The organism is Ruegeria sp. K5, assembly GCF_056531805.1.
Genome location: NZ_JBQFML010000006.1, coordinates 161,164 through 205,688 on the forward strand (window position 1 = coordinate 161,164; position 44,525 = coordinate 205,688).

Annotated in this window: 56 protein-coding genes and 1 pseudogene (1 of these 57 running past the window's edge); 33 read left to right on the plus strand and 24 right to left on the minus strand. The window is 59.7% G+C overall.

The window, feature by feature from the left end:
* Positions 1-109, plus strand: the 3' end of a protein-coding gene (locus tag ACR0MO_RS16395) for a hypothetical protein (RefSeq protein WP_170454691.1). Its footprint begins 245 nt before the window's first position; the window shows 109 of its 354 coding nt (coding positions 246-354); its start codon lies beyond the left edge, outside the window; it ends in the stop codon at positions 107-109.
* 68 nt (positions 110-177) lie between these two features.
* Here ACR0MO_RS16395 and ACR0MO_RS16400 read toward each other — a convergent pair whose 3' ends face one another.
* Complete coding sequence (locus ACR0MO_RS16400) at positions 178-1,350, minus strand: MalY/PatB family protein (protein WP_170454689.1); 1,173 nt, start codon at positions 1,348-1,350, stop codon at positions 178-180.
* Positions 1,351-1,444: 94 nt separating this feature from the next.
* On the opposite strand from ACR0MO_RS16400, the gene def (ACR0MO_RS16405) reads away from it, so the two are divergent.
* Genes def (ACR0MO_RS16405) through speB form a run of 6 tightly spaced genes read left to right on the plus strand, consistent with a single transcriptional unit; the run spans position 1,445 to position 4,772 of the window.
* Entirely contained in the window at positions 1,445-1,963 is a 519-nt protein-coding gene (def, locus tag ACR0MO_RS16405; protein ID WP_170454687.1) for a peptide deformylase, read from the plus strand.
* Positions 1,960-2,454, plus strand: a complete 495-nt coding sequence (gene def / locus ACR0MO_RS16410) for a peptide deformylase (protein WP_170454685.1) — start codon at positions 1,960-1,962, stop codon at positions 2,452-2,454. Before def (ACR0MO_RS16405) ends, def (ACR0MO_RS16410) begins: the two co-directional genes overlap by 4 nt.
* Positions 2,455-2,495: 41 nt before the next feature.
* A complete protein-coding gene (fmt, locus tag ACR0MO_RS16415; protein ID WP_170454683.1) occupies positions 2,496-3,410 on the plus strand; it encodes a methionyl-tRNA formyltransferase in 915 nt (304 codons plus the stop codon).
* A 6-nt stretch (positions 3,411-3,416) separates the two neighbouring features.
* Positions 3,417-3,653: a hypothetical protein gene (locus tag ACR0MO_RS16420; protein WP_170454681.1), complete on the plus strand. Its 237-nt coding sequence runs from the start codon at positions 3,417-3,419 to the stop codon at positions 3,651-3,653.
* Position 3,654: 1 nt separating this feature from the next.
* Complete coding sequence (locus ACR0MO_RS16425; protein ID WP_480892318.1) at positions 3,655-3,891, plus strand: GlsB/YeaQ/YmgE family stress response membrane protein; 237 nt, start codon at positions 3,655-3,657, stop codon at positions 3,889-3,891.
* Between the two features lie 59 nt (positions 3,892-3,950).
* Positions 3,951-4,772 (plus strand): agmatinase, encoded by an 822-nt coding sequence (gene speB, locus ACR0MO_RS16430; RefSeq protein ID WP_170454677.1) that lies wholly within the window; start codon positions 3,951-3,953, stop codon positions 4,770-4,772.
* Between the two features lie 2 nt (positions 4,773-4,774).
* Here speB and ACR0MO_RS16435 read toward each other — a convergent pair whose 3' ends face one another.
* From ACR0MO_RS16435 to ACR0MO_RS16465, 7 genes are all read right to left on the minus strand, one after another.
* Positions 4,775-5,371, minus strand: a complete 597-nt coding sequence (locus tag ACR0MO_RS16435; RefSeq protein ID WP_170454675.1) for a Clp protease/crotonase-like domain-containing protein — start codon at positions 5,369-5,371, stop codon at positions 4,775-4,777.
* 66 nt (positions 5,372-5,437) lie between these two features.
* The gene (locus tag ACR0MO_RS16440) at positions 5,438-6,061 is read right to left on the minus strand and encodes a trimeric intracellular cation channel family protein (RefSeq protein WP_480892322.1); all 624 of its coding nucleotides are present in this window, start codon (positions 6,059-6,061) and stop codon (positions 5,438-5,440) included.
* Positions 6,058-6,525, minus strand: coding sequence for a ribonuclease HI (rnhA, locus tag ACR0MO_RS16445; RefSeq protein ID WP_170454671.1), 468 nt, complete (start codon positions 6,523-6,525; stop codon positions 6,058-6,060). The genes ACR0MO_RS16440 and rnhA overlap by 4 nt, the downstream gene beginning before the upstream one ends.
* Positions 6,518-7,111, minus strand: a complete 594-nt coding sequence (locus tag ACR0MO_RS16450) for a class I SAM-dependent DNA methyltransferase (protein WP_480892325.1) — start codon at positions 7,109-7,111, stop codon at positions 6,518-6,520. The genes rnhA and ACR0MO_RS16450 overlap by 8 nt, the downstream gene beginning before the upstream one ends.
* Entirely contained in the window at positions 7,108-7,560 is a 453-nt protein-coding gene (locus ACR0MO_RS16455) for a DUF3429 domain-containing protein (RefSeq protein ID WP_170520274.1), read from the minus strand. Before ACR0MO_RS16455 ends, ACR0MO_RS16450 begins: the two co-directional genes overlap by 4 nt.
* Positions 7,557-8,507 carry a 4-hydroxy-3-methylbut-2-enyl diphosphate reductase gene (ispH, locus tag ACR0MO_RS16460; protein WP_480892328.1) on the minus strand — a complete coding sequence of 317 codons (951 nt, stop codon included), beginning with the start codon at positions 8,505-8,507 and terminating at the stop codon, positions 7,557-7,559. The genes ACR0MO_RS16455 and ispH overlap by 4 nt, the downstream gene beginning before the upstream one ends.
* Positions 8,508-8,694: 187 nt before the next feature.
* On the minus strand, positions 8,695-9,270 hold the full coding sequence (locus ACR0MO_RS16465) for a LabA-like NYN domain-containing protein (RefSeq protein WP_170520280.1): 576 nt from the start codon (positions 9,268-9,270) through the stop codon (positions 8,695-8,697).
* Between the two features lie 137 nt (positions 9,271-9,407).
* Between ACR0MO_RS16465 and folK the strand changes: the two genes are divergently transcribed.
* The 10 genes from folK (at position 9,408) to rnc (ending at position 17,140) form a co-directional block, all read left to right on the plus strand.
* On the plus strand, positions 9,408-9,977 hold the full coding sequence (folK, locus tag ACR0MO_RS16470) for a 2-amino-4-hydroxy-6-hydroxymethyldihydropteridine diphosphokinase (RefSeq protein ID WP_480892331.1): 570 nt from the start codon (positions 9,408-9,410) through the stop codon (positions 9,975-9,977).
* A 94-nt stretch (positions 9,978-10,071) separates the two neighbouring features.
* Positions 10,072-10,425, plus strand: a complete 354-nt coding sequence (gene rpoZ, locus ACR0MO_RS16475; RefSeq protein ID WP_010437681.1) for a DNA-directed RNA polymerase subunit omega — start codon at positions 10,072-10,074, stop codon at positions 10,423-10,425.
* 29 nt (positions 10,426-10,454) lie between these two features.
* Positions 10,455-12,587, plus strand: a complete 2,133-nt coding sequence (locus ACR0MO_RS16480; protein WP_170454659.1) for a RelA/SpoT family protein — start codon at positions 10,455-10,457, stop codon at positions 12,585-12,587.
* 16 nt (positions 12,588-12,603) lie between these two features.
* On the plus strand, positions 12,604-13,302 hold the full coding sequence (locus ACR0MO_RS16485) for a DUF2062 domain-containing protein (protein ID WP_170454657.1): 699 nt from the start codon (positions 12,604-12,606) through the stop codon (positions 13,300-13,302).
* On the plus strand, positions 13,295-14,041 hold the full coding sequence (locus tag ACR0MO_RS16490) for a pyridoxine 5'-phosphate synthase (RefSeq protein ID WP_170454654.1): 747 nt from the start codon (positions 13,295-13,297) through the stop codon (positions 14,039-14,041). The genes ACR0MO_RS16485 and ACR0MO_RS16490 overlap by 8 nt, the downstream gene beginning before the upstream one ends.
* Positions 14,038-14,661 (plus strand): LysE family translocator, encoded by a 624-nt coding sequence (locus tag ACR0MO_RS16495; protein ID WP_480892334.1) that lies wholly within the window; start codon positions 14,038-14,040, stop codon positions 14,659-14,661. The genes ACR0MO_RS16490 and ACR0MO_RS16495 overlap by 4 nt, the downstream gene beginning before the upstream one ends.
* The gene (locus ACR0MO_RS16500) at positions 14,661-15,149 is read left to right on the plus strand and encodes a hypothetical protein (RefSeq protein ID WP_480892336.1); all 489 of its coding nucleotides are present in this window, start codon (positions 14,661-14,663) and stop codon (positions 15,147-15,149) included. Before ACR0MO_RS16495 ends, ACR0MO_RS16500 begins: the two co-directional genes overlap by 1 nt.
* Positions 15,149-15,592, plus strand: a complete 444-nt coding sequence (acpS, locus tag ACR0MO_RS16505) for a holo-ACP synthase (RefSeq protein ID WP_480892338.1) — start codon at positions 15,149-15,151, stop codon at positions 15,590-15,592. The genes ACR0MO_RS16500 and acpS overlap by 1 nt, the downstream gene beginning before the upstream one ends.
* Positions 15,593-15,623: 31 nt before the next feature.
* Positions 15,624-16,463, plus strand: a complete 840-nt coding sequence (lepB, locus tag ACR0MO_RS16510; RefSeq protein WP_170624236.1) for a signal peptidase I — start codon at positions 15,624-15,626, stop codon at positions 16,461-16,463.
* Complete coding sequence (gene rnc, locus ACR0MO_RS16515) at positions 16,460-17,140, plus strand: ribonuclease III (RefSeq protein WP_170455037.1); 681 nt, start codon at positions 16,460-16,462, stop codon at positions 17,138-17,140. The genes lepB and rnc overlap by 4 nt, the downstream gene beginning before the upstream one ends.
* Positions 17,141-17,258: 118 nt before the next feature.
* On the opposite strand, the gene ACR0MO_RS16520 is transcribed toward rnc, so the two are convergent.
* A complete protein-coding gene (locus tag ACR0MO_RS16520) occupies positions 17,259-18,635 on the minus strand; it encodes a multicopper oxidase family protein (protein ID WP_170624234.1) in 1,377 nt (458 codons plus the stop codon).
* A gap of 158 nt (positions 18,636-18,793) precedes the next feature.
* Between ACR0MO_RS16520 and era the strand changes: the two genes are divergently transcribed.
* Positions 18,794-19,702: a GTPase Era gene (era, locus tag ACR0MO_RS16525; RefSeq protein ID WP_170737666.1), complete on the plus strand. Its 909-nt coding sequence runs from the start codon at positions 18,794-18,796 to the stop codon at positions 19,700-19,702.
* Positions 19,699-20,028 (plus strand): DUF1491 family protein, encoded by a 330-nt coding sequence (locus ACR0MO_RS16530; protein ID WP_170624229.1) that lies wholly within the window; start codon positions 19,699-19,701, stop codon positions 20,026-20,028. The genes era and ACR0MO_RS16530 overlap by 4 nt, the downstream gene beginning before the upstream one ends.
* A gap of 11 nt (positions 20,029-20,039) precedes the next feature.
* Here ACR0MO_RS16530 and ACR0MO_RS16535 read toward each other — a convergent pair whose 3' ends face one another.
* Entirely contained in the window at positions 20,040-20,648 is a 609-nt protein-coding gene (locus ACR0MO_RS16535; RefSeq protein ID WP_480892340.1) for a hypothetical protein, read from the minus strand.
* A gap of 200 nt (positions 20,649-20,848) precedes the next feature.
* Between ACR0MO_RS16535 and ACR0MO_RS16540 the strand changes: the two are divergent.
* Positions 20,849-20,980 (plus strand): annotated as a pseudogene (locus ACR0MO_RS16540) (DUF1491 family protein); the annotation flags it as partial.
* Positions 20,981-21,090: 110 nt separating this feature from the next.
* Positions 21,091-21,414 (plus strand): SemiSWEET transporter, encoded by a 324-nt coding sequence (locus ACR0MO_RS16545; protein ID WP_170454640.1) that lies wholly within the window; start codon positions 21,091-21,093, stop codon positions 21,412-21,414.
* A 9-nt stretch (positions 21,415-21,423) separates the two neighbouring features.
* On the opposite strand, the gene ACR0MO_RS16550 is transcribed toward ACR0MO_RS16545, so the two are convergent.
* The gene (locus tag ACR0MO_RS16550) at positions 21,424-21,813 is read right to left on the minus strand and encodes a VOC family protein (RefSeq protein ID WP_480892343.1); all 390 of its coding nucleotides are present in this window, start codon (positions 21,811-21,813) and stop codon (positions 21,424-21,426) included.
* 179 nt (positions 21,814-21,992) lie between these two features.
* Between ACR0MO_RS16550 and recO the strand changes: the two genes are divergently transcribed.
* On the plus strand, positions 21,993-22,718 hold the full coding sequence (recO, locus tag ACR0MO_RS16555) for a DNA repair protein RecO (RefSeq protein WP_480892346.1): 726 nt from the start codon (positions 21,993-21,995) through the stop codon (positions 22,716-22,718).
* Here recO and ACR0MO_RS16560 read toward each other — a convergent pair.
* From ACR0MO_RS16560 to ACR0MO_RS16585, 6 genes are all read right to left on the minus strand, one after another.
* Positions 22,702-23,094, minus strand: coding sequence for an META domain-containing protein (locus tag ACR0MO_RS16560; RefSeq protein WP_480892349.1), 393 nt, complete (start codon positions 23,092-23,094; stop codon positions 22,702-22,704). The two genes, recO and ACR0MO_RS16560, sit on opposite strands and share 17 nt — an antisense overlap.
* 105 nt (positions 23,095-23,199) lie before the next feature.
* Positions 23,200-23,754 (minus strand): hypothetical protein, encoded by a 555-nt coding sequence (locus tag ACR0MO_RS16565; protein ID WP_480892351.1) that lies wholly within the window; start codon positions 23,752-23,754, stop codon positions 23,200-23,202.
* Between the two features lie 205 nt (positions 23,755-23,959).
* Positions 23,960-25,651: an acyl-CoA dehydrogenase family protein gene (locus ACR0MO_RS16570; protein WP_170454631.1), complete on the minus strand. Its 1,692-nt coding sequence runs from the start codon at positions 25,649-25,651 to the stop codon at positions 23,960-23,962.
* Between the two features lie 235 nt (positions 25,652-25,886).
* Positions 25,887-26,429, minus strand: coding sequence for a hypothetical protein (locus ACR0MO_RS16575; protein ID WP_480781558.1), 543 nt, complete (start codon positions 26,427-26,429; stop codon positions 25,887-25,889).
* A 33-nt stretch (positions 26,430-26,462) separates the two neighbouring features.
* The gene (locus tag ACR0MO_RS16580) at positions 26,463-26,753 is read right to left on the minus strand and encodes a hypothetical protein (RefSeq protein WP_170454629.1); all 291 of its coding nucleotides are present in this window, start codon (positions 26,751-26,753) and stop codon (positions 26,463-26,465) included.
* Between the two features lie 365 nt (positions 26,754-27,118).
* On the minus strand, positions 27,119-28,717 hold the full coding sequence (locus ACR0MO_RS16585) for a phosphoenolpyruvate carboxykinase (RefSeq protein WP_480892354.1): 1,599 nt from the start codon (positions 28,715-28,717) through the stop codon (positions 27,119-27,121).
* A gap of 344 nt (positions 28,718-29,061) precedes the next feature.
* Here ACR0MO_RS16585 and ACR0MO_RS16590 point away from each other — a divergent pair, with 344 nt between their 5' ends.
* The 7 genes from ACR0MO_RS16590 to ACR0MO_RS16620 are packed head-to-tail and all read left to right on the plus strand — an operon-like array spanning position 29,062 to position 34,484.
* On the plus strand, positions 29,062-29,766 hold the full coding sequence (locus tag ACR0MO_RS16590; protein ID WP_170454625.1) for a response regulator transcription factor: 705 nt from the start codon (positions 29,062-29,064) through the stop codon (positions 29,764-29,766).
* 32 nt (positions 29,767-29,798) lie between these two features.
* The gene (locus tag ACR0MO_RS16595) at positions 29,799-31,517 is read left to right on the plus strand and encodes an ATP-binding protein (RefSeq protein ID WP_170454623.1); all 1,719 of its coding nucleotides are present in this window, start codon (positions 29,799-29,801) and stop codon (positions 31,515-31,517) included.
* 4 nt (positions 31,518-31,521) lie between these two features.
* Positions 31,522-31,992: an HPr kinase/phosphorylase gene (locus ACR0MO_RS16600; RefSeq protein WP_480892356.1), complete on the plus strand. Its 471-nt coding sequence runs from the start codon at positions 31,522-31,524 to the stop codon at positions 31,990-31,992.
* The gene (rapZ, locus tag ACR0MO_RS16605; protein WP_480874855.1) at positions 31,977-32,870 is read left to right on the plus strand and encodes an RNase adapter RapZ; all 894 of its coding nucleotides are present in this window, start codon (positions 31,977-31,979) and stop codon (positions 32,868-32,870) included. The genes ACR0MO_RS16600 and rapZ overlap by 16 nt, the downstream gene beginning before the upstream one ends.
* The gene (locus ACR0MO_RS16610) at positions 32,867-33,259 is read left to right on the plus strand and encodes a PTS sugar transporter subunit IIA domain-containing protein (RefSeq protein WP_170454617.1); all 393 of its coding nucleotides are present in this window, start codon (positions 32,867-32,869) and stop codon (positions 33,257-33,259) included. The genes rapZ and ACR0MO_RS16610 overlap by 4 nt, the downstream gene beginning before the upstream one ends.
* 16 nt (positions 33,260-33,275) lie before the next feature.
* Positions 33,276-33,545, plus strand: a complete 270-nt coding sequence (locus tag ACR0MO_RS16615; RefSeq protein WP_170380425.1) for an HPr family phosphocarrier protein — start codon at positions 33,276-33,278, stop codon at positions 33,543-33,545.
* Positions 33,546-33,584: 39 nt separating this feature from the next.
* Complete coding sequence (locus ACR0MO_RS16620) at positions 33,585-34,484, plus strand: lysophospholipid acyltransferase family protein (RefSeq protein ID WP_480892358.1); 900 nt, start codon at positions 33,585-33,587, stop codon at positions 34,482-34,484.
* A 74-nt stretch (positions 34,485-34,558) separates the two neighbouring features.
* Here ACR0MO_RS16620 and ACR0MO_RS16625 read toward each other — a convergent pair whose 3' ends face one another.
* The gene (locus ACR0MO_RS16625; RefSeq protein ID WP_170454613.1) at positions 34,559-35,434 is read right to left on the minus strand and encodes a 3-hydroxybutyryl-CoA dehydrogenase; all 876 of its coding nucleotides are present in this window, start codon (positions 35,432-35,434) and stop codon (positions 34,559-34,561) included.
* 162 nt (positions 35,435-35,596) lie between these two features.
* On the opposite strand from ACR0MO_RS16625, the gene ACR0MO_RS16630 reads away from it, so the two are divergent.
* The gene (locus tag ACR0MO_RS16630; RefSeq protein WP_480892361.1) at positions 35,597-36,409 is read left to right on the plus strand and encodes a DUF6473 family protein; all 813 of its coding nucleotides are present in this window, start codon (positions 35,597-35,599) and stop codon (positions 36,407-36,409) included.
* 56 nt (positions 36,410-36,465) lie between these two features.
* On the opposite strand, the gene ACR0MO_RS16635 is transcribed toward ACR0MO_RS16630, so the two are convergent.
* From ACR0MO_RS16635 to ACR0MO_RS16660, 6 genes are all read right to left on the minus strand, one after another.
* A complete protein-coding gene (locus ACR0MO_RS16635) occupies positions 36,466-37,395 on the minus strand; it encodes an FAD-binding protein (RefSeq protein ID WP_170454611.1) in 930 nt (309 codons plus the stop codon).
* Entirely contained in the window at positions 37,395-38,153 is a 759-nt protein-coding gene (locus tag ACR0MO_RS16640; protein ID WP_170454609.1) for an electron transfer flavoprotein subunit beta/FixA family protein, read from the minus strand. The genes ACR0MO_RS16635 and ACR0MO_RS16640 overlap by 1 nt, the downstream gene beginning before the upstream one ends.
* A 489-nt stretch (positions 38,154-38,642) precedes the next feature.
* Complete coding sequence (locus ACR0MO_RS16645; RefSeq protein ID WP_170454606.1) at positions 38,643-39,215, minus strand: cob(I)yrinic acid a,c-diamide adenosyltransferase; 573 nt, start codon at positions 39,213-39,215, stop codon at positions 38,643-38,645.
* Positions 39,216-39,419 carry a twin transmembrane helix small protein gene (locus tag ACR0MO_RS16650; protein ID WP_170454604.1) on the minus strand — a complete coding sequence of 68 codons (204 nt, stop codon included), beginning with the start codon at positions 39,417-39,419 and terminating at the stop codon, positions 39,216-39,218. It lies immediately after the preceding gene.
* An 80-nt stretch (positions 39,420-39,499) separates the two neighbouring features.
* Complete coding sequence (locus ACR0MO_RS16655; protein ID WP_480892365.1) at positions 39,500-40,327, minus strand: SDR family NAD(P)-dependent oxidoreductase; 828 nt, start codon at positions 40,325-40,327, stop codon at positions 39,500-39,502.
* A gap of 68 nt (positions 40,328-40,395) precedes the next feature.
* Entirely contained in the window at positions 40,396-41,049 is a 654-nt protein-coding gene (locus ACR0MO_RS16660; protein WP_480892368.1) for an SH3 domain-containing protein, read from the minus strand.
* Positions 41,050-41,263: 214 nt separating this feature from the next.
* Here ACR0MO_RS16660 and ACR0MO_RS16665 point away from each other — a divergent pair, with 214 nt between their 5' ends.
* The 3 genes from ACR0MO_RS16665 to ACR0MO_RS16675 form a co-directional block, all read left to right on the plus strand.
* Entirely contained in the window at positions 41,264-43,612 is a 2,349-nt protein-coding gene (locus ACR0MO_RS16665) for a DNA topoisomerase IV subunit A (RefSeq protein ID WP_480892371.1), read from the plus strand.
* Between the two features lie 96 nt (positions 43,613-43,708).
* A complete protein-coding gene (locus ACR0MO_RS16670) occupies positions 43,709-44,299 on the plus strand; it encodes a hypothetical protein (protein WP_170454599.1) in 591 nt (196 codons plus the stop codon).
* A 115-nt stretch (positions 44,300-44,414) separates the two neighbouring features.
* Positions 44,415-44,525: GTP-binding protein (locus tag ACR0MO_RS16675; protein WP_170744588.1), on the plus strand; the 111-nt coding region annotated here is incomplete at its 3' end.

Sequence of the window (44,525 nt, forward strand, 5' to 3'; positions counted from 1 at the left end):
CGAAATGCGATACGAGTTCAAGCGCAGCACCGCCGCCCATGACAAAGCGCCGCTGGATTTCTACCGCGCCCCGGATGCCCCAATCGCGTTGCTGGGGCACGAGGAGTAGGCGAAACCTCTCGGGCCGGGTTTTGTCGGTCGGTGCCGCTACAGCAATCCGGCCCGGCGAGAGCAGGCTTATTGCAGGTCTCCAAACGCCTGTTTCAACCGGGCGCAGGCCTCTTCCACCCGTGCGCGTTGGGTGGCCAGATTGAACCGTTCAAAGGTTTCTCCACCCTTTCCAAATCCGGGGCCGGAAGACGAGGCAATCCGGGCGTCCTCGCGCAGGCGTCGGACAAATTCGGCATGATCCATACCGGTGCCCGAGAAATCGACCCACGCCAGATAGGTCGCCTGCAGGGGCATCGACCATAGGCCGGGGATATCCGCGATGGCGGCATCAAACAGGCGGCGGTTGCCGTCCAGATGCGCGACCTGGGCATCGACCCATTCGGCCCCTTCCGGCGAATAGGCGGCGGTGATCATGGCGACGCCCAGTGCGCCGGGGTCATAGTCCAGCGTAACCAACCGGTGATTCATCGCCGCGCGCAGCTTTGGGTCGGGGATGATCATATTGCCGGTGCGCTGTCCGGCGATGTTGAAGGTCTTCGATGCTGCCGTCAGCGTCACGGTCCAAGGGCGCGCCTCGGGCGCTGCAACATCCATCGGGACGAACTTGGCTCCGGGGTAAACCAGATCGTGATGGATTTCGTCTGATACCAATATCAGCCCGTTACGTTCCGCGAATGCAGCGACCGCCTTCAGTTCATCAGATGTCCAAACGCGCCCCGAGGGGTTCTGGGGCGAGCACCACAGCAACAGTTTTTCCGACCCGTCCAGCCGCGACTGCGCGTCTTCCAGATCGATCCCATAGCTGTCACCATCTCGGACCAGCGGGCATTCCACCACGCGGCGGCCGGACTTGTTCACCTTGTGCGCGAACTCATGGTAGACGGGGGTGAAGATCACCACGCCGTCGCCCGGATCGCTCCAGACGTCCAGGCACAGGGCGATTGCATTGCCCAGCCCTTGCGTGGTCAGAATCCAATCGGTGTCGATCTGCCAGTCATGCCGGTTCTGCATCCACCACTGGACCGCACCCAGATACTCGGGGTGCTTCCACGAATAGCCAAACACCCCATGATCCGCAGCGCGCCGGACCGCATCGATCACGCAGGGGGCTGTCTGGTAATCGGAATCGGCGGTCCACATGGCCAACCCGTCCTCGGGCGAAACGCCATAGAGTTGCTCCATCTTGTCCCATTTTGAACTCTGGGTGCCGCGGCGGTCGATCAGGGTGTTGAAGGTCATGTCAGCTCCGTTTCTCTGGCCGAAAGCTAACGGCAAATCGGGCATGTGCAAGGGGGGCGTTGCGGCGGCGGGCGCGATGGCCTAAATCAGCCCCATGAAACGCAATATCCTGATCCATCCCGACCCCCGCCTGAAAAAGGTCTGCGCGCCCGTGGCTGATCTGACGGACGAGCTGCGCAAGCTGGCCGACGACATGCTGGAGACGATGTATGACGCGCCCGGTATCGGTCTGGCCGCACCGCAGATCGGCGTGCTGGATCGGCTGATCGTGCTGGATTGCGTCAAGGAAGAGGGCGAGGCCCCGCGCCCGCTGGTCATGTTCAACCCCGAGATCATTGCGTCTTCGGACGAAACCAATGTGTATGAGGAAGGTTGCCTGTCGATCCCCGAACAATATGCCGAGGTGACGCGCCCCAAGGTCGTGGATGTGGCCTGGATGGATCAGAACGGTAACGCCCAGCACGAGACGTTCGACGGTCTTTGGGCCACCTGCGTACAGCATGAGATCGACCATCTGAACGGCAAGTTGTTCATCGATTACCTCAAACCGCTGAAACGGCAGATGATCACGCGCAAGATGCAGAAGCTGAAACGCGAAAAGGCGCGCACATGACGGTTCGCACCTGCCTGCCGTGGCCTGACAAACGCCTGCGCGCCAAGGCTGCGGACGTGGCTGAAATCACCGATGACATCCGCGCAATCTGGGATGACATGATCGATACCATGGAGGCGATGCCGGGCGTTGGCCTTGCTGCTACCCAGATCGGGGTGATGCTGCGGTTGGCCGTGGTGGATGGCTCGACCGAGCGGGGCCGGGCCGTGCGGCTTGCGAATCCGGAAATCCTGCACAGTTCGATCGAATTGCGCGAACATGAGGAGGCCAGCCCGAACCTGCCCGGCGTGTCGGCCAAAGTGAAGCGCCCGCGCGCTGTGACGGTCAAATTTCTGAACGAAAACGGGATGATCGATCGCCGCGATTTTGTGGGCATCGAAGCCACCAGCGTTCAGCATCAGATCGACCATCTGAACGGGCGGATGTATTTCGACCGGCTGAGCAAGGTCAAACGCGACATGCTGCTGCGCAAGGCGCGAAAATCAACGTAGGCCGGGCTTCAGCCCGGCACCCGCATAACCTGGAGCCGATCATGCGCGTCATTTTCATGGGTACGCCCGATTTCTCGGTCCCGGTTCTGGATGCGCTGGTCGATGCCGGGCATGAGATCGCCGCTGTCTACTGCCAACCGCCGCGCCCGGCGGGTCGCGGTAAGAAGGATCGACCAACCCCGGTTCATGCCCGGGCCGAGGCGCTGGGCCTGATGGTCCGCCATCCGGTATCGCTGAAATCACCCGAGGAACAGGCCGCCTTTGCCGCATTGAACGCCGATGTGGCGGTTGTCGTCGCTTATGGGCTGATCCTGCCACAAGCCATTCTGGATGCGCCCGCGCAGGGCTGTTTGAACATCCATGCCAGCCTGTTGCCGCGTTGGCGCGGCGCGGCCCCGATCCATCGCGCGATCATGGCGGGGGATGCGGAAACCGGTGTCTGTATCATGCAGATGGAGGCCGGTCTGGACACCGGCCCGGTCCTGCTGCGGCAAGCGACCCCGATTCAGTCTGAGGAAACGACGGCCCAGCTGCACGACCGCCTGTCAGTTATGGGTGCGGATCTGATCGTTGACGCGCTGAGCCGCCTGTCCGATCTGACGCCCGAGCCGCAGCCAGAGGATGGTGTGACCTATGCCTCGAAGATCGACAAGGCCGAGGCGCGGATCGATTGGTCGCGCTCGGCGGAACAGATCGACCGCCAGATTCGTGGCCTGTCGCCATTTCCGGGGGCCTGGACCGAAATGGACGGTGAGCGCATCAAATTGCTGGCCTCGCGCCGCGCAGACGGGCAGGGCCAGCCGGGGCAGGTGCTGAACGATGATCTGCATGTGGCTTGCGGGCAGGGCGCGGTCGAGCTGCTGCGCTTGCAAAGGGCTGGTAAAGGTGCGCAGGATCGGGAAACCTTTCTGCGCGGCTGTCCGATCCCGATCGGCACACGGCTGACATCGGAGTAACACTGAATGTTCATGGTCTTGATGGGTACAGTCGTGATCGCCGGGATCGTCGGATACCTGTCCGAGAAAACCGGCTTTACCCATAACGGCTATCTGCAATCGATCATCATCTGCGTCGGCGGGGCCTTCCTGTTCTATTTCGTGCGCATCATGTTCGGTATCAGCTTTGGCCCACCGGGGCTGAACGCGGTTTTGTCCTCAATCGGCGCGCTGATCATCGTGCCGACCCATTGGAGGAGATGACATGCCCGTCATCGCCCTGATCGTCATCGGCGCGGCTGCGGGTTTTCTGGCCACCCGCCTGATGCGGATCGAGGCTGATATCCCCACGACAATGCTGATCGGTATCGTGGGCGCTCTGGTCGGGGGTTTCCTGCTGCGCGCTTTAGCGACGATGATGGGGTGGTTGTCAGGTTTTGTCGGCGCGGTGCTGGGGGCTTTGCTGGTGATCTTGCTGTGGCAGGTCATCCGCCGCCGTTAGGCCTTGACCTTTCTCGGCATCACCCGCCAGATCACAGAAAATCTGATGACAGGTGGCCCATGTCCTATGATCTGAACCCCGGTGACGTCGCCCTGATGGGCGTTCCGCTGGACCTGCACTCTTCCTTTCTGCAAGGTCCGGCCTTCGCACCCGGACGCATTCGCGAGGCGCTGCATTCGGGTGCCGCCAATCTGACGGCCGAGGGTGGCACCGACCTTGGCGCAACCGAACGTTTCAGGGATACCGGCGATCTGGACGTGTTCGAGATGCGCGGGCAGGAGCCCATCAACCGGATCGAAGCCGGGGCCGCGCAGCGCATTTCGACCGGGGCGCGGTTGTTGTCGCTGGGGGGTGATCACTCGGTCGCGTTCCCTCTGATCAAGGCGCATGCCGAACGGTACGAGGAGTTGAACATCCTGCATATCGACGCGCATCCCGACCTTTACGACACGCAGGATATCGGCCCGCTGGGTCACGGCTGCCCGTTTGCGCGGGTGATGGAAAGCTGTCAGATCAACCGTCTGGTACAGGTCGGCATTCGCACCATGAACGCGCATCAGCGCGCGCAGGCCGACAAGTTCGGGGTCGAGGTGGTCGACATGCGCAACTGGCGCGCGGACTTGCAACTGTCTTTCGATGGGCCGGTTTACCTGTCGCTGGATCTGGATGCGCTGGACCCGGCCTTTGCGCCCGGCGTGTCCCACCACGAACCCGGCGGGCTGAGCACACGCGATGTGATCGACCTGATCCATCGCTTTGAAGGCCAATTGATCGGCGCGGATATTGTCGAGCTGAACCCGCATCGCGATCCCTATGGCATGACCGCGATGGTGGCCGCCAAATTCGTCAAGGAAATCGGCGCGCGGTTGTTGACGCGCTGAACCTAACGCTCGTCGCAGACGGCGGATGAGCCCAGTTGGGGTGCTGCGCGTGTGGTCATGTCGAACCGGTCCGCCTCGGCGGCGGTCATCCAGTGCATCTGGTCCGCAGGGGCGGCTTCTAGCGTGAACCAGTAAAACTCGTCATCGACGCCAATGTCCTGAAAGTAGTCCAGATAGCGGTCATGTTCGGGGTCATCCTCGGGCAACTCGGTTGCGACAATTCCCGACCCACTCCAACTGTGAACGCCGACGCAGGCGCCGGGGTGCAAGGTGCGGTTATGGCCAGCCAGAAACAGATCGGTGCCGCCTGATGCGACCAGACCGCCCGAGGGGACAACCGTGTCGAATCCTTCGTCATGGACAACGCGGCTGAAGACGACATTGGCGTCATCGTCCACCGAACCTTCGATGTACTGCAGAACAAGGGTCGAGGCCTGCGGGTTCTGTTCGATTGCATCTTCGAACGCATCCAATGTGGTGTGATCAATTGTGCCCGTGGCGATGATCTGATCGCCTTGGGCGACGAAACTCACTGGCGTGTAGGACTCGCCGCAGGCCGCCAACAGGGACAATCCCGCCAGAACCGACAATGCTTTCATCTGAAACCGCGCTCCGAATGGTTTTGCATTTGGTAGCAGCGCAGGGGCGAGCCGTCCATCTTGGCGCTATAGGCGGGGTGGGCGGGCCTTATAGACGGGCAATTGCCAGCCAAACAGCAGCGAACCGGCCCGTAGCGCCCAGCAGACCAATGCGCACAGGCCCAGCGTCAGAAGGCCATCCAATCCCAGCTTTGTCGCCAATACGGCTGTCAAAGCCCCCGCAAAGGCGCAGGACACATAGAGTTGCCCCTGTTTCAGGACCAACGGAACCTCATTGCAGACCACATCCCGCATCAATCCGCCCAGACATCCCGTTGTGACGCCCATCAATACAACAATGGTACCGGACTGGCCCAGCGACAGGGCCGCACCGGTGCCCGCCGCAACGGCAATGGACAGGGCGAAACTGTCCAGCCAGACCAGCCAGTTATATCTGCTTTCGACCAGATGTGCGGTGAAAAACACCAATACCGCCGCTGCAACGGCGATCAGGACGTAATCGGGCTGACCCACCCAAAAGACCGGATGCCGGTCCAGCAGCAAGTCGCGCACGGTGCCGCCGCCCACGGCGGTCAGGCAGGCGATGAAGGCAAAACCCACCAGATCAAGCTGTGCGCGACTGGCCACCAACGCTCCGGTCAGGGCAAAGATCAGAACCGAGGCATAGTCGAGCAGCGCAAGACCGCTCACGCCTGTGCCTTTTTGGGTTTGAACGGGGCCATGCCTGCACGGGCAAGCTCATCGGCTTTTTCGTTTTCCGGGTGGCCCGCATGGCCTTTGACCCATTCCCAGGTCACGTCATGCCGGTCTTGGGCGGTATCCAGACGTTGCCACAGGTCCACATTCTTGACGGGCTTTTTGTTCGAGGTTTTCCACCCGTTCCGCTTCCAGCCGAAAATCCACCCGGTCACGCCGTTTTTCACATAGGCGCTGTCGGTGACGATGGTGATGGTCGAGGGCCGCTCGAGCGTTTCAAGCGCGCTGATTGCGGCCAGCAATTCCATCCGGTTGTTGGTGGTCTCGGCCTCGCCACCTTTCAATTCGCGCTCTTTCAGAACGGTTTCCCCATCCATTGCGCGCAGCAGCACGCCCCAGCCGCCCGGTCCGGGATTGCCGGAACAGGCGCCATCCGTATAGGCAAACAGATCAGGCATGAGCGGCCAATGAAATGAAGTCAGAGACCGAACCGTCCAGCCCGGTGCCGCTGCCAAGCCTTTGATCGGTGATGGTGAACCCTGCGTCTTTCAGATAAGTCTTCAATTCATCCTCGGAGTAGTAACTGTAATAGCGCCCCAACCGGTCGGGGCCTTCGCCTTCCCCCAGTTTCATGGCGATGAAGAACGCACCACCGGGTTTCAGGGCGCGGTGAATGGCGTTGAGATGCGTGGGGAAAGCGGTACGCGTGGCGTGTAGCAGGCTGAAATTGGCCCAGATGCCATCGTAAATCCCGTCAGCCTCCAAGGCGTCAAAACTGGCATGGCGTGCCGAGACACCGGGATGGGCCGAGGCCAGCTTGACCATTTCGGCGGACGCATCCGTCGCGTCGACCTGCAACCCGGCTTGCGCCATCAGCGCGGCGGACGTTCCGGGCCCGCAGCCCAGATCCAGAACTCTGCCGCCTTCGGGCACGGCCTGAATAAATCGCGTCAGTTGCGGGTCGCCCGTATTGTCGTTATCCGTCAGCTCGGCATAGCGCGCGGCCTGCGCGTCATAGACGGAAATGGTGTCGCGGTCGCTCATAGGTAAACTCCAACGGCAAGACACATAAGCACGATGACGGTCAGCAGAATACGCAGCCGCATCCACCAGTTCGGTGCCAGACCCCAGTACCAGAACAGCGCGTCCAGCATCAAAAGCCCGGCAAAGCCGGTCATCAGGTTGGTGCCTGCGGTTACCGGGCCTCCTCCGGTCATGAAAAACGCCCAAAGCGCCGGAAGGACGGACAGCGTATAGCCCACCGTTGCCTTGTTGCCCGAGGTCTTTGTGGCAAAGCCCCACAGCACGCCCGACATGAAGCTGAGGATCACCGAGCCATAGAACAACTGAACGTAGGGGCCAACAAAACGTGGCCCGATCTCGCGCGTGCCCCAGGCTTGCAGGTCCGCGTTCAGATAGGTCAATGCGCCCCAGACAAATGGGATCAGACCCGCCAGACCCAGATATAATGCCGACTTGGGTACGCCGTTCACGCGGGTTGCCTCAGAACACGGGGGACTTTGAACTCGACGTTTTCCTTGGCGGTTTCGGCCAGTTCAACTGTCACATCGTAGTGCTCGCGAAACGCGTCGATGACCTCGTTCACCAGCACTTCGGGGGCCGAGGCCCCGGCCGTGATCGCGACGCTTTTGATCCCCTCTAGCGCGCGCCAATCAATGTCAGGCGCGCGTTGCACCAGCTGCGCATAGGTGCATCCGGCGCGCGATGCGACCTCGACCAATCGGCGTGAGTTTGACGAGTTCGGTGCGCCGACCACCAGCAAAGCGTCTGCTTTTGGGGCGACGGCCTTGACGGCCTCTTGCCGATTGGTGGTGGCGTAACAGATGTCTTCTTTGTGGGGTCCCACAATGGCCGGGAAGCGCGCTTGCAAAGCAGCGATGATGTCCTTGGTGTCGTCAACCGACAGGGTGGTCTGGGTGACAAAGGCCAGCTTGTCGGGGGTGCGTACCTGAACCTCGGCCACGTCCTCGACCGTTTCGATCAGCAGCACCTCGCCTTCAGGCAGTTGCCCCATGGTCCCGACGGTTTCCGGATGCCCCTTGTGACCGATCATGATCATCTGCAAACCGGCCTCATAGTGGCGCTGCGCCTCGATATGCACTTTCGATACCAGCGGGCAGGTCGCGTCGACATAGATCATCTCGCGCTGGGACGCCTCGGCTGGTACCGATTTTGGCACGCCATGCGCGGAAAAGATCACCGGGCGGTCATCGGGGCATTCGTCCAGTTCGCTGACAAAAACAGCGCCTTTTTCGCGCAGCCCGTCGACAACGAATTTGTTGTGCACGATCTCATGGCGCACATAGACGGGTGCGCCCCATTTCTGCAGCGCCATCTCGACGATTTTGATGGCACGGTCTACGCCTGCGCAAAAGCCGCGCGGGGCGGCCAGATACAGTGTCAGTGGCGGCTTGGTCATGTCGCTGTCTCCTTACTGCACAGGTAAGTCTTTTCCCGGCCTTGGTCCAGACAGGACAGCGTCATTGATCTGACATGAATCGGTGCTAGCCAGACGATGTTTCAGAACCAATCCATAGTTAAGGAAGCGCGGCCAGGGTGGTGAATCCTGACCGCGCAAATTTTTCCATCGATGTCGGGCCGAAAGATCAGCCGCCCGAGGCAACCGCGACGCTGCGCGGTTCAGCGGGCATCTCGCGCGGAGGGCGGCCGATGACGTCCCGCAGATCTTCCAGTTCGATGAAGTTGTCCGCCTGGCGGCGCAGCTCGTCCGAGATCATCGGCGGCTGGCTGCGGATGGTCGAGACGACCGAAACGCGCACGCCCTGACGCTGCAGGCTGGCGATCAGCGGGCGGAAATCCCCATCGCCCGAGAACAGCACGATATGATCGACCCGTGGTGCAAGCTCCATGGCATCGACAGTCAGTTCGATATCCATGTTTCCTTTGACTTTCCGACGCCCCATGCTGTCGGTGTATTCCTTGGCCGGTTTCGTGACCATGGTGAAGCCATTGTAATGCAGCCAGTCCACCAATGGGCGGATCGGTGAATACTCGTCATTTTCAAGCAGCGCTGTGTAGTAAAAGGCCCGAAGCAACTTGCCACGGCGCATGAATTCCTGCCGCAGAAGTTTGTAGTCGATGTCGAACCCGAGTGCTTTGGCGGCGGCATAAAGATTTGAGCCGTCGATGAACAGCGCTAGCCGTTCGTCCTTATAAAACATAAATAGTCCCTTCCGGTACAATGCAGCGCGTTGAGTGATGGGTGTGTGAGTGTAAAAATGTCGCGCTGTAGTGTCCCTATAATTAGGGCTTTTGTTGGCCATCGCAAGTATGCAGTGCGCCGAATATAGGAAGATACATGAGCGATTCCGCGCGAAATGCCATAGTTGCCCTAGGGGCAAATCTCAATTTGAGAGGATTTGGACCTGAAGTGACACTTCGACGCGCCCTTGACGCGCTTTCACGTCATGGGGTGGTGATTCGCGCGGTCAGCCGATTTTTTGCGACCCCCTGTTTCCCGGCAAGGGCGGGGCCGGATTACGTGAATGCGGCGGCGGCGATCGACACTGACCTTTCGCCGCAAGGGCTTTTGGACGTGCTGCATACGGTCGAGCATGAGTTTGGGCGCGAGCGGATACAGCGATGGGGAATGCGGACGCTTGATCTGGATCTGGTGTGCTATGCGGATAGGGTTATGCCTGACAAGGCCACCTATGCGCACTGGCTGGATCTGGCCCCGGATGAACAACGGAAGGCGGCGCCGGATCAGTTGATTCTGCCCCATCCCCGCCTTCAGGACAGGGCGTTTGTGCTGGTTCCAATGGCGGATATTGCGCCGGATTGGTGCCACCCGGTGTTGCAGCAGACAGTCACACAGATGGTTGCAGCTTTGCCTGCCGGGGATGTTCAGGCCGTCACGCCCCTGTGATCCCTGCTTTTGCGGCATTTCGTGCTTGTCAAGGCGGGCAATCGGTCTTAGATAAGCCTCTTCCTGACATGGATTCAGTAACGGAGAGCGCCCCATGGCCCGCGTGACGGTTGAAGATTGCGTTGACAAGGTTCCAAACCGGTTCGAACTGGTGATGCTGGCGGCCCACCGGGCGCGCGAGATTTCTGCCGGCGGTCCGATCACTGTGGACCGTGACAACGACAAAAACCCCGTCGTTTCCCTGCGCGAGATCGCCGATGAAACCCAAAGCGCGGACGAACTGCGCGAGCGTCTGATCGAGGCCAACCAAACCCAGATCGAGGTGGACGAGCCGGAAGAAGATCAGATGGCGCTGCTGATGGGTGCGGAATCCGACAAGCCTGCGGATGACGATATGTCCGAAGAGAAGCTTCTGCGCGCTCTGATGGAGGCTCAAGGCCAGGGCTAAGCCCCAAGCTACACGAAGGTGCGGACCGGATGATCTCTGCTGACGACCTGATTGCGCTGGTCCGCAACTACAACCCCAAGACTAATGCTGATCGCATCGCCCGGGCCTATGAGTTCGGTATGCAGATGCACGAGGGGCAGTTCCGCCACTCGGGCGAGCCCTATTTCACCCATCCCGTTGCCGTTGCCGCTATTCTGACCGAACAGCGTTTGGATGATGCGACCATCATCACGGCCCTGCTGCACGACACGATCGAGGACACAAAGGCCAGCTATGGCAAAGTGGCCGATCTGTTCGGGAATGAGGTTGCCGAGCTTGTCGATGGTGTCACCAAGCTGACCAACCTGCAACTGTCCAGCCGGGAAACCAAACAGGCGGAAAACTTCCGCAAACTGTTCATGGCCATGTCCAAGGACCTGCGGGTCATTCTGGTCAAGCTGGCCGACCGTCTGCACAATATGCGCACGATCAAGGCGATGCGCCCGGAAAAGCAGGTAATCAAGGCGCGTGAGACGATGGATATCTACGCGCCGCTTGCGGGCCGGATGGGGATGCAATGGATGCGTGAGGAGTTGGAAGACCTCGCCTTTCGCGTCCTGAACCCCGAAGGCCGCCAATCGATCATCCGCCGCTTCATCACGCTGCAACGGGAAACCGGAGACGTGATCCACCGCATCACCGGCGACATGCGGCACGAGCTGGACAAGGCCGGGATCGAGGCCGAGGTGTTTGGCCGCGCCAAGAAACCCTATTCGATCTGGCGCAAGATGCAGGAAAAGGATCAGGGCTTTTCCCGCCTGTCCGACATCTACGGGTTCCGCATCATCACGCCCAGCGAAGAGGATTGCTATCGCACCCTCGGCGCAATTCACCAGCGCTGGCGCGCGGTGCCGGGGCGGTTCAAGGATTACATCAGTCAGCCGAAATCAAACGGCTACCGCTCGATCCACACCACGGTGTCGGGCCGCGATGGCAAACGGGTCGAGGTGCAGATCCGCACCCGTCAAATGCATGATGTGGCCGAAACCGGCGTTGCGGCGCATTGGTCCTATCGCGATGGGGTGCGCACGGAAAACCCGTTTGCCGTTGACCCGGCCAAGTGGATTTCCAACCTGACCGAGCAGTTCGATAATGAGGAGGATCACGAGGACTTCCTCGAGGCTGTGAAGCTTGAGATGTACTCCGATCAGGTGTTCTGCTTTACGCCCAAGGGCGACGTGGTGAAGCTGCCGCGTGGGGCGACGCCGATCGATTTTGCCTATGCAATCCACACCCGCATTGGCCATGCCTGCGTGGGGGCCAAGGTCGATGGCATCCGCGTGCCGTTGTGGACCCGTCTCAAGAACGGTCAATCGGTGGACATCATCACCGCCGATGGTCAGACGCCGCAGGTCACATGGCTTGAGATCGCGGTCACCGGCAAGGCCCGCACGGCCATTCGGCGCGCCCTGCGCGAAGTCGACCGCGAGCGATTTATCAAATTGGGCAAGGAACTGGCGCGTTCAGGCTTTGAGCATGTGGGGCGCAAGGCAACCGACAAAGCGCTGGATACCGCCGCCAAACACCTGCGCCTGAAGGATCGCCACGAATTGCTGGCCCGTCTGGGCAGCGCCGAACTGACCGCCCATGACGTGGTCGAGGCGGTTTACCCCGAACTGACCAAGGACGAAGGTGACGCCATCCCGCTGCGCCGCGCGGTGATCGGCCTGGAACCGGGTCAGAAGTTCGACCGCGCGCCTTGTTGCCAGCCTTTGCCCGGTGAACGCATCGTCGGGATCACCTATCGCGGCAAGGGCGTGGTCGTGCACGCCATCGATTGCGACCGTCTGGGCGAGTTTGAAAATGAACCCGAACGCTGGGTCGATCTACACTGGCATTCCGGCACGCACCCTGCCGTCTATGGCGCGACGCTGGATCTGACCATCGGCAATGACGCCGGTGTGTTGGGGCGCATTTGCACATTGATCGGCGAGAAAAAGGCCAATATCTCGAACCTGGAATTCGTTGACCGGAAACCGGATTTTTACCGCCTGCTGATCAATGTGGAACTGCGCGATCTGGAACAGTTGCATTCCCTGATGCTGACGCTTGAGGCTGAAAGCGACGTCGCCGCTGTCGAGCGATACCGGGACCGGGCCAAAACACCCGTTTCGGCCGGCTGAGAAGGGGTGATCAGGAGTGGTTTTCAAGCGCCGAGATCGACGCTCGCCTGTCCAGATCGCATCGGAATTTGTCTATCCGCGTGGCGGCTGGACACGCGCGTTTCACTATGTCAAACACCGCGTCCGTCGCCTGCCGGACTCGCCTGAACGTATTGCACGTGGCATCGCAGCAGGCGTTTTTGCAGCCTTCACACCGTTTTACGGCCTGCATTTCGTCGTAGCCGCTATTGGTGCCCGGCTGATCAACGGCAACATACTGGCCGCCCTAAGCGGCACGTTCTTCGGCAACCCGCTGACCTATGTACCAATTGGTGTGATCTGCCTGCAGACGGGGCATTTCCTGCTGGGCACCGAATTCGAAAAAAGCGAAACCCGTGGCCTGATGGGCAAATTTGCCGACGCGATGGGGGACCTCAAGAACAATTTCCTCGCGATGTTCACCGACCGCATTGCCGACTGGCACGGGCTGAGCGTTTTTTACCGCGAGGTTTTCTATCCCTACATGATCGGTGGTGTCCTGCCCGGCATTCTGGCTGGGCTGATCTGTGGCTATCTGAGCCTGCCCCTGATCCGCAGCTATCAGAATCGCCGACGCGCCAAAATCAAGGCGAAGTTTGAAGAAATCAAACGTCTGGCCGAAGCAAAGCCTGACGTTTCCGTGCAAAAGGCTCTAGGTTCGGGTCAAACCGTGAAAAAGGAATCGCGTGATGTCTGACAACCACTTGCGTCTTGGTGTAAATATCGACCACGTGGCCACCGTGCGCAACGCGCGTGGCGGGGCCTATCCTGACCCGCTGCGCGCCGCCAAACTGGCCGAAGAGGCCGGGGCCGATGGCATCACCGCCCATTTGCGCGAAGACCGCCGTCATATCTCGGATGCTGATATCGACGGGCTGATGGAGGTTCTGTCGGTGCCTTTGAATTTCGAAATGGCCGCGACGGACGAAATGCAGAAAATCGCCCTGCGCCACAAACCTCATGCCGTTTGCATCGTTCCCGAAAAGCGCGAGGAACGCACCACCGAAGGCGGGCTTGAAGTCGCGCGCGAGGAAAACAAGCTGGCCCATTTCATCGCCCCTCTTCGCGATGTCGGCTGCCGTGTCTCGATCTTCATCGCTGCCGATCAGCGCCAGATCGAGGCTGCTCACCGCATCGGGGCCGAGGTGATCGAACTGCACACCGGCGCCTATTGCGATGCCCATGCCGAAGGTCGCATGGAAGACGCCGCCCGCGAGCTGGAGGCCCTGCGCCAGATGTCCACCTTCGCCCATTCGCTGGGCCTTGAGGTTCACGCGGGCCATGGCCTGACCTACGACACGGTACAACCGGTCGCGGCCTTCCCCGAGGTGCGCGAGTTGAATATCGGCCATTTCCTGATCGGCGAGTCGATCTTTCTGGGCCTGTCTCCTGCTATTACCGAAATGCGCCGCCTGATGGACGAGGCGCGGGCGTGATCACGCCTGGCTTCATAGCCATCTGGTTGGCCTGGCTGATGGCCGGAGGCTCTCCGGGCCCGGCGACCATGGGCATCGCCGGAACCGCCATGAACGAAGGCCGCCGCGCCGGTCTGGTCTTTGCGCTGGGCATCTGCGCGGGCTCTGCTGCCTGGGGCATTGCCGCCGCGCTGGGCCTGTCGGCGATCATGCTGGCCAATGTCTGGGCGTTTGAAGTGATCCGTTATATCGGTGTTGCCTATCTGGGCTGGCTGGCCCTCAAGGCCCTGCGCCGGGCGATGACTTCCGACGAGGTGGCGCTGGGCAATCCGGTCACAGGGTCTCTGCCGACGATCTTTGCAAAAGGAGCGGCGATCCACCTGACGAACCCGAAGGCAATCCTCAGCTGGGGATCGATCTACGCCATCGTCGCGCCGAACGACGCCAGCCTTGCGATGCTGTTGGGTTATTTCGCTATGCTCTACGCAGGCTCACTGCTGATCTTCATCGGCTACGCCTTCCTGTTCTCGTCCGAGCGTATGGTCCGCACCTACCGCCGCGCCCGCCGCTGGTTTGATTTCGCCTTTGCCGGGTTCTTCGGGGTGGCGAGTTACAAGATTTTGACGGTACGGTTGTCGTGATGAAACTACACGAGACAGCAAGCCCATTGAAAACGCTCTTCAAATCTCACGAAGATGTTGGCTTGAACCGTCTCGGCTTTTTGTGCTTCGTCTTCGTCGATCTGATTGGACTGTATCTAATAAAGTGGTGGTTCGAATTCGAATGGCCATTCGCAACCCTTCCACTGGGACTGGCGATGCTTTTGGCTGCCATGTCCTACGGAATGGACAAAGGTATTCGCGGCAAGCCTCTTGGCGATAGCTACAAAAGTTGGATCATCGCACGTCAGATGGTTCTCACAACATTGGCGGCGGTGGCGGCGCTGATAACTTTCGCACTCGTTTTCGATGGCCCCTCAGATATCCACGTTCTGAACAACAAGGCCCTGATAGCAGGTGCCGAGTTGGCGCTTTGTATGATCGTTTCATTTGTGTTGTGCCGCTATGCTTTCGTTTTCGGAGTTAAGCGAGGATATTCGGCCTTTCTGAAAAAGGAAAAGACAACCTAATGATCCTCGGTGTCGGCACAGACCTCGCGAATATCGACCGAATTCAGGGCACGCTCGACCGCTTCGGTGACCGGTTCCGCAACCGCGTCTTCACCGAGATCGAACAGCGCAAGGCCGAACGCCGCAATGACACCGCCGGAACCTACGCCAAACGCTGGGCCGCGAAAGAGGCATGCTCCAAGGCTTTGGGCACCGGATTGCGCATGGGGATCGCGTGGAAGGATATGGCCGTCACCAATCTTAAAACCGGCCAGCCCGTGATGCACGTGACCGGCTGGGCGGCCGAGCGCCTCAAGGAAATGACCCCCGAAGGGCACGAGGCCATCATCCATGTCACCCTGACGGATGATCACCCTTGGGCCCAAGCCTTTGTGGTGATCGAGGCACGTGCCGTCACAGACCCGGACGCAGCCTTGACTCACCTCCAACCGACCCGCATGTAGCACCCAACAATCCAAAAGACCGGAGAGCAGTATGGCCGAGGAAGCCAAATCAGGTAACGCCGTGTGGGAAACGATCAAAACCATCGTCTACGCCCTGCTGATCGCGGGCGTCTTCCGCACCCTGTTCTTTCAGCCCTTCTGGATTCCGTCCGGCTCGATGAAGCAGACCCTTCTGATCGGGGATTTCCTGTTCGTCAACAAGATGGCCTATGGCTATTCCTATGCGTCCTGCCCCAGCCTGATCATCCCAAGCGTTGGCCTGAACATCGATGCCGAGGATCTCTGTGGCTGGATGCAAGGCGACGACAACAGCCGCATCTGGGCGGGCGAGCCAGACCGTGGCGATGTTATCGTCTTCCGCCACCCGGTCACGGGTCGTGACTATATAAAACGTCTGATCGGCCTGCCCGGCGACCGTATCCAGATGCGTCAGGGGCAGATCATCCTGAACGGTACCCCGGTTCCGCAGCAGCCCGATGGCGTGTTCACCGAAATCGCCGAACCGCAGGGCCCGCAACGCCTGCGCCCGCGCTGCGAAAACGGCCCTGTTGGGATCGGCGGCATCTGTGAAAAAACCCGGTTGATTGAAACCCTGCCCAACGGCGTATCCTACGACGTTCTGAATATCGGCAATCAGGGGTCTGACAACACCGGCATCTATACGGTGCCCGAGGGTCACTATTTCTTCATGGGTGACAACCGCGACAATTCCAGCGACAGCCGCCTTCCGCAATCCGCTGGTGGTGTCGGTTATGTGCCTTACGAAAACCTGATCGGTCGCGCCGACCGGATCATGTTCTCGTCCGCAGGGCGGTCCATGCTGTTCTTCTGGACATGGCGCGGCGATCGCTTCTTCAAGGCGGTCAATTGAAGCTATCGGCCGAGATAAAGGCGTTCCAGCAGCGTTTGGGGTACGAATTCACCAACCCCGAACTGCTGTTGCGCGCGCTGACCCATGGCTCGGTCTCCTCGGCCACGCGACCGGATAACCAACGGCTCGAATTCCTCGGTGACCGGGTTTTGGGTCTTGTGATGGCAACGGCGCTGCTTGAGGCCGACAAGAAGGCCACCGAAGGCCAACTGGCCCCCCGCTTCAACGCGCTGGTCCGCAAAGAGGCCTGTGCCGATGTCGCCCGTCAGATCGATTTGGGCGCGGTCCTGAAACTGGGTCGATCCGAAATGCTGTCAGGTGGTCGTCGCAAACAGGCCCTTCTGGGCGACGCGATGGAGGCGGTGATCGCTGCCATCTACCGCGACGCCGGTTTCGAAGCCGCACGCGATGTGATCCTCGCGCTTTGGGGGGATCGTATCCACACGGTCGAGGCCGACGCCCGCGACGCCAAAACCTCGCTTCAGGAATGGGCTCAGGCACGTGGGCAAAAGCCCCCATCCTATGTCGAAATCAAACGCAGCGGCCCGGATCACGCGCCGGTCTTCACCATCGCCGCCCGCCTGCAGGACGGGACCGAGGCACAAGCCACCGCCGGGTCAAAACGTCAAGCCGAACAAGCCGCCGCCAAAGCTCTGCTCAACGACCTGCCGAAATAACGGCCTAACCCGGATCCGCTCTTCATCTGGCCAAAAATATCTCGGGGGTGAGCCCGGATGAAATCCGGGCGAGGGGGCTGGCCCCCTTCCGGTCGGATTGGCGCAGCCAATTCGACCCTCAAACAACCCGGATAAACCCGGTCAGCCCGGTTTTCTGATGCTCGATCACATGGCAATGAAACGCCCAGTCGCCGGGATTGTCCGCAACCAGCGCAATCTCGACCACCTCATCCTTCAGCAACAACATCGTGTCCGTCATCAGAGGCGGTAATTTGCGCTGGTTCGACGTGAGGGGCACAAAGGCCAGCCCGTGCAGGTGGATCGGATGCAGATTGGGCGATTCATTGCGCAGCCGCAGTACATAGCTTTTGCCCAATTCCAAAGTGGCCAGAGGCCCCACATCCTGCGCCGCGTCGCCCGACCACGGCGTTCGGTTGATCGACCAGAAATTGTAACCCAGTGATCCGCAGAACCCGTTATTCGGCGTCCCACCCTCGGGCGTCCAGCCAAAGACGAACTCATGCACTTCAGCCCGCGTCAGATCTGGTTTGGCAAGCGGATTGGCGGGCAGGGGGCGCAAGTCCCGCAAATCCCGCGCAACCGATCTGCCGATGGCGCGCAGTCTGGCCATGGGGCGTGGCGGGTTTCCCGGCAGTTTTGCCATCAGATCAACAATCTGCCCCTCACCATCCGGCATCGAAACGGCAAAATCGACCCTCTGACCCGGACCAACCAACAAGGGTTCCTCGGCACTGGGCATCGGCAGGTCGACCTCAACCGGATGTCCGTCCCAGGCAATGATCCGCGCTTCGGCCCCGGTCAGGTGCAGCTTGTAGATACGGGTGGTATCGGAATTTAGGACCCGCAACCGCACCAGCCCGCCCGCCACGTGATCGTAGACAGGTTCCGTCAGCCAGTTCGCCGTCGGCACATTTCCGAACGTCCCGGCGCGGGCCGCCCCGCGCGCGGTATAAGCCGGCAGAAACTGATCGTCATCATCCAGCCGAAAATCCCGCAGATTGATCACCTGTTCGCTGTCAAAACCCGGATCGTCCGCCTCGGCAATCACCATGACGCCGGTCAGACCATGGGCCATCTGCTCCATCGTCATGCAATGCGGGTGGTACCAGTATGTGCCCGCATCCGGCGGGGTGAATTCATACTCAAAAACCTCATTCGGCCCAATCGGCATCTGGGTCAGATAAGGCACCCCGTCCATCCCGTTCGGGATACGCAACCCGTGCCAGTGCATCGCGGTGTAATCGGGCAGCGTGTTGCGTACAGACAGCCGCATCACCTCACCCTGTTTGCCATATAGCACCGGGGGCGGCGCATCGGGTGACACGCTGACCATGCCGGTTGTGGTCTGATCGCGCAGGGTAAAACTGGCCGGTTGAATAACCAATTCCTCAGTACCTGACGCGCGCCCGAAACCACCCAGTCCCGCCGCCCCTGCAGCGGCTGCGCTGCCGATTAGAAACTCACGACGTTTCATGTCTTGCCTCTTTGAAAATGGGGATGCCTGGCTGGATCTGGCGCGGCGTGATCCGAAGGTGTCACCGCAAACGCATGGCCGCAATGCGACAAATCCCTCTGGCCCGCGTCGCCATTCTGCTATAGGGGTGCGCACTTGCAAACAGGATCGCCAGAGACATGACCACACGCGCCGGATTTATCGCCCTGATCGGAGAGCCCAACGCAGGCAAATCCACCCTCCTGAACCGTATGGTCGGGGCCAAGGTTTCGATCGTGACGCATAAGGTGCAGACCACCCGCGCGCGCATTCGCGGCGTGGCGATGGAGGGCGACGCGCAGTTGGTCTTTGTCGACACGCCGGGCCTGTTCAAACCCCGCCGCCGTCTGGACCGCGCCATGGTCGCCGCTGCGTGGGGCGGGGCCGCGGATGCCGATGTCGTTGTGCTGATGGTCGAAGCCCATCGTGGGATCACCGAAGGGGTCGAGCGTATCCTTGAGGGGCTGGAGGAGATCGGGCAGGGACGCACTGTTGCGCTGGCGATCAACAAGATCGACAAGGTGCCATCCGAGAAGCTGCTGGCGCTAACCAGCGATCTGAACGGGCGTTATCCGTTTGCCGAAACCTTCATGATTTCCGCCGAAAAGGGTCACGGGGTCGACGACCTGCGCAAATGGCTGGCCTCGGAACTGCCGGAAGGCCCGTGGCTGTATCCCGAAGATCAGATCGCCGATCTGCCCCTGCGCATGATCGCCGCCGAGATGACGCGCGAGAAGCTGACCCTGCGCCTGCATCAGGAACTGCCCTATCAATTGACCGTCGAGACCGAGAACTGGGAAGAGCGTAAGGACGGCTCGGCCAAGATCGATCAGGTCATCTACGTCATGCGCGACGGTCACAAAGGGATTGTTCTGGGCAAACGTGGCGAGACCATCAAGGCCGTCAGTCAGGCCGCACGGGCGGAGCTGGAAGAGTTCCTCGACCGCAAAATCCACCTGTTCCTGCAGGTCAAAGTCCGACCCAATTGGCTTGAGGAATCCGAGCGCTATTCGGAAATGGGTCTGGATTTCAAAGACGGCAACGCATGACCCGTCTGACAGCCGAGTTCTGGGTCCACGCCTATTTGGCACGGCTGCGCTTTCAGGAAATCCCGGCCTTTGTCGTCGCCCATGGAGACAATACCGCCGGGGCAGTACTGATCAAACTGAACACGCTGGACGGTCAGGCCGTCGCGTTCCAGCGCAGCTTTGACCTGATGAGCGGCGAGCGGAAGTGGATTGAACTTTCCTCTGGCCCCGAAAGCGACGTTGACGAGGCCATCCAACGCCAACGCCGCTTTGATCCGGACCTCTGGGTGATCGAGGTCGAAGATCGGCAGGGACGGCATTTGCTCGGGGAAGAGGGGTTGGAATAGCGGGCGGCGCTTCAACCTCTGCTGGGATAGCTGCACAAATCTTCACCATGCATCGCAGATGGTAAGAATTTTGACCCACGATAAACAAAACAATCCATTGCCCGCGGCTGGCTTCCAGTCATGTAGAACGCACCAATGAACTCCATGTCTCTAAAATAGAGGGATGCAGGAAACCCGACCTCTGCCAATGGTCCTATTATGCCGCAATCCCAGCCGGGGTCTCTCAATTGAGCGGCCTTTTCTTCCTGGCTGTCAAAGACACGAACTTCCGGGCCGGCCTGCAATTCGATCACCCAAATGTCGTTTGTCAGGACGATTGAACTGTCTTGGTGCCGGTAAAGATTCAGCTTCCGTGAGAAGTCAGCGATGAGGTATTCTGAGGTGCAAAAGACAGGGTCATCACAGACCACCACCCGACGGTGTTTTTTCCAACTGAGTGAACGTGGTATCGGGGCCTTCTGCACTGCAATAGTCAAACCTTTTACAGACGTTCCTCCGACTTTCCGGTCGGGTGCTTCGAAGGCGACAGAAACTGTAGGGTGGCGAATTGTAGCTATCGTAGCTGCAACGAGGCAGAAGAACGCGACAATTGCGAAGAAAAAGCATCTAATGACTTTCATAGAACAATCCTTGAACTGGAAAAGGTGCGGTAAACGAAGTTGAACGTGCCGGACCAACCTGTGATTGGTATTGAGCAGATTTTCGTATGTTGTTGTGTAGGTTTTCTGCAGTTTAAACGTGTTCGGGACATCTCTGCCTTGTGGCAAGCCGTTATCGCGCCAACCCTGACCCAATGAACGGTCAGCCGAAATGATTTGCGCTGTCCACCGGCCCCGAAAGCGACGTGGACGAGGCCATCCAACGCCAACGCCGCTATGATCCCGACCTCTGGGTGATCGAGGTCGAAGATCGGCAGGGTCGGCATTTGCTAGGGGAAGAGGGGTTGGAATAAGCTTGGCAGTTGGGTCTTTGACGCACCGCTCAAAGCGACTATTTTGATGCAGGATGTGGTTGGGAAAACTGGCCTGACTTAGGAATATCGCAAGATAATGAGGTGTTTGCTTGGCTGAAACGCTCGCGGAGAAACTGGAAAAATCTGAACTCGGTCACTGGATGCAGCGGTTCGAGGGATTCATGGTTTTCATCGGAGTCGTGGGCCCTTTTGCCACGCTTCCGCAGTTGATCAAGCTCTATTTCACCCACTCGCAGCACGCGACCGGCCAGTCCCTGCTGTCCTGGTCCCTTTATGCTGCGCTGTCGTTTCTGTGGTTTGCCTATGGGTTGGTCGTCGGCAAACTGCCCATCTATGTGGGCAACGGGATTTCGATGGTGCTGAACCTTCTGATGGTGATCGGCATTCTGATCCACGCGGGTATGACCTTCTGAGGCGCGCGTTCAGCTTGCATCGCCAAAATAGACAAAGCTAATCTTATTTCCGTCCGGGTCGCGCGCGTAACCGGCATAGAAGTTAGGACCATACTGAGGCCGGTCACCCGGATCACCTTCGTTCGATCCCCCATTGGCAAGAGCCGCCGCATGCGCCTCGCCCACTTGCGCTTTGCTTTCGCACAGCAGACCAACCATGTTTCCGTTTCCGACTGTCGCCGCCTCTTTGTCAAATGGCGTCGCGACCCACATGGACCCACCGCCCCGCAGTTCATAGCAGACCGCGTGCGGCATATATTCCGCGATGACCTTGCCGCCGATTTTGGGCACAACGGCGTCGTAATAGCTGCGGGCTTTTTCGACATCGTTTGAGCCGATCATGACGTAGTTCAGGGACATCTGCTGAATCCTTAAGTTGAGAACATAAAGGGAATAATAAGGGAACATTACTGCGTTAACAGGTTTCACGCAACGTGTTTTTGGCTGCGTGCAAAGCCACCTTGATCCGTTTCTATCTTGAACCTGTAACTGCGTTGAGATTTCCTGCGCACATATCTGATGACCTAACGAGGCCAAACGTGGACTGGCGCGATCACGGCATACTTCTGACCTCTCGCCGCCACGGTGAAACTGCCGCGATTATTGAGGTCTTTACCGAAGCCCACGGACGTCACGCCGGGGTGGTGCGCGGCGGCACCAGCCGCAAGATCGCCCCGATCCTGCAGCCGGGCGCGCAGTTGGACGTGCTGTGGCGGGCCCGGCTGGAAGAGCATATCGGCACATTTCAGGTCGAACCGCTGCGATCCCGCGCGGCGGCGGCGTTTTCGGGGCGGCTGGCATTGGCGGGTCTGAATGCTGTGGTGTCCTTGCTGTCATTCTGCCTGCCTGAACGCGAACCGCATCCCGCCATCTACAAGCAGACCGAACAGCTTATGGACCTTCTGGGGCAGGACGACATCTGGCCGCTTGCTTATCTGCGGTGGGAGGTGGCATTGCTTGAGGAGTTGGGGTTTGGGCTGGACCTAACCACCTGTGCTGTGACCGGATCCGCCGAGGGGTTGGTCTTTGTCTCGCCCAAGACCGGGCGGGCGGTTAGCGCGGCAGGGGCGGGTGATTGGGCGGACCGGTTGTTGCCGCTGCCGCCTTGCCTGCGCGGCGAGGGGGCCGCACCGGATACCGAAATCGTCGATGCCTTGAAAACGACAGGGTATTTCTTGCACCACCGCGTGGCCCCGGCCTTGGGGCACACACCATTGCCCGAAGCGCGGGCAAGGTTTGTGGATCAGCTTACTCGGCGGCTGTGAACACCATCTCGTGCCCGTCGTCGTTGCGCAGGATCAGCACATCGCCGGACACTTCGGATTGGGTCATGGTCAGCAGGGCGGCAAAGTACATGCCTTCCTGCTCAAGCTCGGGGCAGGCGGCGCGTGTGGCGCTCAGGTCCTGAACCTCAAACCACGGGTATGGCGCGTTCAGGCTGCCCTGATAGCTGTTGCAGGGGGCCTGTCCTGCGATCCGCCCCTCTTCCGGGAACTGTAGCAGAGCGTTGGCGGAATAGGGCTGCCCATCGATCTCTTGCAGTTTCCAGGTCTGGTCGGCAGCGCCATAGGCAGCCAACGTCTCGTCCTGTTGGCATTGAAACAGCCCCATCAGCGGCAGGATCAAGGCATAGCGGATCATTGCAACCTCCTTCGGTCACGGGCCTTTGCAATACGCGTTTAGGCCGCTTCGTTTCGGCTGGTCAAGCCGTTGCGAGCGCTTGTGCGACAGGCGAGAAGGGCGATGCTAGAATGCCAGTTCGCCGCTCAGCAATTGCTCTCGCACCTCCAGCCTTGGACGCCAGTTGTATCTTGTGTCCTCTCGGACGGGCGCCCAGAACAATGCGCCGCTTTGACGCCAGGGGTCCAGGATCAGGCCGTCATACATCGAATCCCCCTTGGCGCTGATCAGGGCCGAATGGTGGATGATCCGAAACTCTGTCGGTGGGGATGTTGCCCAGTGCAGGTCCAGCGTCCGGAAATTCTCCTGCCGCAACCGTGTGGTCATTGCCTGTGCCCAGTCATTGCACAGGCCCTTTTCGCGAAGGCCGTTGATGATCTTTGCGTTGTGAATGATCGCAGGGTCGGTGACGTTCCACTCTTGCGCCAGTTGCCGAGAGTAGTTGTAGGAAATCTGCGCCGCCGTACGCGCCTCGACCGGATCGACATTTGGTCCAAGGGACTGAATGGCCTGTGCCAGCGCATCGACATCGGTTTGGCTGGCGATAGGCACGGTCTTTGCGCATCCCGCTAAGGCAAAGGATACCAAGGACGCCAAAAGCAAAAAAATTTGTCTGGTCATTTCGGGTGCCTGTGAACCGTCTTGAGGGTCGTCGGGGCGCTCTAACCGGGTTTCAGGTCAATTTCAAAGGGGAAGTTCTGACATCGGCGGATCACATCCATTTCCCATCGGTGCGGTACCCTGGATTCAGGCAAAACGGTCCACGAAAGAAAAAGACCCGGCGCAAAGGCCGGGTCAGTTGGGGAAACAGGAGTGCCGAATTCGGTCAGCCGAGCAGACGTCGTGCGATGACCTGTGCCTGAATTTCGGCAGCTCCCTCGAAAATATTCAGAATGCGTGCGTCGCATAGGACGCGGCTGATCTTGTATTCCAGTGCAAAGCCGTTGCCGCCGTGGATTTGCAGCCCATTGTCGGCAGCAGCCCAGGCGACGCGCGCGCCCAGCAGTTTGGCCATGCCCGCCTCAAGATCGCAGCGGTGACCATGATCCTTTTCCCATGCCGAGAAATAGGTCAGTTGGCGCGCGATCATGATCTCGACCGCCATCATCGCCAGCTTGCCCGACACGCGCGGGAAGTTGATCAGCGATTTGCTAAACTGTTTGCGATCCTGCGCGTATTGCATGGCGATATCCAGCGCGCTTTGGGCCACGCCAATGGCGCGGGCAGCGGTCTGGATGCGGGCCGATTCAAACGTCTCCATCAGCTGTTTGAAGCCTTTGCCCTCTTCGCCGCCCAGCAGGTTTTCACCCTTGACCTTGAAGCCGTCAAAGCCCAGCTCGTATTCCTTCATGCCGCGATAGCCCAGCACCTCGATCTCGCCGCCGGTCATGCCGGGGGTGGGGAAGGGGGCGTCATCCGTGCCGGGGGTTTTCTCGGCCAGGAACATGGACAGGCCACGGTGATCGGTGGTGTCAGGATCGGTGCGTGCCAGCAGGGTCATGACATGGGTGCGGGCCGCATGGGTGATCCAGGTCTTGTTGCCGGTGATCTCGTAGTCACCGTCGGCATTCTTGACCGCGCGGGTGCGCAGGCTGCCCAGATCCGAGCCGGTGTTTGGTTCCGTGAAGACAGCGGTGGGCAGAATCTCGGCGCTGGCCAGTTTAGGCAGCCAGTTGGCCTTTTGCTCATCCGTACCGCCCGCCAGGATCAACTCGGCCGCGATCTCGGACCGGGTACCCAACGAGCCGACGCCGATATAGCCGCGCGACAGTTCCTCGGACACGACGCACATCGAAGCTTTGGACAGACCGAAGCCGCCGAACTCTTCGGGGATGGTCAGACCGAACACGCCCATTTCGGCCAGTTCCTCGATGATTTCCATCGGGATCAATTCGTCCTTGAGGTGCCAGTCATGGGCGTTGGGCTCGACCTTTTCGACCGCGTAACGGCGGAACTGGTCACGGATCATTTCAAGCTCTTCATCAAGGCCCGAAGCTCCGAACATGGCAGAACCGGCTTGCGCCTCCATCAACTCGACCAGCCGCGTCCGAGCGGCCTGCGAGTTGGCCTGCGCCATCAGAATTTGAATTTCGGAACTTTGGAAGCTGGACAGCGCGTCCCAGCCAAGGCCCAGATCCTGCAGGCGCACAAGCTCGCCCTGGTTCATTGGGATGCCGCCAGCGACCTGATGCAGGTATTCCCCAAAGGCGATCTGGTGCAGCAATTGCTCGATTTCGCCAAATTTGCCGTCTGCGTCCAACGCTTCGGCCCAGCGCTGCATCTGCTTCAACGACTGATAGTAGGTGGCCAGCCAGGCCAGACCGTGAGCGGCCGTTTGGTTGGCTTCGATCAGGGCGCCGGACACGCGACCGTCGGATGTCACCATCTCGCGAACCGAATTGCGCGCCTTCTCGAAAACGGCTTCGACAGCCGGGACGGCCTGCCGGGTCAAGGTCAGAAGATCGGGCAAAATCGCGTGTGTGGTCATCTGGGTCATATCCTGTCCGTCATGGGCCATGAATCGTGTCCTTTTCTGGGTCGTCTGGTCATATCATTTTGCACATGCAGCGCAACAAAAATACGTATTACGTGGCGATAAAGTTCGAAAATTTCCCGATCGTTTTGCGGTGCAGAATGGGTTCATTGGGGGAATTAGCGGCAAATCCGTTGATTTCCACAGGGCCGGGCCGGGGTCAAATTGGGGGTATTTGTCGCAGGCCCGGGCGCGTCAACCGTCTGGCGATGACAGCGCCTCAGCGCCGTTTGTCGGCAAAGCGGAAGGCGAAATAGAGCCCGAGCATCAGGAAGAACAGACCCGAGATGTCGCCGATCAAAAAGGCGATATACTCGACCGTCGCGCTGCCAAAGGCCAGATTGGTCAGGCCCGAGACCAAAAAAGATGTGACGATCCCAACGCCCATCACGCAAATCCAGCAGGGCTTTTTGTCGGAGCGTGGGAACAGGTCCCATCCGGCCCATTTCAGCAGGTAGAAGACGAACGGAACGGTCGTGACAGCGATTGCCATCGCCATCAGGCGGCTGGGCAGGAAAACATCCGTTCCCCCCAGAAAGGCGAAGACCAGAAAAACGCCGGGCAGCAGAGCAAAGATCGCGCGCCAGCCCAACAGCCAGGCGGAAAGCACGCGCACGCCATGGGGCAGGAACAGCAGGCTGGCCCGGCTTGGGTATTCCGGAAAGAACATGTTCTGAAGCGGCATCAGAACCTCGAAGGTGAGGAACGACGCGACCACATAGGCCAAAGAGGCAAAGAAGGTTTCAGAGGCCCACTTGCGCACCGGAACTAGCCACCGATGCGCCCAAGGCCCAGCTTATCTGGGCGCATGTACGATATAACGTCCCCGGTTGGCATTGCCGCTTTGCGACAGATAGCCTTTTTCGACCAGAGATTTCAGCGCGCGGAAAAATGTCGGGCGCGAGACGCTCTGAACCAATGTGTGTTCGATCAGACCAAAGGTGCGAACCTCCTGATCGGCCTTGGAAAGTTCCTCGGCGGCGTAGTAGATGTCACGCTCAACCGGGGATAGCTTTTCCAGCCCCAGCGTTCGCTCCATGCTTTGCATCAGCTTGCGCAGTTCGGTCAGTTTCGAGATTTCGGTCATAATTCTTACCTGTCTTTGTCCGTGCCAAACGCCGTCCAGTCACGACGGTTCAGAACACGCTGATCGCGAGATATGTCAGCAAGTCCCATATTGACACTCATCCCCATGCCAGTAGACTACCAGTCTGATTAGGTTGCCCAATTTGCCGAGGTGAGTGTGCTGGCTTAGGCAACCCAAAGGTCTTTTAAGTTTCGGCCCGGTGCAAATGCGCCGGGTCTTTTCGGTTTAATGACCCAAATCCCTATCCCAACCAGGCATTCAGAACAATAAATTTGTTCGTGAGGTGCGTCAGATGCAACTTTGGGTTGATCATCAGTGGATTCGCAAGCGCAGAAAAAAGGGGCGCGGACGCCCCTTAATCCGGATCAGCCGATTGCGACGGCTTTGACGTCCTCGTCGATGAAGGGGACATATTGTTCGAAGTTTTCGGCAAACATCTGCACCAGCTTTGCGGCCTGCTTGTCGAACGCTTCCTGATCATCCCAGGTGCGGCGCGGATCCAGCAGAACCTCAGCGACGCCGGGCACTGTGACCGGGACGTCAAAGCCAAAGTTGGCATCCTTGCGGAACTCGGCGTCGCGCAGCGAGCCTTCCAGAGCCGCGGTCAACAGCGCGCGGGTCGCGCGGATCGGCATCCGGCTGCCAACGCCATAGGCCCCACCGGTCCAGCCGGTATTCACCAGCCAGCAGGTCGCGCCATGCTGGGCGATCTTGTCGCGCAGCAGGTTGCCATAGGCCTCGGGGCGGCGCGGCATGAAGGGCGCGCCGAAACAAGTCGAGAAGGTCGGCTGCGGCTCGGTCACGCCACGTTCGGTGCCCGCCACCTTCGAGGTGAAGCCCGAGAGGAAGTGATACATCGCTTGCGCCGGTGTCAGCCGCGCGATCGGAGGCAGAACGCCGAAGGCATCGCATGTCAGCATGATGATGTTCTTCGGATGCCCGCCCAGCGCGGTTTTCGACGCGTTCGAGATATATTCCAGCGGATAGGCGCAGCGCATGTTCGCGGTCAGCGAATCGTCGTCGAAATCCAGCTCTTTGGTTTCGGGATCGAAGACCATATTCTCGATGACGGTGCCGAACTTGCTGGTCGTCGCGTAGATTTCCGGCTCGGCCTCGGCGCTGAGGTTGATGGTCTTGGCATAGCAGCCACCTTCGAAGTTGAACGTGCCGCGATCCGACCAGCCGTGTTCGTCATCCCCGATCAGGATCCGCGACGGGTCTGCCGACAGAGTTGTCTTGCCGGTGCCCGACAGGCCGAAGAACACGGCAGTATCCACCGGGTTGCCAACCGCGTGGTTGGCCGAGCAGTGCATCGGCATCACGCCTTTTTCCGGCAGCATGTAGTTCAGCAGGGTGAAGACGGATTTCTTGTTCTCGCCTGCATATTCCGTGCCACCGATCAGGATCAGCTTGCGGTCGAAGTTCATTGCAATCACGGTATCGCTGCGGCAGTCGTGCTTGGCCGGGTCGGCCTGGAAGCTGGGGCAGTTGATGACAGTGAAATCTGCGATGAACTCGTCCAGATCCTCACGATCCGGGCGACGCAGCAGGTGGCGGATGAACAGGTTGTGCCAGGCCAGTTCGGTCACCATGCGCACATTGATCGAATAGGCCGGATCGGCCCCGCCGACGAGATCCTGCACGAAATAGTCACGACCCTTCATATGCTCGACCATGTCGTCATAAAGGGCGTCGAAACCTTCCGGGCTCATCGCCGCGTTGTTTTCCCACCAGATGCTGTCGGCCACACTGTCGGTCTTGACGACGTGTTTGTCCTTGGGCGAACGGCCGGTGAATTTACCGGTGGTGACCAGGAAGGCCCCGCCATTGCCAAGGGTGCCTTCGCCCCGCTTTAGGGCCTCTTCGAGCAGCGCCGGTTCCATGAAGTTGTAATAGACATTGCCCAGACCCTCGATGCCCTGATCTTCGAGGCGGAATTGCGGGTTAACCCGTCCAGATGTCATGCGTATCTTCTCCTGTGCGGCGCGGCGGCGGTTGGCCGGGTGCGCTCTTGGGGCATTTTGCCGGGACATACCGGCCGATGGGCGGGTCTTATCACGGTCGTTTGGGGCATGAACAGGACGGTTTGGCGCAGTTAGCGCAACCAAGTTAAAGTTTAGCGCCACCAAAGATTTCCTGTCGGAAAACCGGGCAGCATTTTGCGGGCAGCAAGGCATTTTTGCCTCATAGCTGCCGCAACAATGGCACGATTCGCAGTTACGCATTGATTCGGCGCATCAAAAACGCCAACAATGCCTTACAAAAAAGCGTATTATTGCGTAAGTGAGCAGGAATAGGGGTAAGCCCGATGTCAAAGATTGCACTGGTGGATGACGATAGAAACATTCTGACGTCCGTATCCATGACGCTCGAGGCCGAAGGGTTCGAGGTTGAAACTTACAATGACGGTCAGGCCGCGCTGGACGCGTTTAACAAAAAGCTGCCGGACATGGCCGTACTAGATATCAAGATGCCGCGCATGGATGGCATGGATCTGTTGCAGCGCCTGCGCCAAAAGACGCAGATGCCGGTGATCTTCCTGACCTCGAAAGACGATGAGATTGACGAGGTTCTGGGTCTGCGTATGGGTGCGGACGACTACGTGAAAAAGCCGTTCTCGCAGCGTCTGCTGGTCGAGCGCATTCGCGCGTTGCTGCGGCGGCAAGAGGCAACCAGCGGTGACGCTTCGGCCGCCAACACCGGCGATACCAAAGTGATGGAACGCGGCGACCTGCGGATGGATCCGCTGCGCCATGCGGTCACCTGGAAGGGGACGGATGTGTCCCTGACCGTGACCGAGTTCCTGTTGCTGCAGGCGCTGGCGCAACGTCCGGGTTTTGTCAAAAGCCGGGATCAGTTGATGGATGTGGCCTATGACGATCAGGTCTATGTGGACGACCGCACCATCGACAGCCACATCAAGCGGCTGCGCAAGAAGATGCGTGCTGCTGATCCCGAGTTTTCGGCTATCGAAACCCTTTATGGTATCGGGTACAGATACAACGAAGAATAGGCGCGGCCATCTACAAGGGGTAATGGGGTTCCGTGCGCGACACCGAACAAGCCAATGAATTGCGCGACGGTGATGTCGTTCTTGGGGATGACTGGGTCATCCCGCAAGACCCCGATTCTGCAGAGCTAAGCGCAAAACGATCCCGCAGAAACCTGTTTTCACTGCGCGGCTCGCCTCTGGCCCGCAAGATCATCACGTTCAATCTGATTGCCCTTGTGATCCTTGTCACGGGGCTGCTTTACCTGGATGACTCGCGATCCGAGCAGGTGCAGCAGACCGCGCGCAACCTGATCGGAGACGCGCATCTTGTCAGCAACGTGTTCGAGACGCAGCTGCGGCAGGGCGCGGTGCAATCATCACGCGATGCGGCCCAGCTTGATGTGAAAGACACGCTGTCCGGCCTTCGCCTGCCCGAAGGGGGAGAGGTGTTTGTCTACGACTCCCGCGGTACCCTGATCGGCTGGACCCGCGGCGCGCCACAGGCATCTGACATGCCCATCCTGTTGCGATCGGACGCGGATATGCAGACCGGAGGCACCGTCATCAGCGATGCACTCAACGCGGTCTGGACGGGTCTGTCGCGGGTTTTCAACTGGTCGTCCGACTCCGAAGCACCGACGCTGGCGCAGCAGGTTCAGGCCATAGTCCCACAAGCTTTGGCGGGTCAAAATCAGGTAAAGGCAGTGCAGGATGACGCGGGCGACACTGTGATCGTGGCCGCGGCACCTATTCTCTACGAAGGCATCCCGGCCGGTGCTGTCGCAATATCCGGCCCTGCCGGTGAGATTGACGCGCTGGCTAGGCGCGAGCAGGAGCGCATTTTGCAGATGTTTGTCGTCGCCCTGCTGGTCTCAGTCGGTCTGAGCCTTGTTCTGGCTTCGACCATTGCCAACCCGCTGGCCGACCTCGCCTCGGCGGCGGAAATGGGCAAGGATCGGGGTACGGGCGTCAATCCGGGGCGTATCCGCATCCCGGACCTCAGCGCGCGCCCGGATGAAATCGGTCGGCTCAGCCGTGCGTTGCGTGGGATGGTCACTGCGCTCTACAACCGGATCGATGCGAACGAACAATTTGCCGCCGATGTCGCGCATGAGATCAAGAATCCTCTGGCCAGTCTGCAATCTGCTGTCGGCACACTACGCATGGTCAAACGCGATGATCAGCGCGAAAAATTGCTTGGTGTGATCGAGCATGATGTGAAGCGGCTGGATCGGCTGGTCAGCGACATCTCGAATGCTTCGCGTTTGGATGCGGAACTGGTCAAGGAAGAAGAACAACCTTTTGACCTGCTCAAGCTGCTGGGCAATATCGGGCAGTTTCTGGGTGAGGATGCCCGCGCGAAGGGGATCGACTATATCACTGACCTGCCGTCGGATCCGATTGTGATCAACGGGCTTGAGGCGCGATTGGCACAGGTCTTCGTCAACTTGATCACCAATGCGATTTCCTTCTGCGAAGAAAGCGACGCCATCCGGGTCTGGGTCCGCCAGCGCGACAATCGCGTGCTTGTGGTGGTCGAAGATACCGGCCCCGGCATCCCGGAACAGGCCCTGACCAAAATCTTCAAACGGTTCTATTCGCAACGCCCGGCTGAGCATTTCGGCAACAACTCGGGCCTTGGGCTGGCGATCTCGAAACAGATTGTCGAGGCGCATGGCGGTGTGATCTGGGCCGAAAACATCCGCCCGACCGAAGCGGACGTCACCTCGGACCCGCTGGGCGCCCGTTTTGTGGTGGGGCTGCCTGTCTGAGGTCATGACTATTCCGTCCCTGACAAATGCGGTGAACCGGGACAGCGCCCGCGTTCACGCCAGTTGCGTCGCCTCAGGTGGCCACGGCCTGCTGATTGTGGGCGCATCAGGGGCCGGAAAGTCGTCGCTGGCGTTGCAGATGATGGCTCTGGGCGCGGTGCTAGTCGGCGATGATCGCATTGATCTGGCGATGCGCGACGATCAAATCATTGCCTCCGCAGTCCCCGAAATCGCGGGTCTGATCGAGGCACGCGGGATTGGCCTGCTTCGTGCGCAACCTACGGAGCCTGTGCCGCTGCGCTTTGTCCTCGACCTTGACCAATCCGAACCCGCACGCCTGCCAGAACTCGTCACGACCCCGTTGCTGAGGCAAACTGTTCCCTTGCTTCGCGGCGCGGGCGTGCCCAATTTGGCACCAGCCCTGATGCAACTTCTTAGAATGGGACGCGTAGACCCGGAATGGCCGAACAAATGACAGCGCAAAAGCGAATCGTTCTGGTGACCGGACCATCGGGCGCGGGCCGCTCGACCGCCATTCACGTGCTGGAAGATCTGGGGTTCGAAGCGATTGACAACCTGCCCATGGGCCTGCTGGCGCGTCTGCTTGAAGGCGCCGAGCCTGACCGGCCCATGGCGCTGGGTATCGACGCGCGCAACCGCGATTTCTCGACCATAGGATTTATCGAACTGGCCGCAAAGCTGGGCCGGATGACGCAGGTGGATCTGACGGTTCTGTACCTTGATTGCAGCGACGAAGTCCTGCTGCGCCGCTTTTCGGAAACCCGCAGGCGTCACCCCGTCGCCCAGGATGCAGGGCCGGAAACCGGTGTGCGGCGCGAGAAAGAGCTGCTGGCCCCCATCCGCGAGATTGCCGACACCCTGATCGACACCAGCACCCTGAACGTGCATCAGCTGCGCGAAGAGGTCGAGCGCTGGTTTGCCCCCCAGGGCGGGCGGCATCTGGCGGTATCAATCGAATCCTTCTCGTATAAACGCGGCCTGCCACGCGGGTTGGATATGGTCTTTGACTGCCGATTTCTCGCCAACCCCTATTGGCGGCCCGAATTGCGGTCCGAGGATGGTCGAAACCCGGATGTGGCGCGCTATGTCCAGTCAGATGCTAATTACGCGCCGTTCTTTGACCGCGTCATAGATCTGCTGAACCTGCTGCTGCCAGCCTTCCGCGCCGAAGGCAAAGCGCACCTGTCTGTGGCCTTCGGTTGCACCGGTGGCCAGCACAGATCGGTGGCGATGGCGGAAGCGGTTGCAAAGGCCCTTGCGGAAGGGGGGCAGCAGGTGGCAATTAGGCACCGCGAGATGGAACGTCGATCGTTGAATGTGAGGCCGGATTGATCGGGATTGTGATCGTAGCGCATGGGGGCTTGGCTCAGGAGTATCTGGCCGCCATGCAGCATGTGGTCGGGCCGCAGCCCGGCCTGAAAGCCATTGCGATCGAGGCCGATCATGACCGTGACGAAAAACAGGCTGAAATCTGTCGCGCCGCGGATGAAGTGGACCTTGGCGACGGCGTTGTGATCGTCACGGATCTGTTCGGCGGCAGCCCCTCGAATCTCAGCCTGCGGGCCTGTGCCCCTCAGGATCGCCGAATCCTTTATGGGGCCAACCTGCCCATGCTGATCAAATTGGCCAAAAGCCGCCACCTGCCGGTCCCTGATGCCGTGCGGCAGGCAATGGAGGCTGGACGCAAGTACATCAATGCGCAAAATGTGACATTGGATTAAGACCGGACTCATTGAAATGACCAACCGAAGCTTGAAAATCATTAACGAAAAGGGCCTGCACGCCCGCGCGTCCGCCAAGCTGGTCGAGGTTGTGGAAGGCTTTGACGCCAGTGCCGAAGTGTCCAAGGACGGCCTTTCTGCATCCGGAGACAGCATTATGGGCCTTTTGATGTTGGCAGCCTCGCGCGGAACGACTATTGACGTCGAGACGTCCGGGCCGGATGCTGAGGCATTGGCAGAAGCTCTGGAAACGCTTGTGAATGACAAGTTCGGAGAGGGGTTCTAAGGCTGCCCCGCGGGACAGAAAGAACGGGAAGACCAGGAATTGGCGGAAACAACGCACGAGACCAAGACAGGCCCGGTGGTTGATGGGACCGAAGACCGGGGCGAAATCTACGACCGTAGAACCCTGACCTACGCGAACTCGTTCGACGATGCCTGGACCTCGACCGCCATTCGCGCCATCGAATGGTGTACCGGCAAACTGACCATTTTGCGGATGGTCAACAAGTTCGAGAAAAAGAACGAATACTATCGAGGTCAAAGGTTTTGGGGCGGTGCTCTGGCAACCATGGGCATCGACCTGACCACACCCGAGGAACAGATCGCCCGCATCCCCAAGACAGGCCCGGTTGTTGTCGTGGCCAACCATCCGCACGGCATGGTGGACGGCATGATCCTGGCCGAACTGATCGGGCGCGTGCGCAGCGATTATCGCATCCTGACCCGGTCCGTGCTGACCGGGCTGGACGAGGCTGCGACCTCATTCATGATTCCGGTTCCCTTTCCGCACGACCCCGAAGCACAGGCCAAGATGCTTGAAATGCGCGGCAAGGCCATGGAGCATCTGAAAAACGGCGGCGTTGTGGCCCTGTTCCCCTCGGGCGTTGTTATGTCCTCGGACGACTGGTTCGGCCCGGCGATCGAGCGGGAATGGAACGTCTTCACCGCCAAGATGATCCGACGCTCGGGTGCGCAAGTGCTGCCGATCTTCTTCCCCGGCAGCAACTCGCGTTGGTATCAGATCGCCAACAAACTGTCGCCGATCCTGCGGCAGGGTCTGCTGCTGCACGAAATCGTCCGGTCCTGCAAAAAACCGCAATCTCCGGTTATCGGCGAACCGATCAATGACGACGACATGCAGTTGCTGGAACGCGATCCGCGCGGCTTCATGGCGTGGCTCAGAAACCGCACCATGTCGCTGGGCACATCAGACAAACCCTAATCCGCCCTTCATCTGGCCAGAAATATCCCGGGGGTGAGCCCGGATGAAATCCGGGCGAGGGGGCTGGCCCCCTCTTACCGCGTCGGAACAGGCACTTCGCCCCGATAGTCATAAAACCCGCGTTCGGTCTTGCGGCCCAGCCAACCGGCCTCGACATATTTCGTCAGCAGCGGGCAGGGGCGATACTTGGTGTCCGCCAAGCCATCATGCAACACGTTCATGATTGCCAGGCAAGTGTCCAACCCGATGAAATCGGCCAGCTCCAGGGGCCCCATCGGGTGGTTTGCGCCCAGCTTCATGGACTGGTCGATGGATTGCACATTCCCAACGCCTTCATACAGGGTGTAGACGGCCTCATTGATCATCGGCATCAGAATGCGGTTGACGATGAAGGCCGGGAAATCCTCGGCGCTTGCGGCTGTCTTGCCCAGACGGTCCACCACTGCCTTGCAGGCTTTGAACGTTGGTTCATCCGTGGCAATCCCCCGGATCAACTCGACAAGCTGCATGACCGGCACCGGGTTCATGAAGTGGAACCCCATGAACCGTTCGGGCCTGTCCGTGCGGCTGGCCAGTCGGGTGATGGAAATTGAGGAGGTGTTCGAGGTCAGAATCGTATGCGGCTGAAGATGCGGCTGCAAATCCTCGAAAATCGCCTGTTTGATGGTCTCGCGTTCGGTCGCGGCTTCGATCACCAGATCGGTTTGCCCCAGTTGCGGCAGCTCCAGCGTCGTTGTGATCCGTTTCAAGGCGGCCTGCATCGCGTCATCGCTGATCTTCCCGCGTGACGCCTGCCGGGCCATGTTGCCCTCAATCGTCGTCAAGGCGCGATCCAGGGCCTCCTGACTGACATCATTCAGCAAAACGTCATAGTCCGCCAATGCCAGCACATGGGCGATCCCGTTGCCCATCTGACCTGCGCCAATCACTCCGACCGATTTCACATCCATATTCAGCTGCCTTTGCCTTGCGCGTTACGGCGACAGTATCGGCAGTTCGGGGCTTGCGGCAAGGGGCTGAGGTCGCTCGAATTCGCTTCAAATGCGCACATTAGGGGAATCTCAACATCCGGGGCGGCAAGATGGCAACCGGGTGAAAATTGGGTGAGTGAGATGAGCTATCATCAGACAGGCTCGGGCATGGCCGAGGATGACGTATGCCAGTATGACGGAACCAGATTGTGGTTTAGGGGGCCGCCCTGCACGCTGGACCTTCCGTTTATCGCCTGCATCGGCGGGGATGAAACCTTCGGGCGCTTTGTCGATTCTCCGTTTCCGGATGCAGTACAGAAGCAACTGGGCAAAACCTGCGCCAATTTTGGCAGCCTGTTCGCGGGTGTCGAGGCGCTGACGCGCGATCAAGGTCTGCTGAGGTTGGCAAACCGGGCGCAGAGATGCGTGATCCAACTGCCTCAGGTTCATGGCCAGTCGAACCGGTTTTACCGCGTGCACCCCCGCCGCAATGACCGGTTTCTGGAACCAACGCAGGACCTGCTGGATTTGTATCCCGACATCGACTTTACCGAGGTGCATTTTGTGCGTCACTTACTAAAGCGTCTGCAGGCAAGACATGATGCGCGGTTCGAAGTGATCGCACATGAGCTGCGTCAGGGTTGGTTGCGGTCCCTTGGTACGTTTCTGGAGCAGCTGGACCCGCAGACGGTGCTGCTGCATCTGCAGATTCAGCGGGTTCATACGATCGAGGACGACCCCATCCCGGTGAACGCCAGCATGGTAGAGGCGCTGAGGCCGCAGGCCGCGCGGGTAGTCACGTGCTCAGTCGCCGTGTCCGGCGCGTCGGACACGCTTGAGGATATGCTGTTCGGGACGCTACAACAGCCGATGGCAGAACATATGCTTGGCCCGGCCGCGCATAGGCAGATTGCCGAGGCGGTTGTGCCGGTCCTGAGGGACCTGAACGCATAAGGCCCGCCAATGGCGGGCCTTTGCTAACGTCACTTTCAAAGACCTGGGGTCTTTGCTCAGCCGAGCTTCTCGGTCAGTTCCGGCACGGCCTGGAACAGGTCAGCGACCAGTCCGAAGTCGGCGACCTGGAAGATCGGCGCTTCTTCGTCCTTGTTGATCGCAACGATGACCTTCGAGTCTTTCATACCAGCAAGGTGCTGGATCGCGCCCGAGATGCCGACGGCAACATACAGATCGGGGGCAACAACCTTACCGGTCTGACCCACCTGCCAGTCGTTTGGCGCATAGCCCGAGTCCACCGCCGCGCGCGAGGCACCAACCGCCGCGCCCAGCTTGTCGGCCAGCGTTTCGATCAGTTTGAAGTCCTCTTCCGAGCCGACACCACGGCCGCCCGAAACAACAACGCCAGCCGAGGTCAGTTCCGGACGGTCGCTCTCGGCCACCTTGTCCTCAACCCAGGACGACAGACCTTCGGAACCCGGAACCGCAACGGTTTCAACCGATGCCGAACCACCTTCGCCCGCTGCGTCAAAGGACGCGGTGCGGATGGTGACGACTTTCTTGGCGTCGTTCGATTTCACGGTCTGGATCGCGTTGCCCGCATAGATCGGACGCTCGAAGGTCGAGCCGTCAACCACGCCGGACGCATCCGAGATCACCATCACGTCCAGCAGCGCAGCAACGCGCGGCATCACGTTTTTGGCGTCGGTGGTCGCAGGGGCAACGATGTGCTCGTAACCGTCGGCCAGCGACACGATCAGGGCTGCGGTCGATTCCGCCAGGCGGTGGCCCAGCGATGCGTCTTCGGCAACCAGAACCTTCGAGACACCGTCGATCTTTGCAGCAGCCTCACCAGCTGCGGCAGCGGAACCGCCAGCGGCCAGAACGGTGATGTCGCCCAGCGACTTGACGGCGGCTACGGCCTTGGCGGTGGCGTCCAGCGACAGCTCGCCATTGTTGACTTCAGCCAGAAGAAGAACAGCCATTACACAGCCCCCGCTTCTTTGAGTTTCCCGACCAGCTCGTCAACCGAGCCCACGATGATGCCTGCGGCACGTGCCGGCGGCTCTTCGGTCTTGACGATTTCCAGACGCGGCGTGACGTCGACGCCGTAATCGGCGGCGGTTTTCTCGTCCAGCGGCTTTTTCTTCGCCTTCATGATGTTGGGCAGCGATGCATAGCGCGGCTCGTTCAGGCGCAGGTCAACGGTCACGATGGTCGGCATCTTGACGCTGATGGTCTGCAGACCGCCGTCAACCTCGCGGGTGATCTTGGCAGTGTCGCCTTCGATGTCCAGTTCGGACGCGAAGGTGCCTTGCGACCAGCCCAGCAGGGCCGACAGCATCTGGCCGGTGGCGTTCATGTCGTTGTCGATCGCCTGCTTGCCCGCCAGAACGATGCCCGGCTGCTCTTCCTCGACCACTTTGGCCAGGATCTTGGCGACGGCCAGCGGCTCGATATCCTGATGGACGTCATCGGCGGCAACAACCAGAATGGCGCGGTCCGCACCCATGGCCAGCGCGGTGCGCAGGGTTTCCTGCGCCTGCTTGACGCCGATCGAAACGGCAACCACTTCGTCAGCCTTGCCCGCTTCTTTCAGGCGGATCGCTTCTTCCACCGCGATCTCGTCGAACGGGTTCATCGACATTTTGACATTGGCGAGATCAACACCGCTACCGTCCGCTTTCACGCGGACCTTCACATTATAGTCAATCACGCGCTTGACAGGCACGAGTACCTTCATTTTGCGCTTTCTCCTCACAAAAACGGTAAGTCGCAACGCGACTCCACCAATGCTCTCGGACGACTGAATAGCGTCTCAATTCACGGTGCAACAGGGCAAAATCGTCACGTCAGGGGCTCGGGACGTCGCGTTTCGTAATTTTTGACGCCACGGCGGACAATAACAGTGCGGGGTAGGGCCGATTTTTGAGCATGTGGGATCAGGCGGGTCGTGGCGTCAAACAACTGGGTCTCAGCCTGTTACCGCGCAACGCTCGCTCGTCGCTTTGGGGTTTTAGCCGTGGGCTTTGCCTTTCCGGTCGCCGCAGCGTCCATCCGTCGCCCCGCCGCTTTCAGCGGTTCGCTCCCTCCCTTCGGGCCAGGGCTTCGCCCTTCCGGTCGCCAGAACGTCCACTGGACGTTCTGCCGCTTTCAGCGGTTCGCGCCCGCCCTTCGGGCCTGGGCTTCGCCCTTCCGGTCGCCAGAACGTCCACCGGACGTTCTGCCGCTTTCAGCGGTTCGCGCCCGGAACCCACAAGACGTCGTCTTTGCCGTTGTTGTTGGCGCAGCGTGCGGCGACAAAGAACCAGTCGCTCAGGCGATTGAGGTATTTGACGGCCACCGCGTTCACCGGCTCCATGTTCGTCAGTTCAACGGCAAGCCGTTCGGCCCGGCGCGACACGGTGCGGCACACATGCAATTGGGCCGCCAGACGCGATCCGCCCGGCAGAATGAAGCTGCGCAAGGGTTCCAGATCGGCGTTCATCGCGTCGATCTCGGCCTCCAGCCGGTCGATCTGGGCCGGGGCGATGCGCAAGGGCGGGTAATCGGCCTCGGCATCCTTTTCCATATCGGGGCGACAGAAATCCGCGCCCAGATCGAACAGATCGTTCTGGATTCGGGCCAGGGCGGCATCGGTCGGGCCATCAGCCTCGGTCCGCGCCACGCCGACAAAGGAATTCAACTCGTCCACAGTGCCATAGGCGGCCACACGCCCCGAGTATTTGGCGACACGTTCGCCGTTCCCCAGCGCGGTCTTACCGTCATCGCCCGTGCGGGTGTAGATTTTGTTGAGTACGACCATTTACTGCGCTCCCTGTCCGCTGAGATAGACGTAGAGAAGGATCAGAACGACAGCAATGAACTGAAACAGGATGCGCAGCCGCATCATCTTGTTGCTTTTCTTTGCAGCCGCCATGCCGCCTTTGCCGAAATTCGCGATGCCAAGGGTCAGCACGACGACCACCGCCGCCATGGCCAGAAGCAAAACGACCATCAATAGGTCCATCAGGTATCACCGTCTGCGTTTTAGTTTCGTTGGACCTGATCTAGCCCCACAGGATCAAAAAGCGAACCAGTAATTTCGTCTCAGATGCGGGACAGAATCCGGTCAATCGCTGCGGTCGGCAGAATCCGACGCAGGTATCCGGCGATATAGGTGGGTGTGGTCACATAGTACCGGGGCTTTGGTCTGTGCGCTTCAACCGCGTGCGCGAGTTTGGCCGTTACGGCTGATGCCGGAAGTTCGAACCTATCTGGACCCGAGCTTTCGTAGAGCCGCTTGAGCAGCGTTTCTTCATATTTCTCGCGCAGCGCCGAGTTTTCCCAGTCGATGAACCGTTCAAAGACAGGGATAGCTTTTTCCCGCAGCTTCGAGGTGATGGGACCCGGTTCAATCAGGATCACCCGGATACCGGTGTCCCGCAATTCAAGTCGCAGCGTATCGCTGAGGCCTTCAATCGCGTATTTGGTCGCGACATAAGCCCCGCGCCACGGAAACGCGACCAGTCCCAAAACCGACGAACACTGCACTATCCGGCCATGCCCCTGTTCCCGCATGACGGGAATCACCTGGCGTGTCAGCTCGTGCCAGCCAAATACATTTGCTTCAAAGATATGGCGCAAACCATCTGTCGGGACGTCTTCGACGGCGCCGGGCAGCCCGTGCGCGCCGTTGTTGAACAGTGCGTCCAGCGTGCCGCCGGTGGCTGAAAGAACCTCGGCCAGACCGGCCTTGATGCTGTCGCCATCCTGATAGTCAATTCTGGGGCTTTCGAACCCCTGGGCGCGCAGCCGGTCGCAATCGCGTTGCTGACGGCACGAGGCAAAAACCCGCCAGCCGCGCGCACGCATACCGTGTGCCGCGTCAAGGCCGATGCCGGATGAGCACCCGGTAATGAGAATCGATTTCTGCATGAGAATCCCGCCCCAGAATGTCACCAATAGCTATGGCGGGCATTGGGGCAGGACAATGACGGGCAACCTTAGTCTTGGGTTTTTTGAACAAGAGATGCGGAAATCCATCCGATCTGTTGCCCGGGCAACACGCGCAGTCGCAACCAGCCGGTTCCGGACTCGCTTAGCACTTCGACCTTTTGGCCGATCCGGGCCTTGCCAATGATCGGATAGATCGTTCCGGGCCCGTCACGCATGTTGACGCGCGTACCCGAGATTTCCCGGATGTCCTTCTCGGGTTCAGGCAGCGCCGGCACCTCTACGACCTCGGGGTCGGCGTCAGTTGCGACTTGTTGCAACGAGGTTATGCCGTCTTCCAAAGACGCCAGTGCCAGCGTCACGGTCTGGTCTTCAAACAGCGACGGATTGGCCTGCAGCCCCGCAGCAACCTGCGCCAACAGGGCTTTGGTTTCGTCCTCGGTCAGTGCCGGTTCAGGCTGAGCCAGCGCATCAAGCGCAGGCGCGGGTTCCACAGCCGGTTCAGGTGCAAAGCTGACCTGCGTTACCAGATCTTCGACTGGGGCCGGGGCCGGGGCCTTGGGTACGGGGGTTGGCTGGAAGGCCGCCGCCATGCGTTGCGGATTATCGGCCCGCAATCCACGCGGTTCGAAATCAGGACCGTCGCTCATCACGTAAAAGGCCCAGCCGAGTGCGGCAAAAGTAATCAGTATCAGGCGCGTCATGGCGCATCCCCCAAGGTCAATCGTTACAACAACAGAACAAAAATTTGGCAGCAATCATTCAATTGTTGGGATGGTACCATAATTGAGTGGCCGAGTCGAAAATTCGGGGAAAACACCAACTTGTCTCCCCCTGTTGCAAAAAGCGCGACTTGTCCCCAGCAAAATGCACTCTGCTTGCTTTACCCAGACGGCCTAGCGTCGTATCACATCATGTATGAATGACACGATCGACGACCCCAATATGGAGGCCCCCGACAGCGGGGGTGAGGTAGCCGAACCCCTGCGCCGCGCGATTGGTGAGCGCTATCTGACCTATGCGCTGTCCACCATCATGCACCGCGCCTTGCCGGATGCGCGGGACGGGTTGAAGCCGGTTCATCGGCGAATCCTCTATGCGATGAGAGAGCTGCGACTCAGTGCAACCGGAGGTTTCAGGAAGTCGGCCAAGATTTCCGGCGATGTGATGGGCAACTATCACCCGCATGGGGACGCTGCGATCTATGACGCGATGGCGCGTCTGGCGCAGGATTTCAACGTCCGTTACCCGCTGGTCGACGGGCAGGGGAACTTCGGCAATATCGACGGCGATAACCCGGCGGCCTCGCGCTACACCGAGGCACGGATGACCATCGTGGCCGAGGCGCTTCTTGAGGGTCTGAACGAAGACGCTGTTGATTTCCGCGACAACTATGATGGCACGCTGACCGAGCCGGTCGTGCTGCCTGCGCAGTTCCCGAACCTGCTGGCCAACGGGTCCAGCGGTATCGCGGTGGGCATGGCGACGAACATCCCGCCGCATAATATCTCGGAACTCTGCGATGCCTGTCTGCATCTGATCAAAACGCCGGATGCCCGCGACGACACGTTGTTGAACTACGTGCCCGGCCCGGATTTCCCGACCGGCGGCGTCATTGTCGAGCCGCCCGAGAATGTCGCGCAGGCTTACCGCACCGGGCGCGGCTCGTTCCGGTTGCGGTGTAAGTTCGAAGTTGAAGACCTTGGGCGCGGTCAATGGCAGATCGTTGTCACCGAGATTCCCTACCAAGTTCAGAAATCCAAGCTGATCGAAAAGATCGCGGAACTGATCCAGACCAAGAAAATCCCGATCCTCGCCGATGTGCGCGACGAATCCGCCGACGACATCCGCCTGATCCTTGAGCCGCGTTCCAAGAACGTGGACCCCGAAGTGCTGATGGGCATGCTCTATCGCAACTCGGACCTTGAGGTGCGGTTCAGCCTGAACATGAACGTGCTGATCGACGGTGTGACGCCCAAGGTCTGTTCGATGAAGGAAGTGCTGCGCGCCTTCCTCGATCACCGGCAAGAGGTGCTGCTGCGCCGCTCGCGTCACCGTTTGGGCAAGATCGACCATCGGTTGGAAGTGTTGGAAGGCTTTATCGTCGCCTTCCTGAACCTCGACCGCGTGATCGACATCATTCGCTATGATGACGATCCCAAAGCCGCGTTGATGCGCGAGGATTGGGGTATCGACCACGTCCGCGCCACGAATGAGGCCGACTATGTCTCGCCCAAACCGGGCGAGGGCGAATTGTCCGAGGTTCAGGTTGACGCCATCCTCAACATGCGTCTGCGCTCTCTGCGCCGTCTCGAAGAAATGGAACTGGTGCGTGAGCGTGACGAATTGATGCTGGAACGCGCCAACCTCGAAGACCTGCTGGCCGATGAGGGCCTGCAATGGGCCAAAATCGCCGAGCAGTTGAAAGAGACCAAAAAGACCTTCGGCAAAGACTACGAAGGCGGGGCGCGGCGCACGCAGTTCGCCGAGGCCGGACAGGTCGAGGAAGTGCCGCTTGAGGCGATGATCGACCGCGAACCGATCACGGTCGTCTGCTCTCAGATGGGCTGGATTCGCGCCATGACCGGCCATATCGACCTGAAGCGCGAATTGAAGTTCAAGGATGGCGACGGCCCGCGTTTCATTTTCCATGCGGAGACGACAGACCGGCTGCTGGTCTTTGCCTCGAACGGGCGATTCTATACGGTCAGCGCCGCCAACCTGCCCGGCGGGCGTGGCATGGGCGAACCGCTGCGCCTGATGGTCGACCTGCCGAACGAGGCGCAGATCATCGACATTCTGATCCACAAGCCGGGGCGCAAGCTGCTGGTGGCCTCGGATGCAGGCAACGGCTTTATGGTGCCAGAGGATGAGGTGCTGGCGCAGACACGGAACGGCAAACAGGTGCTGAACGTCAAAGGTGACGAAACAGCGATGATCTGCAAGCCGGTCGCGGGCGACCACGTGGCCGTGGTATCTCAGAACGGCAAGTTCCTGGTCTTCCCGGCAGAGGAACTGCCTGAGATGACCCGCGGCAAGGGCGTGCGCCTGCAGAGATACAATATGGCGCGTGGCCGGCAGGGAACGCTGGAACTAGATGGCGGCCTGTCGGACATCACCACCTTCAACTGGGAAGAGGGCCTGAAATGGTCCATGGGCGGCGACAAGACACGGCACGAGGCCGATATGTCCCAATGGCTGGCAAAACGCGCCAGCGTCGGGAAAAAGCCGCCTTACGGGTTCCCGCGCGACTATAAGTTCTCGTGATCTGAACAGGTCTCGGGTGGATTTCTGCCGATACGGCTTGGCACAACCCGTATCGGTGCGCTAGATCAAAGAAAACAGGCCTATCGAGACACAATCATGTTGCGCATTCTGACCCTGATCACCGGACTGGCCCTGATGGGCGCGTGCACCCAGACGCAGGTCTATGAAGAACCCGAGTCGCTGGGCGAGTTCAAGCTGCGGGTGAATTACGCGTTTGCCGAGAAAGCCAAACAAGGCCCAGTCTCGCGCGATGCGACGCCGCAGGAATGGGAAGCTGCGATTCAGAACGCCGTGGATATCCGGCTGGGTCGCTATGAGGGCGCGCAGGATTACGACATCGGTATCAGCCTCGAAGGCTACATGCTGGCCCCTCCGGGCATTCCGGTCATCTACAACCCCAAAAGCACGGCGATTGTGCTGGTCAATGTCTACGATGTGAACAAGAAAGAATTTCTGGCCAAGGCCAAGCAGTTCCAGGTTCTGGAAGACACGACCGGAGGCAGCGCGCTGAAAGGGTCCGGCAATGAGCGGACCAAAGAAGAACAAATGAGCGGTCTGGCCCTGAAAGTGGCCGACCGGGTCGAGGAATGGCTGGCAGAAGAACACAAGGACAATGGCTGGTTCGACAAGCGCCCAGACCTGATCCAACCGCTCGAATCCACCGAGGTTACGCAAAATCCGGCGTGATCGGCGCATTTCCCCAAGGATGTGCTTGATTTTCCCCCGTGAACCAAATATCTCGCGCGCGCAGATGTAACCACGGGACCAAGGGTCCCCCAAATCGCAAAAGGGCGCCTGAGGAATGGCAAAGGAAAAGTTTGAGCGTACAAAACCGCACGTCAACATCGGCACGATTGGCCACGTTGACCATGGTAAAACGACGCTGACCGCAGCAATCACCAAGTATTTCGGT

What these genes read in the sequence shown, in the direction of transcription:
- ACR0MO_RS16400 (WP_170454689.1), bottom strand. Translation starts at nt 1,350, where the DNA reads ATGACCTTCAACACCCTGATCGACCGCCGCGGCACCCAGAGTTCAAAA.
- def (WP_170454687.1), top strand. Translation starts at nt 1,445, where the DNA reads ATGAAACGCAATATCCTGATCCATCCCGACCCCCGCCTGAAAAAGGTC.
- def (WP_170454685.1), top strand. Translation starts at nt 1,960, where the DNA reads ATGACGGTTCGCACCTGCCTGCCGTGGCCTGACAAACGCCTGCGCGCC.
- fmt (WP_170454683.1), top strand. Translation starts at nt 2,496, where the DNA reads ATGCGCGTCATTTTCATGGGTACGCCCGATTTCTCGGTCCCGGTTCTG.
- ACR0MO_RS16420 (WP_170454681.1), top strand. Translation starts at nt 3,417, where the DNA reads ATGTTCATGGTCTTGATGGGTACAGTCGTGATCGCCGGGATCGTCGGA.
- ACR0MO_RS16425 (WP_480892318.1), top strand. Translation starts at nt 3,655, where the DNA reads ATGCCCGTCATCGCCCTGATCGTCATCGGCGCGGCTGCGGGTTTTCTG.
- speB (WP_170454677.1), top strand. Translation starts at nt 3,951, where the DNA reads ATGTCCTATGATCTGAACCCCGGTGACGTCGCCCTGATGGGCGTTCCG.
- ACR0MO_RS16435 (WP_170454675.1), bottom strand. Translation starts at nt 5,371, where the DNA reads ATGAAAGCATTGTCGGTTCTGGCGGGATTGTCCCTGTTGGCGGCCTGC.
- rnhA (WP_170454671.1), bottom strand. Translation starts at nt 6,525, where the DNA reads ATGCCTGATCTGTTTGCCTATACGGATGGCGCCTGTTCCGGCAATCCC.
- ACR0MO_RS16450 (WP_480892325.1), bottom strand. Translation starts at nt 7,111, where the DNA reads ATGAGCGACCGCGACACCATTTCCGTCTATGACGCGCAGGCCGCGCGC.
- ispH (WP_480892328.1), bottom strand. Translation starts at nt 8,507, where the DNA reads ATGACCAAGCCGCCACTGACACTGTATCTGGCCGCCCCGCGCGGCTTT.
- ACR0MO_RS16465 (WP_170520280.1), bottom strand. Translation starts at nt 9,270, where the DNA reads ATGTTTTATAAGGACGAACGGCTAGCGCTGTTCATCGACGGCTCAAAT.
- folK (WP_480892331.1), top strand. Translation starts at nt 9,408, where the DNA reads ATGAGCGATTCCGCGCGAAATGCCATAGTTGCCCTAGGGGCAAATCTC.
- rpoZ (WP_010437681.1), top strand. Translation starts at nt 10,072, where the DNA reads ATGGCCCGCGTGACGGTTGAAGATTGCGTTGACAAGGTTCCAAACCGG.
- ACR0MO_RS16480 (WP_170454659.1), top strand. Translation starts at nt 10,455, where the DNA reads ATGATCTCTGCTGACGACCTGATTGCGCTGGTCCGCAACTACAACCCC.
- ACR0MO_RS16490 (WP_170454654.1), top strand. Translation starts at nt 13,295, where the DNA reads ATGTCTGACAACCACTTGCGTCTTGGTGTAAATATCGACCACGTGGCC.
- ACR0MO_RS16500 (WP_480892336.1), top strand. Translation starts at nt 14,661, where the DNA reads ATGAAACTACACGAGACAGCAAGCCCATTGAAAACGCTCTTCAAATCT.
- acpS (WP_480892338.1), top strand. Translation starts at nt 15,149, where the DNA reads ATGATCCTCGGTGTCGGCACAGACCTCGCGAATATCGACCGAATTCAG.
- lepB (WP_170624236.1), top strand. Translation starts at nt 15,624, where the DNA reads ATGGCCGAGGAAGCCAAATCAGGTAACGCCGTGTGGGAAACGATCAAA.
- ACR0MO_RS16520 (WP_170624234.1), bottom strand. Translation starts at nt 18,635, where the DNA reads ATGAAACGTCGTGAGTTTCTAATCGGCAGCGCAGCCGCTGCAGGGGCG.
- era (WP_170737666.1), top strand. Translation starts at nt 18,794, where the DNA reads ATGACCACACGCGCCGGATTTATCGCCCTGATCGGAGAGCCCAACGCA.
- ACR0MO_RS16530 (WP_170624229.1), top strand. Translation starts at nt 19,699, where the DNA reads ATGACCCGTCTGACAGCCGAGTTCTGGGTCCACGCCTATTTGGCACGG.
- ACR0MO_RS16535 (WP_480892340.1), bottom strand. Translation starts at nt 20,648, where the DNA reads ATGAAAGTCATTAGATGCTTTTTCTTCGCAATTGTCGCGTTCTTCTGC.
- ACR0MO_RS16550 (WP_480892343.1), bottom strand. Translation starts at nt 21,813, where the DNA reads ATGTCCCTGAACTACGTCATGATCGGCTCAAACGATGTCGAAAAAGCC.
- ACR0MO_RS16560 (WP_480892349.1), bottom strand. Translation starts at nt 23,094, where the DNA reads ATGATCCGCTATGCCTTGATCCTGCCGCTGATGGGGCTGTTTCAATGC.
- ACR0MO_RS16565 (WP_480892351.1), bottom strand. Translation starts at nt 23,754, where the DNA reads ATGACCAGACAAATTTTTTTGCTTTTGGCGTCCTTGGTATCCTTTGCC.
- ACR0MO_RS16570 (WP_170454631.1), bottom strand. Translation starts at nt 25,651, where the DNA reads ATGGCCCATGACGGACAGGATATGACCCAGATGACCACACACGCGATT.
- ACR0MO_RS16580 (WP_170454629.1), bottom strand. Translation starts at nt 26,753, where the DNA reads ATGACCGAAATCTCGAAACTGACCGAACTGCGCAAGCTGATGCAAAGC.
- ACR0MO_RS16585 (WP_480892354.1), bottom strand. Translation starts at nt 28,717, where the DNA reads ATGACATCTGGACGGGTTAACCCGCAATTCCGCCTCGAAGATCAGGGC.
- ACR0MO_RS16590 (WP_170454625.1), top strand. Translation starts at nt 29,062, where the DNA reads ATGTCAAAGATTGCACTGGTGGATGACGATAGAAACATTCTGACGTCC.
- ACR0MO_RS16600 (WP_480892356.1), top strand. Translation starts at nt 31,522, where the DNA reads ATGACTATTCCGTCCCTGACAAATGCGGTGAACCGGGACAGCGCCCGC.
- rapZ (WP_480874855.1), top strand. Translation starts at nt 31,977, where the DNA reads ATGGCCGAACAAATGACAGCGCAAAAGCGAATCGTTCTGGTGACCGGA.
- ACR0MO_RS16615 (WP_170380425.1), top strand. Translation starts at nt 33,276, where the DNA reads ATGACCAACCGAAGCTTGAAAATCATTAACGAAAAGGGCCTGCACGCC.
- ACR0MO_RS16625 (WP_170454613.1), bottom strand. Translation starts at nt 35,434, where the DNA reads ATGGATGTGAAATCGGTCGGAGTGATTGGCGCAGGTCAGATGGGCAAC.
- ACR0MO_RS16630 (WP_480892361.1), top strand. Translation starts at nt 35,597, where the DNA reads ATGAGCTATCATCAGACAGGCTCGGGCATGGCCGAGGATGACGTATGC.
- ACR0MO_RS16635 (WP_170454611.1), bottom strand. Translation starts at nt 37,395, where the DNA reads ATGGCTGTTCTTCTTCTGGCTGAAGTCAACAATGGCGAGCTGTCGCTG.
- ACR0MO_RS16640 (WP_170454609.1), bottom strand. Translation starts at nt 38,153, where the DNA reads ATGAAGGTACTCGTGCCTGTCAAGCGCGTGATTGACTATAATGTGAAG.
- ACR0MO_RS16645 (WP_170454606.1), bottom strand. Translation starts at nt 39,215, where the DNA reads ATGGTCGTACTCAACAAAATCTACACCCGCACGGGCGATGACGGTAAG.
- ACR0MO_RS16650 (WP_170454604.1), bottom strand. Translation starts at nt 39,419, where the DNA reads ATGGACCTATTGATGGTCGTTTTGCTTCTGGCCATGGCGGCGGTGGTC.
- ACR0MO_RS16655 (WP_480892365.1), bottom strand. Translation starts at nt 40,327, where the DNA reads ATGCAGAAATCGATTCTCATTACCGGGTGCTCATCCGGCATCGGCCTT.
- ACR0MO_RS16660 (WP_480892368.1), bottom strand. Translation starts at nt 41,049, where the DNA reads ATGACGCGCCTGATACTGATTACTTTTGCCGCACTCGGCTGGGCCTTT.
- ACR0MO_RS16665 (WP_480892371.1), top strand. Translation starts at nt 41,264, where the DNA reads ATGAATGACACGATCGACGACCCCAATATGGAGGCCCCCGACAGCGGG.
- ACR0MO_RS16670 (WP_170454599.1), top strand. Translation starts at nt 43,709, where the DNA reads ATGTTGCGCATTCTGACCCTGATCACCGGACTGGCCCTGATGGGCGCG.